Below are 56,061 nucleotides of genomic sequence, written 5' to 3'. Positions count from 1 at the left end.
CGGCGACCTCCTTGACGAAGTAGAGGGTGAGCGTCGAGTCCTTCCCACCGGTCCACATGATGGCGGGGTTCTCGTACTGCTCGAGGCCGATGCGCGTCACATCGATGGCCTTCTCGATCTTGTCTTCGAGCGTCGGGTAGTCCTCGGGGGACTCGCCTTCGCCGTCGCTGTAGTCGACGTCCAGATAGTCGGGGAAGTCGTCTGCCATCTCGTAATTACATATTATTACTTCCGTAAAAGGGCTTGTGGCCTCCGACAGCCCGCGCGACAGTTTCGCAGCCACTGCGAGGCATCTGTGGGGGAGTAGCACCCGTCTCGGTGTGGAGCTCTCCGGTCGGAGGCGGGTGCGCTCGAAGAAGGAACCGTGTTCAGCTGATGAACTTGTTGTCCCGCCAGTTGATGCCGTTGCCAGCACCGTTCTCTCGCGGGTCCTCGACGACTTCGAGGCGGGCAGCGCGTTCCTCGCCGTCGACGATGCGTGTCGCCTGGAGTTCGTCGTCGTGGGCCGTGATGGCCGTCAACGCGCCTTTCTCACATTCGAGCGCGAGCGCACAGAGCACCTCGAACATCGGGTACTGGAGCGCGGTGTTCTGGAGCACCGTCTCGCGGTCACCTTTGAAGCAGGCGTACTCGACGAGTTCGGATGGGCGCTCCATCTCCTCTTCTTGCTGGCCGAACGCCCCCCACTGGGGGCCGCCGGAGGGGCCGGAACTGAACGGCCCGGAGTCCTCCTCCTCTTCCTCCTCGTCGAGGTAGATGCGGTTCTCCGTGACGCTGGCTTTGAGCTGTGCGGTGGGTGTGTACTTGCTGATGTTGTCCTCGGCAGCGACGGCGCTGACGATGAGCGTGTTGTTCCGTCGAGTAATCTCGACGTCGGCGATTTCAGCGGGCAGGTCTGGGTCCTCGAAGAAGTCGTGTACGTCTTCGAGTGGCAGTTCGAGCGTCGAGTGAAGGCTGTATACGTGGCTGGTCATGGATGTGGCACGAGCTAACCGGGGCGAGTCCCTCCCCGCGACCGGAACTGGTCACCCTACTCTAGGGATTTGAGGCTTATATTTTCTGCCCTTTTTGTCACTCCGTGACGAGGGGCGGTTATCCGTGGAGGGTCTCGCCGAGTTCGCCACGTTCGTCGAGTTCTGCGAGGATGTCGCTCCCGCCCACGAACTCCCCGTCGACGTACGTCTGAGGAATCGTCTCCCAGCCACTCCGGTCGTTCAGCGCGGCGCGGTAGTGGTCGAGTGCGTCCAGGACGTCCACCGTGGCGACGTCCTCGCGGTGTTGCTGGATGAGACCGAGCGCGCGCCGCGAGTAGCCACACTGGGGCATCAGCGGCGTCCCCTTCATGAACAGGACGACGTCGTTGTCGGCGATGGTCGACTCGACGTCCTCCCGGACCTCCTCCTCGCTCAGCGACGGTGTGGGGTCGAAGCTCATACCAGAGGATTCGTCCGCTCGTGGAAACGCCTTTCGCCAGCGGCGGCCCGAACCCACACCCGGTCGCCCCCACGGCCACCATCGCGAGGTGGTGCCGGCCGTGCACGCCCGACTAATCGGTTATGAGGCTGGCCCTCGAACCACCGGCAATGACCGACGAGTACCAGGTTGCAGTGGTCGGCGGTGGCCCGGCGGGACTGACGACGGCGCTCTACACGACACGACTCGGCCACGACACGGTGGTCATCAACCGCGGTGGGGGGCGGGCGGCGATGATGCTCGACACCCACAACGTCATCGGCGTCACCGAGGACGTCAGCGGCAACGAGTTCCTCCAGACGGCCGTCGAGCAGATTCAGGGCTACGGCGCGGAGTACGTCCGCGACACCGTCGACACCATCGAGCGGGCCGACGACGGCCGCTTTTCGGTCTCCGGTGGCGACACCGACGTGACCGTCGACCACGTCGTCCTCGCCACGGGGTTCAACGACGTTCGCCCCGACCCACCCCTGCCCCGGACCGGGCGTGGACTCCACTGGTGTCTCCACTGTGACGCCTACATGTTCGTCGACCAGCCGGTGTTCGTGATGGGCACGGGCGACTCCGCCGCGACGGTGGCGATGATCATGCTCAACTTCACCGACGAGGTGGACCTGCTCACCCGCGGCGACGACCCGGAGTGGAGCGAGGACACGCAGAAACAGCTCGACGCCCACCCCGTCGACGTGGTTCACGAGGACGTCGAGTCCGTCGAGAAGGGCGAGGACGGCTGGCTCGAAGCGTTCGTCTTCGCGGACGGGACGCGCCGGGAGTACCGCGGTGGCTTCCCGATGTACGGGTCGGACTACAACTCGGACCTCGCCGACCAGTTGGATCTGGACCTGAACGACGACGGCACCGTCGCCGTCGACGACCACGGCCACACGAGCGTCGAGGGCGTCTCCGCGGTGGGCGATCTGACCCCCGGCCACAACCAGATTCCCGTCGCCATGGGCGAGGGCGCGAAGGCCGGCATCGGCATCCACGACCGCCTGCGGAAGTTCCCGCGCTCGCTCGACGAGATAGAGAGCGAGGGGGAGGTGAGCGAGGCGGACGTCCCCGGCCTCTCCGAGCGCATGCGCGAACACGCACGCGAGCACAACGCCGAGGCTCCCGCGCCGGCCGCCTCCGACGACGACTGAGCGGGACCGGAGCCACGGAGCGACGGGGACGAACCTAACGGGACGACGACGGACGCGCCCCGGTGCGGAGGGCGGGATGTCGACGTCGACCCGTCCGGAGGACTGGCTTCGGTGACCCCGACGGTCGGGCGACCCGACGTCGGGTCGCCGACACCGCCCCTCGACTCACTCGTAGACGCGCCAGCCGTCCTCGGTCTTCTCGATAGTTCCGTTCCGGGTGTGCTCGTCCAGTTCGCCGAGCGTCATGAACCGCACGTCACCGGAGGCCTTGACGTACTGGATGTACGCCCGGAGCTGTGCCCGGCGTTCCTCGGTCGTGAAGTCCTGGTAGTGGAGCATCTGGACGTAGATTTCGCCGTCCTCGACCGCCCAGTCGTAGCGCCGTTCGAGCGTATCGGCGTCGTGGAACGCCCCGGTCGACCAGTTGGCGACGAACCCGCCGTCGTTCGGGACGTGGAGGAGGCCGTCACGCTCGAACGGTTCGGTCTCGTCGTAGTACTGGGCGGTGAACGAGCCACCACCGGAGACGACGGTGTAGTTCGCCGCGCGGAGCGCGTCCACCGTCGCGCCATCGTACGTGTCCATCGGTGGCACGAACGTCGTCGGCCGCTCACCGACACACTCGGTCAGTGTCCGCGTGCCGCTGTCGATGTACGCCCGCTGAGTCGCCGGGTCGAGGCCACCGAACTCGCTTCCGCCGTAGAAGTCGGTGCGCTGTTCGTGGGTGTAGCCGTGCAGTGCCATCTCGAACTGACCGGGGTGGTCGCGTTCGAGCGACCGGAGGTACGGACAGAGGTCGGTGTCGGTGATGGGTGCCCCGTTGCCGACCTGTGGGACGACGCCCAGCGTCACCGGGATGCCTTCCTCGACGAAGATGCGGTCGACGGCGACCATCGTCTCGGTCCGGTAGTACGGCTGGATGTCGTCGTTCCGGAAGACGACGACGGCGTCGTACTCGTGCCACTCGGGTGGCGTCTCTGGAGTCGTCGTGACGGCCCGTTCGGCCGGGCCGTCGACGTCCTCCGTGCCGTGGGTCGGGACCGCTCCCGGTCCGGCGGCCGGCGACGACCCGGCGTCACCCAGGACGCCGTCCGGTATCCCCACCCCGCCCGTCGCAACGCCAGCGAGCAGGAGGACGACGACGGCACCGAGCACCGACCACGCGCTCGCGCGACCGACCGACCAGTTACCCCACTCGGGACGGATGTCGTCGTGCTGGTCCTCTCGTGGGCCTCGCTGGCGGGTCATACACGGAGGAACACTCTTCGATGGTATTGTTAGTCACTCGAATGAGATATTTAACGTGTCGGAAAGGTAGTTTCGCTCACCAGGAGCGTCGTTGCATCGAATATCGGCACTTTCGTCGGGAGGCCGGGGACACGACTCGCTCGAACCGACACGTTCGAGTCGGGAGGCAGCGGTCAGTGTCGTTCGACGGCCGGGTCCTGTGCCATGCGCTGGACGTTCGCCCACGACCGGTCGGTGCTGAGGAGCGCGGAGGCGATGCTGACCGCGATGACGACCGCCTGGAACAGCGGGAACAGCACGATGAGCGGGACCGAGTACGGGACGAGGCGGACGCTCTCGCCTTCCATACGGACCGCGAGCGTCGCCAGGAGCACGCCGACGATGGTGAAGTACGCGAGCATCCCCGCGACCGACGCGACGTCGCCCTGCACGAGGCTCACGGCGACGGCGACGACGACCGCGACCGCGACGACCGGTGCGAGCAGCATCGACCCGAGGCGGAACGGGAAGACGAGACGGTGGAGGAAGCGGGCGTCGTCGTCGAGCAGCACGTCCCGGTGTTTCCACAGCACCTCGACGTTCCCGCGGTTCCAGCGGAGGCGCTGGCGGTAGAGGTCACGGAGCGAGTAGGGAGCCTCGGTCCACACTCTGGCAGCGGTGTGGCGCACGGTCCACCCGGCTTTGAGCACCTTGATGGTGACGTCGAAGTCCTCGGTGAGCGTGTCGCCGTCGTAGCCGCCCGCGTCGCGGAGCGCCTCACGGCGGAACGCCCCGAGACAGCCGGGAACGACGGGCACGGCACCGAAGAAGTCGAACGCGCGTCTGAACGTGTTGATACCGAGGACGTACTCCAGCGTCTGGAGGCGGCTGATGCCGTTCTTCCGGTTGACGACGCGGACGTCGCTGGCGACGGCACCGATGCGCTCGCCGCTGGCGAAACTGGCGGCGACCGCCCGGAACGCCCCCGCGTCGACGAAGCTGTCGGCGTCGACGACGACGACGACGTCCCCGGTCGTCCGGTCGAGACCGTCGTTCAGCGCGGCGTGTTTCCCACCGTTGGGCTTGGAGTAGACCGCGACGCGTGGGCCGACGCGAGCGGTCGCCTCGACGAGCGTGTCGTCGGTACTCCCGTCGTCGACGACGAGCACATCGAGTCGCTCCGCGGGGTAGTCCGCGGCGAGGATTCGGTCGATACAGCGACCGACGTAGCCGGCCTCGTTGTACGCGGGGACGACGACGCTCATCGTCGGGAGCGACTCGGGGGCGACGGTCACGGCCCGGTCGACCGACTGACGGTAGACCGCGAGCGGGACGACGAACCAGAGGTACGTGAAGAACACCACGAACGCGGTGAGGAACAGCGCGGAACTGACGGTGCCGGTCGTCCGGACGACGAGCGCGAAACTCGCGGCCGCGCCGACGCCGACCGCGACCAGCCAGAGCGGTGCCGACACCGACATCCGCATCACCCCGACCAGCGGGGCGAGCGTCGAGAGGGTGACGGCGGCCGCGATGGCGATGAGTCCGACCCAGGCGAGCGTCCGACCCGTCAGGACGCCCCACTCCGCGAGACCGAGCGTGAGAGCGCCACCCGTCACGACGGAGAGCCAGACCCAGCCGGGGACCCGCACCCGGACGCCGAACAGCCGGTCGACCAGTGAGTGCCGGCGTTCGGCGGCGACGAGTGCCGCACCGAACACCACCGTGACGGACGCACACGCGACGACCATCCACCCCGGCAGGAGGACCCACCCGGTGAGCAGCGAACTCGCCAGCAACACGATACAGAGCGTGAGCACACCGCGCTGGCGGTCGCTCGCTCGCGCTTTCGGCTCTCCCCCTCCCCCCCGAAACGACTGCCAGATGTTCATCGACGAGGGAAGGATGACTCTCCGCAGCCTTTGTTAGTCACGTACAGCGTTTTTTTCTGTCTGTCGATACTTTCCCCCGAGACAGCTCGAAACGAAGATTCAGCCGCCAGAGCGAGTTAAACGTCCCATTTCGAGGCTTAACGGACGCCGAAGCGGTCGCTATCGATACTATAACAATAATCTTCACAGCATATCGGAAGCGTATGAACCGGCGGACGTTCCTCGGACTGAGTGGTGGTACACTCGGTGTCGCGCTCGGTGGCACCGAACTGTACCGACTGCTGACGAGCGAGGACGACGCCGTGAGGGAGCGACGGCAGGTTCCGACGACGACGCCGACACCGACCGAGGAGCCGTCGCCGACGGCCGAGACGCCGCCCGAGGCGACCCCGCAGTCCGTCGAGACGCGGACCGGGCGACTCCTGCTCGGTGTGACTCCCGAGACGCGGACCGGAAAACGACTGACCGCGCTCGAACGCTGGCAGGGGAAGGACAACGCCGTCGTCGGCCTCTTCCTCGACGTCGGACGCTCGGACGGCGAACTGCTCGCACTGGGGGAGTCGGTGCTGACGCCCATCTGGGACCACGGGAGCGTCCCGCACGTCATCTGGCAACCGTTCGTGGCGGGGCAGGAGGACACCCCCGCGACGGTCCCTCAGGACATCGCCGCCGGGAGACACGACCGACTGTTCGAGCGCTGGGCGTCCGTGTTCGGCCGCTGGTGTCGGCCCGAATCCGGTCCCGAACGGCGACTCTACCTCAACTTCGCCCCCGAGATGAACGGCGACTGGGTGCCGTGGGACACCTCTGCCGGCGGGACGACGGCCGCCGACTACGTGGCGATGTACCGCCGGGTCCACGACATCGTGATGGCGCGAGGCCTGACCGACGAGCACGTCCAGTGGGTGTGGGCGGTCAACCACGTCGGGCGGAGCGCGGAACCGCTCGCCGCGTTCTACCCCGGCGACGACTACGTCGACTGGTGTGGCGTCCACGGCTACAACTTCCCGAAGTGGGGCGGGTGGGCACCCCCCGAGCAAATCTACGGCCCCACGCTCGACGCGGTTCGGGCCATCACCGACAACCCGGTCGTCGTCTCGGAGTACGGCAGTTCGTCGGTGCTCGACGGCACGGCCGACCCCACGAGGAAGGGGCGGTGGATCCGTGACGTCTTCGCGTACTTCGAGGCGAGCGACGTCCGGATGGCCCTCTGGTTCAACCACGAGAAAGAGACCGACTGGGCCGTGTTCGGTGGCTCACGCGGAACCGAGACGGTGCGAGACGGGACGACCACCTACCACGCCTACCGCGAGTACCGCGAGGCCGTCGCCAGCGAGGACGTGCTCGGGTCGTACTCGGACCATCCCCGCCGGCTCACGACCGAGGAGTTCCACGGTGACCTCGGGGAGTGAGCGACGGTGGGTTCTCAGTCGTCGGCCGCCGCTGGCTCCTCGGTGTCGTTCTCGATGCTCGGCGGGTACTTCCCGCGGTCGAGTTTCAGGTCCGACGCGGGCCGAGCCATGCACGTCAGCGCGTACGTCTCGGCTTCCTCCTCGGTCAGGCCGCGGGCGGCGGCGACCTGCTGTTCGACCTCGCCGTCGACGATCTCGGCCGAGCACGCCAGACACATCCCGACGCGACAGGAGTACTCCTGGGCGATTCCCTCCTCGAGACAGCGACTGAGGATGGTCTGTTTGTCCGAACAGGTGATGGTCTCGCCGGTGCCGACGAACTCCACGGTGTACTCGGTCATGCCCACGGCTTGGTCGAACCGTGGCAAAACTCTTGTTGGACGCTCGTGACCCCGGTCGGACGACGGCCGCATCAGTAACCGTTTTGCCACGGGCCGGTCACTCACGTACATGACCACCCACGAGTACGACGTCGCCGTCGTCGGGGCGGGGACCGCGGGCTGTTACGCCGCCGCGACGGTCGCCAAGGCGGGCTACGACGTCGTCATCGTCGAGCGGAAGACGGCCGAGGAAGCGGGCCACATCGCCTGTGGCGACGCGCTGAAGGGGGCGGCGAACTTCCCGGACGCCATCCCGAAGTCCCACATCGAACCGTCGTTCACCAACACCGAGGTCGACCACGGCCAGTTCGAGATTCCCTCCGAGGACGTCGTCCTCGACATCCCGGTCCCCGGCGAAATCGCGGTCATCGACCGCCTGAAGTACGGCCGCCTGCTCATCGAGGGGGCGGAGGACGCGGGTGTCGAGTTCCACTACGACACCGTCGTCCAGGACGTCACGCAGGCCGACGACGGCCGCGTCACCGGCGTCACGGGTGTCCACAAGGGTGAACGGGTCACCTACGAGTCCGAAGTGCTCGTCGACGGTGCGGGGGCCCTGTCCATCCTGCAGGACAAGACCGACTTCTCGGGGGCGACGTTCGATACGAACGTCCGGTACTCGCAGTTCTCCTCGGCGTATCGAGAGATCGTCGAGGTGGACGAGCCCGTCGAGTGGTCGGACGCGCTCGTGTTCAAACCGACCAAGCGCGCGGCGGGCTACCTCTGGTACTTCCCGCGTACCCCAACCGAGATCAACGTCGGCCTCGGCTTCCAGATGAACGAGGAGCCGATGAAGCTCGTCGGCGACCTGCGCGACGACCTCCGCCAGCGCCCCGAGTTCGAGAACGCCACCGTGAAGGACAAACTCGGCGCGGCCCTCCCGACCCGCCGGACGTACGACTCGGCGGTCGCACCGGGCTACATCGCCGCGGGCGACTCCGCCGCCCACGTCAACCCCACCACGGGCGGGGGCATCGCGGGCGCGGCCTACGCCGGTCAGTACGCCGCCGAGCAGGCCATCGAGGCCATCGAGCACGACGACCACTCCGAAGAGCGCCTCTGGCGCTACAACGAGCGCGTGATGGACCACTTCGGCGGCCGCTACGCCGCCCTCGACGTCTACAACGTCTTCTCGACGGCCTACGACCTCGACGACCTGATGAGTCTCCTCGCCTCCCTCCCCGGCCAACAGCTCTCCGAGGCGCTCTACTCGGGGAGTTCGAGCGTCTCGCCGGCGCTCGCCGCGAAGACGCTCTGGAAGGCGCGTGGCCACTGGGAGACGATGGTCGACTTCTACAGGACGAAGCGACTGGCCGACCGCCTGCTCGCCCACTACGAGCGCTATCCGGACTCGCCCGAACGGTTCCCCGCCTGGAAGATTCGCCGTGACCGCATCATGGACGACATCTACGCGACGACCGGGGCCGAACCCAAGTACTGACGGCCGGTCGGCGGCGACGGAGCGCGCGGGCCGAGTGTCGCCGCGTGCCGCGAGTGCATCGGCAGGGACGCCGACGGAGAGGAGCCGTACGAGTGGAGCTTACAGCCACTCACGGAGGTGGGTGACGTCCTGTGTCGGTGGCGACCCGACGACGACGTGTCGTTCGTCGATGTCCGTAGTGACGACGGCACCGGCCGCGACGACTGCGTTCGGTCCGATTTCGACGCCAGGAGCGATCACAGCGCCCGCGCCGACGAACGCCCCCTCGTGGAGAACGATGCGCTCGAACACGTCGTTTCGGAGTTCCATCCCGTCTTCGCCGAGATCGTGCGTGACCCCGACGACGCTGCAGTTCGGCCCGACCTGCACCTCGTCACCGATTTCGGCGTTCTCGACGTAACAGCCGGCGTTTATCTCCACGCTGTCGCCTACGTGGCACTTCTTGACCGACGTCCGCTCGTAGATGCCACAGTCGTCCCCGACCGTAGAGTCGTGGACGGTCACGTACTCACGGAGCATCGACGCTCCGACCTCCGACTCGACGATCCGTGTCGAGTCGTCGATTTCACGTACCATACAGTGGGCCGACGTTCCCGTCCGTTAGTCGTGTCGATGCCCCGCTGCTGTGAGAGCCGCGCGCTCCGTCCGACGACCCCGGCACTCGGTGTGCGGTTTCGGTTCACGCTGGTTCGGAAGCGACGTCGCTAAGCGACCCGTCACCCTTCTGTCACCGCGAGTCCCGGCAGACGACACAGCCCCCACCGATTCGATAGCCGTCCCCCGTGCGTCCGAAACCGGGGGCACGGTAACTCGACTCTCGGAAGGGTTATCCCCCGCCTGCCTCTACGTTCGTCCGTAATGGCAAACGGCAAAGTTGATTTCTTCAACGACACTGGCGGCTACGGTTTCATTTCGACTGACGACGGCGACCTCGACGACGACGAAGACGTCTTCTTCCACATGGAGGACGTCGGTGGCGAGGACCTCACGGAAGGGACGGAGGTCGAGTTCGACATCGAGTCCTCACCGAAGGGGCCTCGCGCAGCGAACGTCGTCCGACAGTAACACCGGACGAACCCGTCGCTCACGGCGACGAAACAGCGATTTCATCTTTCAGACGGGGTCACGTCCGAACTGGCGCGACCGTGTCCGCTCGGTACCGATTCGAGCGGCGCTACTCGGAGGCCGCTCCGATGCGGGACGTGCGCTCCCGTCGGCGCACTCCGGAGCGCCGACGCGTTGCAGGGTTCCCTCGACCGGAGTCACAGCGCCGCGGGACTCGACGTCCACGTCCGGACGAGCGACCGGGGTCGGGAACGGCGGCGAGGTGGTCAACGGCGGTCGGACCACGACCCGAGTACCGCCCCGGTTCCGAGACAGGTCACGACGAGGGTCAGGACACCACCGACGAGCGGTATCTGTGAGACGGCGAGGACGACGCCCGCACCGACGAGGTAGTCACCGAGGAGGCTCCCGTCGGGGGGGGCGCAGTACGCCGCCGAGACCGGTCGAGACGACGGCGTGGGCGACGACGACGACGACAACGGCGAGCGGAACGAGGAGGCCGAACCCGAGAATACCGACGGCAGCGATGCCCAACACGAACGCGAGGACGACGAACACGGCGAACGAGACCAGACCGTAGACGAAGAACTCGCCGGGACGGTCACCGAGTTCGTCGGTGATACGCTCGACGTAGTCGGGCGCGAGGTGGACGACGACGACACCGAGCGTGAGCGAGACGAGCATCCCGATGAAGTATCCGACCGGCCAGCGGTACGACCCGAACACGCCGGAACCGGACACGGTGGCGGCGAGTCCCAGCGCGAAGACGGCCGCGACGGACAGACCCACGAGGGCCGCGGGCCGTGTGGGGGAGGGCAGTCGCATCGCTCGACAGTCACGCCAGCGAGAAGAAGAATCTTCTGCCCGGCCGGTTCGGGGCGTCGCGCGGTACTCGCCGTGTTCGACGCCGAGGAGCGAGAGCCGTGCGGGCGGCCGGCGTCAGGCGTTCGAGGACTTCGAGTCGGGTTTCGGCCGGACCACGTCCGCGAGCGTCACGAGGAGACCGAGGAGCCAGCCGACCGGGACGGCGATGGCGAACCACATGGCGACGTACGCCCCGCCTTCGAGACTGAACTGCGAGCGGAGGAACGCGTTGACGTCACCGACGACCAGCACGTTGTCGAGCAGCCAGACGGCGAACGACTCGCTCCCGGTCAGCACCGCACCGGCCAGCGTCGGGGAGTACAGCGCCGCGACGACGGGCGGGAGGAACAGCGCGTTCATCGCCGCGGGGTACGCGAGCAGAACCGTCGTCACACGGCCCCCGACGCGGGTGAACAGCGCGGCGAGACCGGCACTGACGACGGCGACGACGCTCGCGGCGGCGACGGCGACGAACGCTTCCGCCGAGAAGGTCTCCTGGACCCAGACGAACGCCGTCAGCAGGCCCCAGGCGACTGCCGTGAGAGCGACGACGCCGATAGCGCCGAGTCGCGTCGCGGTCGAATCGACCCGACGGACGAAAAATCGCGTCCCGAACCCGAACAGCAGGAACGGGTACGTGACGAGGAGTGCGAGCGCACCGAACAGCCCCCAGACGTAGAACAGGCCCTGTTTGAGTGCCCCGTCGGGTCGCCACTGTCCGACCACGCTGTGGGTCTGCTGTACTCGCGGGAAGACGACTGCCATCCAGTGTTCGTGGAGCTGAGCGACGTCCGCTCTGACGCCGCTGACCACCCCGTACTGCTCGCGCTCGACGACCATGCGCTCCCTGAGAAGCCAGCCGTTGTGAATGTTCCGTCTACGAGTATTCGGGTGGCAGAGGGGAACGCGGTCCGTCGTAGCCGTCGACGGTCCGAGAGAGCGGTCGCCGTCAGGCGGTCGACCGTCGCCCGGTCACCAGTTATCCGGTCCGAAACCCGGGTTGACCTGCCGTTCCTCGCGGTCGATGTCGTCGATGGCTGCGATGTCCTCGGCGTCGAGGTCGAGCGCCAGCGACGCGAAGTTGTCACGGATGTGCTCGGGACCGGTCGCTTTCGGGATGGTCGTCACGCCCTTCTCGCGCAGCCACGCGAGACTCACCTGGGCGGGCGAGACGTCGTGTTTCTCGGCGACGTCCTGTAGCTCCTCGACCTCCATCACCTTCCCGCGGGCGAGCGGCGAGTACGCGACGAGTTCGACGTCCTCCTCGTCGGCGTACGCACGGAGGTCCTCCTGCTGGAGCAGTGGGTGCATCTCGACCTGGTTGGCGAAGATGGGCGCGTCGGTGACCTCCTGGGCGGTTTCCAGGTGATGGGGCTCGAAGTTGCTCACGCCGATGCGGTCGATTGTCCCGTCCGCGACCAGTTCGTCGAACGCGCCCAGCGTGTCCTCGGGGTCGTACTCGCCGGCCGGCCAGTGGACGTACAGCAGGTCGAGCGTGTCGACGCCGAGTTCGTGCATCGACTGCTTCGTCGTCTGCACCACGTCGTCGGACGCCAGGTTGCTCTTCCACACCTTCGTGGCGAGGAAGACGTCCTCCCGGTCGACGTGGGCGTTCTCGAGGCCCTCGCCGACCGCCTCCTCGTTGCCGTAGGCCTGTGCGGTGTCGACGTGGCGGTAGCCCTGTCCCAGTGCGGTCTCGACCGACTCCGCACACTGGTCCGGGTCGTCGTTCTCCCACGTTCCGAGGCCGAGCATCGGCATCTGCTTGGCGAGCGGCACGTCCTCCGGAGAGAGCGACGGCTGTTGGCTCATACATCTCGTTCTGAGGGGCGTCTCCCGATTAGCGGTTGCGAAAGGCCACATCCTTACCGCCACCGTCCGCGGGCCGGCCCGTGTGTACCGAGGAGCCGACCGGGTACGCTCGTCGACGAGCACACGCGGCTACCCCACCCGGCTCGTAGGGCAGTAGAGACTCACTCCCGTCGGTATCGACCTGTCGAGGACGGTGTGTCCGTTGGCGGCCGACTGGGGCAATCCGACAGGCCAAGGCGACCATCGCTGCTTCACCTGTGAACGACCTTCCAGACGACGCCAACAGACACAAAGTCAGTAGAAACATCGAATCATGAATGTTTCGGTGGCATGAACCGTTCCCGACCGCCCGGTTTCGGGAAGGGGGCGGCTATCGCCTCCGGGGTCCAGTTCCGTCGGTGGCAGTATCAGGCAGTGACGGTTTGAAGCCCGCTCGTCTATCGACAGGTGCGAGACGCCGGTACACCAGAGACACCGGTAGCGACAGCACACCGCTGGTGGCCGCCCTCGCAGAGGTACTCGACATGACCACGAACACACAGCCTGTCAGCACGCGCGCCGAGTTCGAACAGCGAATCGCACAACTCGTCGAAGACGCCGCCCGGAACGGGGTCGACCCCCGCGGTGGGTGGGCGACGACGGCCACCGAGGACGTCCGCTACGAAGCGCTCATCACGGCGGTGGCTAGCGGCTGAGTACTCGCCCGACCACAGCGGTCTACTCGGCGGCCTGCGTGTCGACTCCCTCGTCGGGACGGTCATCTCGCTCCAGCGACAGCGCGTTCTCCGTCAGAATCGTGACCGCCCGGCGAAGCCGTTCCGAGGCCGCCTGGTGAGAGATACCGAGTTCCGACCCGAGCTGGTCGAGGCCGATCTTCCGTGGCACCTCGTAGTAGCCCTGTTCGACGGCCTGCGTGAGCATCTGATGTTGCTTCTCGGTCAGCCCGAAGGTGTCCGACCTGGTCGTGTCCGAGGCTTCCTCGTACTTCCTGCGGAGTCGGAAGTCGAGGTCGTGACGCGCACAGATGTCGTGGACGTGTGAGAGCGCGTCGTTGTCGGGGAACCGTACCTGTAGCTCCCACCCTTCGCTCGTCGCCGTACACCGCTGGATGACACCACCGACCTCGACGATGGCCGGGTAGATGCTCTGTGCGCGGCCCTCACCGACCTGTTCGACCTGATACAGCCGCCTGTCACTGAACTCGGTCAGACAGCGGGGGGCGGTCACGGTGGGGTCGCCGTGCAGAGCGGTCTCGAACGCCTCGAAGTCGTCGCCGATGGCCCAGAACACCTGGAGCACCTCTCTGTTGGCGGTCGTATCGGTCTGCTCCCACTCCACTCGCATCGACGGCACGCTGCGGAGCGCGTCGAGCAGGGTCGGTTGCTGGATAACGAACTCAACGATCATGGCCTATCGTCTCTCCGGGTACTACCATCGTCCAATACTGTCCGCTCGGAATCTTCGAGCATAAACCTATCTCCGGACGACTCCGGCCCGACCGTCGCTTCGTCCGGTCGTTCGACGGAGTACGTCCGCTTCACGGAGCGGTTACGACAGCGGGTTCCAGCGTCGGTGCGGGTCGGTGATTCGGTTCCGGGCCAGTTTGGCGAGATACCGGAGGTCCTGTGGTTCGAGGAGGCGGGCGAGCGAGAGCCAGCTCCCGCCGTTCGCGCTCGACAGGACGTCGTTGGGTAGCTCGTCGAGTTTGCGGATGAACCCGTCGTAGCGCTCGTTGGGGACGAGGTAGAGCAGTTCCGTCATGAACAGTCGCGTCGCCATGTTCGGCGCGACACGCTCGTGCCAGAGTTCGTCGTAGACACCGATTCGGTCGGCGGAGGTGTCGGGCGTCTCCAGCGTCAGACAGTGGTCGGCGGTGATGGCCGCGGCCCGACCCGACTTCATGCACTGGTGGATACCCTCCCCCCAGAGCGGGTCGATGGTCGGGACGGTGTCACCGACGGCCATGAAGCCGTCCGTGCTCAGTCGACCGGGCATCTGGATGTGCGCGGAGCCACGGAGGATGTGTGCGTCTTCGACGGGTTCGGCGTCCGCGAACCGGGGGTCGGTCTCGCGCCAGTGCTCGAGGTAGTCGTCGATGCGCATCCCGTCGCGGGCGAGTTCGTCGTGGCGCTCGTTCTGGATGTAACAGACGCCGACCTTCGCGGTGTCGCCGCCGGTGTGGAATATCCAGGAGTAGCCACCAGGGGCGATGTCGTGGTCGAGGCGGAGCATCATCGCGCCGTTCAGGTCCGCGTAGTCCTCGTGGTCGAGGTCCAGCCCTTCGAGTTTGTAGTCGATGCCGATAGCCTGGTTCTCGCGGTGGAGGTCGACAACGTCGAGTTTCTTCGCCAGCGGCGCACTCGGCCCCGTAGCGTCGACGACGACGTCGCCGTACACCTCCTCGCTCCCGGCGTACGTCACGCCGACGACGCGGCCGTCCTCGACGATGGGTGCGTTGACGCGGGACTCGAAGCGGACCTCCGCACCGTTCTCGCGGGCCTCCTCGACGAGCCACCGTTTGAACGCGACGAAGTCGAGTACCGCGCCGGGCTGGGTCTGTTTGTAGTGGCTGTTCGGTGCCTCCACGACGACGCTGTCGGTGAACTTCTCGACGAGACGGTCGGGGACGCCGAAGCCCGCCATCATCGACGGGAACGTTCCGGCGGTCGACTTGTTGCTCTGTCGTGGGAACTCCGCTTCGGCCTCGGTTTCGAGGAGGAGGACGTCGTAGCCACGCGCGGCGAGGTCACGGGCACACTGCCCCCCGGCCGGCCCCGCCCCAGCGATGACGACATCGAAGTGGTCGTTCTCGCGTTCGGTCATACTGTGAGACTCCGGTTCCACCCCTGTCATGCGTTTCGGTTGTGCGACCGACCAGTATCAGGATTTCGTTACAGTTCGTTCGGTTGAGGAGACAGTCCCGTCGGTCGGAACGGGAGCTATCCGCCGGCAGAGCCGGCCGAAACGGGAGGGAGCGTCGGCGAGCGGTGGTGGCCGCCCGTCAGCCGTCGTGAGTGTCAGTCGTCGTTCTCGTCGTCGCCACGGCCCCGCCCGCGGCCGTCGTTCTCGGCCTCGTCGCCGTCCGCCCCCTCGTCGTCTTCCTCGTCACCGACGACTTCGAACTGGCGCATCATGGCGTGCTCCTCGTGTTCGAGGACGTGGCAGTGCCACGGGTACTTGCCGGCGTAGTTGTCGAACCTCACGACGATGCGAACCGTCTCGCCGGGATCGACGCGGACGATGTCCTTCGGCCCGCGCTCGTTCGGTGCCGGCGCTTCCATCCCGTGGTGCCCGCGTCCGACGATGTCGAAGGTGACGAGGTGCATGTGGATGGGGTGGGAGTGGTGGCCGGTGTTCTCCAGTTCCCAGACTTCGGTCGTCCCGAGTTTCGGGCGGGCGATGTCGCCGCCCTCGTAGGAGGCCTTGCCGTTGAGGACGTGGAGGTCCGGTTCGTCCATCACCATCCGCATACCGAGCGTCATCTCGCGGGTCTCGACGGCGGCCTGCTCGTCGTGAGCGGGACCACCCGGCAGGTCCAGCGTCGTCGGGTCGGCGCTGGTGTCGGGGTCGCTGACCGAGTCGGCGACGCGGAACTGCATGACCTCGGGAATCTGTGGGTACTCCTCGTCGCCACCCATCTCCATCCCGCCGTGGCCGTCACCGCCCATCTCCATCCCGCCGCTGTCGTTCGTGCCCATCGAGTCGTCACCCATGTCCATGGAGTCGTCACCCATGTCCATGGAGTCGTCACCCATGTCCATGGAGTCGTTACCACCCATGTCCATGGAGTCGTTACCACCCATGTCCATGGAGTCGTTACCACCCATGTCCATGGAGTCGTTACCACCCATGTCCATACCGTCCATGTCGCCGTGACCACCGTGGCCACCGCCCGGCCCCATGTACGGGAAGGCGGCGTCGTTGGTCATGGTGATGGTCTCGCCGGCGTACTCGGAGAAGTCGACGACGACCTCCGCACGCTCGAACGGCGAGAGGACGAGTGACTCCAGGTCGCCGTGGTGGCCGACCTCGACGACCTCTTCGAGGAAGCCGTGGTCGGGAGCGATCTGGTACATCGCCGGCCCGCCGTGACCGTCCTCGCTCTGGAGCGCCATGCCGAACGTGCGGCCGTTGGCCTGGTTGACCAGACGGAAGCGGTACTTGCGCGGTTCGACCTCCATGTAGGGGAACACCGCGCCGTTGACGAACGCGGTGTCACCGGCGAAGTTGGCGACGAACGAGTCGGGGTACCGAAACGAGCCGTCCTCGTCGAACGACTTGTCCTCCAGCATGATGGGGACGTCGTAGTCGCCGCTCGGGAGGTTCAGCTTCGACTCCTTCTTCCCCGCGATCTGGTAGAAGCCGTGGAGCCCCGCGTAGTTGTTGAGACGACTGACACCGAGCGCGTGGTCGTGGTAGGTCGCCGTCATGCGGTCTTGCCTGTTGCGCAGTTCGTGGACCTCCTTCGCCGGCTGTGGCCCCTTCGTCCCGTCGGGGGACTCCCACTGGCGGGCCTGCCCGTCGCTCACGCGTTCGACGTTGAGTCCGTGCTGGTGGACCGACGTTCGGACCTCCGGCACGGGGCCGTCGTGGTCCGTGTAGTCCTCGGGCGTGGTGCCGTGGACGAACTCGTCGACCTCGAACATGTGCTCGTCGGGGAGGCCGCTGTTGTCGTAGCGAACGTGGATGCGCTCGTTCTGCCGTGCACGGATGACCGGCCCCGGCACCTCGCCGTCGAAGCCCCACATCGTCGTCGCTGGCAGGTCCGGGTGGACCTGCTTCTCGACTTCCAGCATCGGAATCTCGTAGTAGTCCTTGCCACGGTACTTCCCGTCGGGGGCACGCACCTCCGGAATCGGCATCGGCTGCACGAACTTCTCCAGTTCGGGCGATGGCTTCGAGGCCGTTGCGATGGCCCAGGGTAGCGCGCCTGCGATTCCGAGCCCCGCCCCCAACTTGACGAACTGCCGACGATTCAGTCCAGAATCAGTCATTGAAAGAGAACAGTATCGTAGCAATATTAATTTATTGGTGAATGTTTGTTGTTGGTCCCACGACCTGATCTTCAATTTACACACGGGCGTGCGGGGGCACGACCCGACTCGGACCGGTGGTACCGTGACTCCTCGTCGCCGAGTGTCGGGAGTGTCGGAGGCCCGTGAGCAGTCGCTCGGGAGGGACGAACGGGGGGGTGGCGTCGGCGCGTGACTGCGGTACGACGCGGCCGTGAGAACGGAGTGACGGCCTCAGTAGAACTCGCGGACCAGGTCCATCGCGTTCTCGGGGGCGCCGTCGGGAATCCGGGACATGTCCTCGGTGAAGCCCATGCGCTCGCCGTACGGGACGGAGTCCTCGTCCTGGTAGATGACGCCCTGGTACTCCTTCTCGGAGTCGAGGATGACCTCTTTGGCCTGGTCGAAGTCGTTGTTGTCGTAGTCCTCGTCCTCGCCGAGGTCCACGAGCGAGTCGCGGAAGTAGTCGTAGGTGTCGACGTCGTTGAACGTGACACACGGCGAGTAGACGTTGACGTAGCCGAACCCGTCGTGTTCGATGGCCTCCTGGACGATCTGGGCGTGACGCTGGGCGTCCGAGGAGAACGACTGGGCGATGAACGTCGCGCCCGAGGCGAGCGCCAGCGCGAGCGGGTTGACCGGCTGCTGGTGGGTGCCGTCGGGACTCGTCGACGTCTCGAAGTCCTCGCGGCTGGTCGGCGAGAACTGCCCCTTGGTCAGCCCGTAGATGCGGTTGTCCATGACGACGTACGTCATGTCGACGTTCCGGCGGACGGCGTGGACGAAGTGGCCCGCACCGATGGAGTAGCCGTCGCCGTCGCCGCCGGCGACCATCACTTCGAGGTTCGGGTTGGCTGTCTTCACGCCGATGCCGACCGGCAGGGCGCGACCGTGGACGCCGTGCAGCGCGTAGCTGTGCATGTACGTCCCGATCTTGCCCGAACAGCCGATACCGGCGACGACGAACGTGTCGTCGGGGTGGTTGCCCGTGTTCGCCAGCGCCTTCATCATGCCGTTCATCGTCCCGAAGTCGCCGCAGCCGGGACACCACGTCGGTTGTTTGTCGCTCTTGAAGTCTGTGAATCGAACGTCCGAACTCATGCTGTCACCTCCGTGCTCTCCGCGAGCGCCGCCTTGATTTCCTCGGCCAACTCGTCGGCCTTGAAGCGAACACCGTTGTACTTGTTGACGCGCGTGACGCGGGTAAGGGTGTCGTGTTCGACGACGTCGGCGAACTGCCCCGTCGCGTTACACTCGACGACGATGACCTCGTCTGCGGCCTCGACCTCCTCGGTGAGGTCCGGACGCGGGAACATGTACGGGACGGAGATGAACCGGACGTTCACGCCGTCTTCTTCGAGGAACTCCATCGCCTCACGCATCGGCCCCTCGTTCGACCCCCACGAGATGACGAGCTTCTCGGAGTCGCTGTCGCCGAACTCACGGTAGTCCCAGTTCTCGTTCTGCTTGGCCGTCTCGACCTTCCGGGTGCGCTTGTCGACCTGTTCGAGGCGGACCTCCTCCTCCTCGGTCCGGCGCCCGAGGGCGTCGTGTTCGAGGCCGGTCGTCATGTGTGCGCCGCCGGCCTGGCCGGGGAACGCACGCGGCGAGATGCCGTCCTCGGTGGCGAGGTGGGGCTGGAACTGCCCCTTCTCGTTCTGCCACTCGTCGATGGCGTCGTCCGAGACGAGGTTACCGCGGTCGACCTCGACGGCGTCCATGTCGAACTCTTCGGGCGGGAACGTCTGTTCGGTCACCGCCATCGCCAGGTCGGCGACGAGGTAGACCGGCGTCTGGTACTTCTCGGCGTAGTTGAACGCCTCGACGGTCTTCCAGAAGCACTCCGAGACGGTCGTCGGCGCGACGACGAACCGCGGAATCTCGCCGTGCCCGCCGTACAGCAGCATGTTCAGGTCGCCCTGTTCCTGCTTCGTCGGCATCCCGGTCGACGGCCCCGAGCGCATCACGTCGACGATGACCAGCGGCGTCTCCGTCGTCGCCACCAGCCCGAACGTCTCGGTCATCAGGTCGATACCCGGCCCCGAGGTGGCGGTCATCGAGCGGGCACCGGCGCGTGCCGCACCCAGCGCCATGTTGATGGCCGACAGTTCGTCTTCGGCCTGGACGACGCCGCCGCCGAACTCCTCGATACGGCCCGTCAGGTACTCCATCACGTTCGTCGCGGGGGTGATGGGGTAGCCGGCGTAGAACCGACAGCCAGCGGCGAGCGCCCCCATGCCGATGGCCTCGTCGCCGTTGAGCAGGACGTAGTCCTCGTCGGTCGTGTCGAGGTCGTAGTCGAAGTCGTGGTCGAAGTGCTCCTCAACGTACTCCTGGCCGAGTCGCGCGGCCTTCTTGTTGTTCTCGACGATGGACTCGCCTTTCGCGCCGAAGCGCTTCTGGAGGGACTCGTCGAGGAAAGCGACGTCGAAGTTCGTCGCCTCACAGGCTGCGCCCAGCGCGACGATGTTGCGCATGATGGCACCGCCGGCTTCCTCGCCGAGCGACTTCAGCGGGACGTCGAGACCGACCATCTCGTCGGGTATCTCGAGGTCCTGCATCGTGGTGCGCTCGCCGTCGTAGATGATAACGGACCCCTCGTGGAGTTCGTCCATGTTCTCCTCGACGGTGCGCTGGGTCAGCGCGATGAGGATGTCCAGTCGGTCGACGACGCTCTCGACGCGGTCGACGCTCGTCCGAATCTTGTAGGCAGTGTACCCGCCACGGATTCGGGACGCGAAGTCCTTCGAGGTGAAGACGTGGCGACCCGCACGGGAGAGCGCCTGGGCGAAGATCTTCCCAGTCGAGTCGATACCATCGCCGGCTTCGCCGCCGATGGCCCAATTGAGGTCCGCAGGCATACGTACCGCGTGGCTACCCCGCGACACCGCAAAAGGCTTCTGAATACCGCAGGCACGTGTCCACGTTCCCGGACCGACACACCTGTTAATCGGACGAACGCACAGAGGAGTATGGACCAGACAGAGGCCGCAGTGGCCGCCGTTCATCCCGCCGGACCGGACGCCATCGCACTCGAACTGGAGACCCCCGAGGGCTTCTCGGCCCAACCGGGACAGTTCATCCGCGTCGGCGTCGAGGTGGACGACGACATCGAGTCGCGGTTCTACACCCTCTCCTCGCCCGACACCGGGCGGACCCTCGAAGTCACGCTCACCTACGACCCCGAGAGCGTCGTCGGCAAGCGACTCGCCTCGCTCTCGGTCGAAGACACCGTCACCGTCGCCGGGCCGTTCGGCGACGCCCACTACGACGGCGAACCCCACGCGCTCGTCCTCGCGGGCGGCCCCGGCGTCGGCGCGGCCGTCGGCATCGGCGAACGGGCGCTCGCGGAGGGCAACGACGCCACCGTCGTCTACCAGGACGACGACCCGCTTCACGAAGAGCGCCTCTCGACGCTCGCCGATGCGGGCGCGACGGTCACCATCGTCTCGACCGGTGAGAACCTGACGCGTGCGCTCGCCGAGACCACGGCCGGCGACGAGTCGGCGTTCGTCTACGGCTTCGCCGACTTCGTGGCCGCGGCGAGCGAGGCGCTGGCCGAGAACGGCTTCGACACCGACGCCGCGAAGGTGGAGTCGTTCGGCCCGGCCCCGGAGTAGCGACACCGCGGCGTTCCGGACGTACCCTTTTGTCGGCCGTTCGTGAACGGAGAGCCATGACTCTCAGCACCCGATTCACCGACGCCTTCGGCGTGGCCCACCCGGTCGCACAGGCCCCCGTCGGGAGCGTCACCTGCCCCGACCTCGCGGCGACCGTCTCGTCGGCGGGAGGCCTCGGGAGTCTCGCCGTGACGTGGCACTCGCCCGAGGCGACCGAACGCGCCATCGAGGAGACGCGTTCCTCGACCGACGCACCGTTCGCGGTCAACCTCGTCCTCGACGACGCGACGACGCGGTATCCGACCGACGAGCAGCTCGCGGCGTGTCTCGACGCCGGTGCGCCGGTCGTCGCGTTCTCCTTCGGCGACCCAGCCCCGTACGTCGAGCGAGTGCACGAGGCCGGAGCGCTGGCGGTCACGATGGTCGGGACGCCCGCGGACGCCCGGTCTGCGGCCGAGGCTGGCGTCGACGCCGTCGTCGCACAGGGTGCGGAGGCGGGCGGCCACCTCGACAGCGAGACGTCGACGCTGGCGCTCGTCCCACGGGTCGTCGACGCGGTGGACGTCCCCGTCCTCGCGGCGGGTGGTATCGTCGACGGTCGGGGCGTCGCCGCCGCACTGGCGCTCGGGGCCGACGGCGCGTACCTCGGGACGCGGTTCGTCGCCACGGCCGAGGCGCTGAGCCACCCGGCCTACCGTGACCGACTGCTCGACGCGGACGGGACCGAGACGGTCCGAACCGACTGTTTCGACGGTGGGTGGCCCGGCCGGGACCACCGCGTGCTGCGGAACTCGACGGTCGAGGAGTGGGAGGCGGCGGGACGCTCACCCCGCGGAGAGCGGCCGAACGAGGGTGAGGTGGTCGCTCGCGTCGGCGAGTACGACGTCGAACGCTACGACGACGACCCACCGCTGTCCGCGACGGAGGGCGACGTCGAAGCGATGGCGCTCTACGCCGGACAGGGCGTCGGCGCTATCGAGGACGTCCCGTCGGCCAGCGCGGTGGTCGGGCGACTCGTGACCGAGGCCGAGACGGCCGTCGAGCGACTTTCGGAAGACTGAGGCCGCGTCACGGACTCGGCTCAGAACCCCGTGACCCACATCAACCGCGAAGAGGTCGAACGGCGACGCGAGCGACTGCTGGAGGAGTACGGCCGTGACGGCGTCGAACTGGTCGAGAAACGGTGGAAGTCGTCGCCGGAGGAGTTCGACGAGTTCGCCGAACAGTCCCGCGCGGGCTACATCGGCGGCGCGTACTGCTGGGTGACACGCACGGCCGAGCAGTTCGCCGCGCTCACCCAGTCGATGCCCGAGGCGGCGTCTCCAGACAGCGACGAAGAACGCGCGCTGCTGATTCTCGGTCGCGCTGACAACGGGTGGGGCGTCCCCGGTGGTGGGCAGGAGGACGACGAAACGTTCGAGGAGGCGGCCGTCCGCGAGGTCCGAGAGGAGACGGATGTCGACTGCGAGGTGACGGACCTCTTTCGCCTCGAACGCGTCGAACGCCACTGCACCGACCCCGACGACGACCGGGTGAACCACATGCTGTACGTCTTCTTCGACGCCGACTACGCCGGGGGCGAGATTCGAATCCAACCGGGCGAACTCCACGGTGCGGCGTGGTTCGGCGAGGCTCCCGAGCGATTGCACCCTGCGACCGAACCGAAAGCGAAGGAGTGGTTCGGCGAACGACGCGTTCGGTGACCGAGAGCGGGCCGGACGGGTCGCTTACCGCTTGCCGTGGCCCTTCTTCTTGCCCTTCCCGTTGGCGTTGCCGTTCCCGTTGCTCGCGCCGTTGCGTCGGCCCTGGCAACCGGGTACGCCGGGGCCGCCGCGTGCGCCCTTGTACTCGGTCTGGGCGTCGTAGGCGTCGAACAGGCGGAACCAGGTGTCGAACGCCGAGGTCGTGACGACCGAGGGGTCCTCGTTGACGTTGTTCGTCGCGTCCGTGACGGCCGCGCCGAGACGGAGGTCCGTACAGAGCGCCTCCGCGACGGCGTTGAGGTTCTCGCGGGCGCTCTGTGGCACGTCACCGCCGAGCAGGAGCACCGCGCCGCCGTCGTCGCGGAACGACTGGAGCGCGGCGAGTTCGGCCTCCGAGAGCGGTTCGGCGGGCGCGGTGAGCACGTAGACGCTGGCCCGCGAGAGCAGTTCCGCGCCGAACCCCTCGTCGATATCGTTGACGCCCTGCAGACCGAGGCCGACGCCTTCGAGGTACCGCTTGTAGTAGGCGGCGTCCTCCGCCGAGAGCGCGTAGCCCGCACCGAACTGACCGTGACCGCCGTCGATGACGGGCACGCCCTCGCGGGCCGAAAGCCGGTCGGCGAGATTGGTGAGGAACGCGAAGTTACCGTACTCGCTGGTGTCGACCGGGTAGTCCTCTTCGGCCTCGTAGGACTCGTCGACGAACGGCGACCCGACCATCGCCACGCGGGCGTGCTGGTCGATACCGACGAGCGGTGCGTTCGGCGTCGAGGCGGACTCGCTCGACCGGACGGGGACGCGCTTGTCGAGACGCCCCGTCGAACTCTCGACGCTCGCCGCACGCGGGAAGAACAGCGACTCGACGTCGTCGTTGCGAATCTCGGGCGCGGGCAGTTCGCTGCCGGCCCAGAGACCCTTCCGGGCGGCACGGGCCTCGAACTCCGCGGCGAGGAGTGCGTCGTGGCGGCCCAGTCCGGAGTCGTAGACGCGGGCGAAGCCGTCGGCGACGACCTGGCGGTTGTAGAGCGTGTCACGCGACCCCGAATCGTCGGCGTCGTAGGTGAGGTAGCCCAGTACGCGGCCGAACTCGTCGCGGACGGGTTCGTTCTCGTCGAAGGTGAGGTCGACCGTGTCACCGGGGGTGAGTTCACCCTGCGCGTACTCGGTCGCGGCGAGGCCCTGCTCCTGGAGGTAGTCGAGCGACTCGATGCCCTCCCACTCCTGGGTGCGCTCGGCGAACGCGGCGCTGGGCTTCTCGGGCGTGTCGATGCCGAGGACGCGGATGGCCTCCTCCTGCCCGCCCTCGAACTCGACGTCGACGGTGTCGCCGTCGGTGACCTCGACGACGTCGACGGCGTAGGTCGCCTCGCGGTCGAGTTCGAAGCCGAGTCCGTCGCGGTCGGTGAAGTAGTCGAACGCGGTGGTGTTGAAGTTCGAAGTGACCGGGATGAAGTCGGGGCCGACGTTGTTCTCGGCGTCGAGCACCTGGTCGTCGTTGAACCGGAACGGTGCGTCGACGGCGGCCGCTATCTCGTTGCTGTTGTCCGTCGCGTCGAAGTTCCGGAAGTCGGACTGGTCGAACAGCAGGAGCGTGCCGCCGTCGTCGACGAACGACGCGACGGCGTCGAGTTCGGCGGCGGTGAACGCCTCGCTCGGCGAGGTGACGACGGCGACGTCGGCGTCGGGCAGGTCCGCCGCGAGCGTCTCCGTCCAGTTCACGTCGTAGCCGTTGTCTTCGGCGTAGCCGAGGAACGCCTCGAACCTCCACGGGCCGTAGAACTGGTCGTGGCCGAAGTCGAACGCGATGGTGCCCGACCCGCCGGTCTCGGCGTCGAGGACGTTGAGGAGGAACTCCTCGTTGCCGTAGTTGAAGTTCGTATCGTTCTGTCCGATGGGTGCGCCGAAGCCGACGACACCGCCCGCACTCGTGACGAGCGGAATCGGCGTCCCGTCGGGGTACTCGACGAAGCCGTCGTTCGCGTTCCCGTCCTCGTTGACGTTGAACGCCGTCGGTTCGGCCCACATCGCTACGACCGAGTCGTCGGTCAGCGGTTCGCCGTCCGCGTCCAGGATGCTCGCCGTCGAATCGAACATCAGCGGCTGGATGACGTCCGCGGACTGTGCGAACGCGGTCGGAACGGTGGTCGCGCCGAGCGTTGCCGCGCCCGTCGCGCCGAGCGCCGTCAGGAAGGTACGTCGTCGCATTGACAGTCGACCGTCCGAGGATTACCCACTACTATCTTTCGTTTATGTTTCGTGGTTGATATAGAGCGCTATAGATGTCGTCGGATGTCAGTGCTCGGCGACGAACTCGACGAGGACGCCGCCCGTCGATGCGGGGTGACAGAACGCCACCTCGTGGCCCCACGCGCCGGGGCGAGGCTCCTCGTCGATGAGTTCGACACCGGCGTCGCGCGCACGCTGGAGCGTCCGGGGCATGTTCTGCGTTTCGAGGGCGAGGTGGTGGATGCCAGACCCGTTATCGTCGAGGTAGCGCTGGATGGTTCCCTCCCCGGTCGGTTCGAGGAGTTCGAAGTAGCCGTTCCCGACGTCGAGAAACCGAACGTACAACTCCCCGAACATCTCCTCGTGGACGACGCGCGTCTCGAACAGCGTCGAGAACAGCGACGCCAGCGCGTCCGCGTCGGTCGTGGCGATACCCGCGTGGTGGAACTGCATACCCGGACTGCGGCGGGCGTCGTAGAAAGGTTCCCGGTTCCCCGGACCGGTCGACCGATGATAAGCAAGCATCCGATACTTGTCTCGAACCCTGCCAGTTCGGATAGCGCAAATGAGACGCACGACGGGACGTTTCGACGCGGCTTCGTATCGCACTGCAGAGCTTCGGGGCGGTCGATGGCGACGCTGACCGACCCGCTAATCCTGACGATGGCAGGGTACGCCGTCGCCACTCTCCTCGTCGCGTGGTGGGGCGGCCGCGGTGCGGGGTCCGGGTACGTCGAGTTCACGCTCGCGGGCCGGGACCTCGGCCTCCCCGTCTACATGATGACCTACTTCGCCACGTTCGCGGGAGGCGGCCTCACGATGGGGGTGGCCCAGCGCGCGTTCACGGCGGGCATCAGTGCGCAGTGGTACGCGATGGCACAGGGACTCGCGTGGATGAGCATCACCGTCCTCATCGGCTTTCTCTACGCGTTCGACGTCGTCAGTGTCCCGGAACTGCTGGGCCGGGTGTTCGGCGACTACACGAAGTACTTCGCGGCGCTGTTCACCGTCGTCGGGCAGGTGGCGCTGACGACCGGCCAGACCATCGGGATGGCCTCGATCATCGCCACCGTCACCGACATCCCGTTGGGAATCGCGTTCTGGGCGAGCGTGGTCGTCTTCATCGCCATCACGTTGTACGGCGGGATGGGGTCGGTCGCGTACGCGGACACCCTCCACGGCGTCCTCATCATCGTCGGGATGTTCGTCGCCATCCCGATCGCGGTGTCGAACGCGGGCGGTGTCGGGACCATCGCCGCGAACGTCCCATCGGGTCACACCAACTGGTTCGGCGTCGGGTTGATACAGATCGGCTCGTGGTACCTGATGTACCTCACCGTCGCCGGTGCCCAACAGCAGATGCTCCAGCGCACGTGGTCGGCACGCAGCAAGCGCGTCGCCATCCTCGGGACGTTCATGGCGGGCGCGGTCATCACGGGGTACGGCATCCTCACCGCCACCGCCGGGATGATCGCCAGCGCACAGGGTGCGCAGATCGAATCTTCGATGGCGTTCGCGTGGACGCTGGCGAACACGCTCCCGCCCGTCGTCGCCGGCCTCCTGCTGGCGGCGGCCGTCGGGTCGGTCATGAGCGGGGCCGACTCCTTCCTGCTCGCCGGTGCGACGACGTTCGTCAACGACCTCTACGTCCCACTGCGAGGGGGGCAGGAGGACCTCTCGGACGCTCACCTCGTGGGGGTGACACGCGCGACCATCCTCGGGTTCGGTCTCCTCGCCGCGACGATAGCGTACAGCGGCATCGACATCATCGCCATCAACACCCTCGGGATGGGCATCATGTCGGTGCTGTTCGCGGGCATCGTCAGCATGCTGTGGAGCGGGACGACACGGGAGGCCGGCCTCCCGGGGTTCGTCGTCGGCGGTGTCGTGTTCGTCGTCTGGGCGTTCGTCCTCGGCGAACCGGCACTGTTCGGTGAGGGAACCCTCGAATCCGCCGTCCCCGCGACGGCCGCCGCGCTGGTGACCATCCTGGGACTGAGCTACGCCGGCTACGGCGAGACGTTCGATCTCGACACCGTCCGCGAACGGGCCCGCGCGGACAAAGAGGCCGCGCGCCGCTCGCGCGTGACTCCAGAGGACGACTGACGGGCGAGGACGAAGAACGCGGCGGCGAGGGGAGAGACGACCACGAGTTCTCGGAGCGAGCGGGCGCGACCCGTTCAGGCGCTCCGATGTTCGCCGAAGACGTCGCGCATCGCGTCGCAGATCTCGCCCGTCGTCGCGTACGCCTTCACCGCGTCGACGATGTACGGCATCACGTTCTCGCCGTCCTCACAGGCCCCGCGCAGGGCGTCGAGACGCTCCTCGGCGGCCGCGTCGTCGCGCCCGTCGCGCATCGTGTCGAGGCGTTCGAGTTGCCGCTGTTCGTCCTCCTCGTCGACCTCCGCGAGGTCGTCCTCGTCGACCTCCTCCTCGCTCTCGAAGCGGTTGACGCCGACGATGACGCGCTCTTCTTCCTCGATTTCGCGCTGGCGCTCGAAGGCGACGTCCTGAATCTGGCGCTGGACCCACTGGTCCTCGATGGCCTGGCGCATCCCGCCGCGGTCGTCGATGTCGTCGATGAGCGCCTCGGCCTCGGCCTCCAGTTCGTCGGTCAGCGACTCGACGTAGTAGCTGCCCGCGAGCGGGTCGATGGTGTCCGCCGCGCCCGACTCGTGGGCCAGAATCTGCTGGGTGCGGAGCGCCGTGCGGACGGACTCCTCGGTCGGGAGGCTCAGCGCCTCGTCTTTCCCGTTGGTGTGGAGGCTCTGGGTGCCGCCGAGGACGGCCGCGAGCGCCTGATAGGCCACGCGGACGACGTTGTTCTCTATCTGCTGGGCGGTGAGCGTCGACCCCGCGGTCTGGGTGTGGAACTTCAACTGGAGGGATTTGGGGTCCTCCGCGCCGAACCGTTCTTTCATGATACGGGCCCAGAGACGGCGGGCGGCCCGGAACTTCGCCACCTCCTCCAGGATGTTGTTGTACGACGCGAAGAAGAACGAGAGCTGTGGCGCGAAGTCGTCGACGTCCTGACCGGCCTCGATGGCCGACTCGACGTACTCGATGCCGTCGGCGAGCGTGAACGCGACCTCCTGTGCCGCGGTCGACCCGGCCTCCCGGATGTGGTACCCCGAGATGGAGATGGTGTTGAAGTTCGGCACCTCCTCCGCGCAGAACTCGAAGATGTCCGTGATGACGCGCATCGACGGTCCGGGCGGGAAGATGAACGTGTTGCGCGCGGCGTACTCTTTCAGGATGTCGTTCTGGATGGTCCCGCGCAGTTCCTCGCGGTCGACACCCTGCTCGTCGCCCACCGCGACGTACATCGCTAGCAGCACGCTCGCGGGGGCGTTGATGGTCATGCTCGTCGACACCTCGTCGAGCGGGATGCCGTCGAAGACGGTCTCCATGTCGTCGAGCGAGTCGATGGCGACGCCCGACTTCCCCACCTCGCCGGCGGCCATCGCGTCGTCCGAATCGTACCCCATCTGGGTCGGCAGGTCGAACGCCATCGACAGCCCCGACGAGCCGTTGTCGATGAGATACCGGAACCGCTCGTTGGTCTCCTCGGCGGTACCGAAGCCGGCGTACTGGCGCATCGTCCAGAGTCGCCCGCGGTACATCGTCGGGTACGGCCCGCGCGTGAACGGTTCCTCGCCGGGGAAGCCGAGGTCCTCGTCGTACTCCTTCTCGGCGACGTCGTTCGGGGTGTACAGGCGGTCGACCTCGTGGCCCTCCGTGTCCGTCGTGAACGTCTCCTTGCGCTCGCCGAACCGGTCGAGAGTCGGGCCGAGGGTCTCCGCTTCCCACTCCTCACGTCCTTCACGGATGGCGCGAAGGTCGTCCTCGTCGAACATACCTACCGACTCACGCCGGGCCACTATACCGTTGTCTCCTCGGTGGCGGCGGCGCTGGAGCGACGACCGCTCGTCGCTCACCCACGCCGTTCGCTCTCCGTGGTTCTCACTGTCGTTCGAATCTCCCTACTCACGGCTCACTCCGTTCACCGTTCGCTGCTCCGCGGTTCTCACTGTCGTTCGAACCGCGCTACTCGTCGACCAGCGCGTCCAGCAGCGTCTCCAACTCGTAGGACCCCAGCGCGCGGGCGTCCTCGTGGATGGCGTCGATGACGAACGTCGAGTTGGTTCGCTCGACCCGTGGGACGTGCTCGAAGTCGTCGATGAGTCGCCCCACCTGGTCGGCGTCGGGGAGACGAGCGATGGCGATGAAGTCCGTCTCGCCCATCGTCGAGAACAGCTGTGTGACACCCTCGATAGCGAGGATGTCGCTCTCGACCACGTCCCGCTCGTCGAGGTCCGCGAGGATTTCGACGAACACCGTCACCCCCAGACCGACCGCTTCGAGGTCGAGGTCGTAGAGGTCGTTCGTGATGACGCCCTCGTCGCGCAGGTTGTTCAGCCGGTAGTGAATCGTCGACACCGGGATGTCAGTCTCCTCGTGAAGTGCCTCGGGGCTCCCGGTCCCGAGGTCGGCGATGGCCCGCAGCAGGCGCACGTCGCGCTCGTCCATGCCCCTCGCTCGTCACGAGGGACCAACTAACCACCGGGAGTACGCCAGCCGACGACGTCTGAATCAACCCCGGTTCAGTTTCACATCGTTTTCGACGCATCGACTACAACTATCAGATCGTATACTACATAATCCTTCTACCTATACTAAATCTGTTGTAGAAGGGTTTAACTACGGGCGTCAGTGAGATTGGAGTAGAAACCAATGGTCCGCGATACTCTTTGGAAGATTCTTCCAAGTACACCGTTCCTGTTCGTACTGCTCGCCACTTTCTGGGGGACGTCGTTCGTCGCCATCGAGGTGGGTCTCCACCACGTCCCGCCGATGCTGTTCGCGGCGCTGCGCTACGACCTCGCCGGGCTCGTCGTGCTCGGCTACGCGGCGTACACCACCGACCGCTGGCGGCCCCGTGGCCGCGACGAGTGGGCGGTCACGCTCGTCGCGGGCGCGTTCATCATCGCGGGCTACCACGGTCTGCTCTATCTGGGCGAACTCTACGTCTCCGGAGCCATCGCTGCCGTCATCGTCTCGCTCTCTCCGGTCCTGACCGTCGCGTTCGCGGCGCTCGTCCTCCGGGAGGGTCGTATCGAGGGCCTCGGCGTGCTGGGACTAGCGTTCGGCTTCGTCGGCGTCGTCCTCGTGGCGAACCCCGACCCCGGCGCGCTGGGGTCAAGCGCGACGGGCATCGCGCTGGTGTTCTTCGGCGGTGCCAGCTTCGCGCTCGGGGCCGTCCTGACCCGGCCGTTCGACACCGACCTCCCCATCGCCACGATGGAGGGCTGGGCGATGGTACTGGGTGCGGCGATGCTCCACGTCGCGGGCGCGGCCCGCGGCGAGACGCTCGCACAGGTCCACCTCACGCCGACCGCCGTGGCGTCGTTCCTCTACCTGACACTCGTCTCGGGGGTCGTCGCGTTCCTGCTCTACTTCGAGTTGCTGGACCGCGTCGGTCCGACCGAACTCAACCTCATCGGCTACCTCGAACCCGTCGTCGCCGCGCTGATGAGTTGGCTGGTGCTCGGGGAGTTCGTCGACGTGGCGACGGCGACGGGATTCGCCGCCATCTTCCTCGGGTTCGCCCTCCTGAAGCGTGACACGCTGGCGGACCTCACCGCGCGCGTCGTCGGTGAGCGGTCCCGGTCGTACACGTAGAGACGCTCGTCCGGGCCCTCAGCGCCCCGTGTCGTACTTGTAGGTCGCCTCGTCCGGGTCGATGCCGAACTCCTCGGCGTCGGGGTCCGGTTCCGGGTCGTGCTGTTCGGCGGCGACCTTGAACCGCTCGCGCAGGCGTTCGGGCATCCGGAACCGCTCCGTGTCGAGGTGCATCCCGATGGCCTCGGGCGTCGTCGTCTCGCGTTTCTCGTCGAGACGCTCACGGAGGACCTCCGGGAGGTGCTCGCGTTCGACCGCCCGGAAGCCGAACTGCGAGAGGTAGTTGGGCCGGTCGGTCAGCGCGTAGACGTCCTCGAACCCCTGGTTCGTGGCCGTCGTCACGAGTCGTTCGACGACGTGGGCACCGACGCCCTGGCCGCGCCACCCGTCGAGGACGCCGATGCTCGTCAGTTCACAGGTCTCGGTCGCGTCCTCGTCGTCCGGCGTGTGGATGCGGAACCGACCGAACCCCGCCTTGACGTTCGACTCCTCGTCGACGGCGACCACGTAGTCACGGGACCGAAACGACTGCCCGTCGAGCCCCATCGCCTCGATGTGGTCGAGCAGCCACACCTCCTCTCGGTTTTTCGCGTCCCTGAGGTACATGCGGGACGGTTGTCTCGGCAACGGCAAAAACGTTCTCCGCCGTCGGAATCGACCGGCCGAGCGACGACGGCGGGCCTCGGGCCGAGACAAGTTACTTGTCGTCGGGCGGAGCACTGCGGGACATGAGCAGCCTACCGGACCTCGACGAAGTGGTGTACGACCCCGACCGGGAGACGGTCGAGTCGACGAACGTCTACGAGTTCATGCAGGACCACGGTATCGAGGACTACGACGAACTCGTCGAGCGCTCGCAGGACGTCGAGTGGTTCTGGGACCGCCTCCCCGACTACCTCGGTGTCGAGTTCTACGAGGAGTACGACGAACTCCGGGACACGACGGACGGGCCGCAGTTCACCGACTGGTACGTCGGCGGCGAACTCAACGTCGCGCACAACACCGTCGACCGCCACGCCGCCGTCGACAGCGAGCGACGCAACACCGTCGCCACCATCTGGGAGGGCGAGGACGGGGAGGTCCGGGAGGTCACCTACCACGAACTCCGCCGCCAGACCGACAGAGTCGCCAACTACCTCGAATCGGTCGGCGTCGGCACCGGCGACACCGTCGGCCTCTACATGCCGATGGTGCCCGAAGTCGTCTCCATCCTCTACGGCTGTTTCAAGGTCGGTGCCGTCGCCGTTCCCATCTTCTCCGGGTTCGGCGTCGACGCCACCGCGACCCGCATCGCCGACTCGGAGTGCTCGGTGCTGTTCACGGGCGACGGCTTCCTCCGACGCGGGTCGAACGTCGTGCTGAAAGACACCGCCGACGAGGCCATCGCGGAGGCGGGCCACGTCGAACACACGGTCGTCTTCGACCGATTAGGTTCCCGGTCGGACAGCGGCGACGTGACGATTCCGTTCGACGACTCGCGTGACCAGTGGTGGGCCGACGCCGTCGAGACACAGGACGACGAGTACGACACGAAGTCCCTCGACTCGGGCCAGGAGTCGATGCTGCTCTACTCGTCGGGGACGACGGGGAAACCGAAGGGCATCGTCCACACCCACGCGGGCGTCCAGATGCAGTGTGCGAAGGAGCTGTACTTCGGCTTCGACCACCAGGACTCGGACCGCTTCTTCTGGGTCTCGGACATCGGCTGGATGATGGGACCGTGGACGCTCATCGGCAACCACACGTTCGGCGGCACGGTGTTCATGTACGAGGGCGCACCGGACTACCCCGAACCCGACCGTTTCTGGGAGATGATCGACCGCCACGACCTCTCGGTGTTCGGCATCTCCCCCACCGCGATTCGGGCGCTCCGCAAACAGGGTGACGAGTGGCTGGAGGGCTACGACCTCTCCTCGCTCCGGATGCTCGGAAGCACGGGCGAACCGTGGGACCCCGAGTCCTGGATGTGGTTCTACGAGCACGTCGGCAACGGCGAGACACCCATCATCAACATCTCCGGTGGCACCGAGATCTGTGGCTGTTTCCTCATGCCGTTGCCGGGGATGCCGCTCAAGCCGTGTACGCTCGGGAAACCCGGCCTCGGGATGAACGTCGACATCGTGAACGCCGAGGGCGAGTCGGTCGCGGACGACCACGAACGCGGGTTCCTCGTCGCGCGTGACTCCAGTCCGTCGATGACGAAGTCGCTGTGGGAGGGCGACGAGCGCTACCTGAACACCTACTGGAGCAGCTTCGAGGACCCGCCGATGTGGGACCACGGCGACTGGGCACAGCAAGACGAGGACGGGTTCTGGTTCCTCCACGGCCGCGCGGACGACGCGCTCAACGTGGCCGGACGGAAGGTCGGTCCCGCGGAGGTCGAGGGCGCACTCATCGACCACGAGTCGGTCAACCAGGCCGCCGCCATCGGTGCGCCCGACGACACCACCGGAACCGCCGTCGTCGCCTACGTCATCCTGGACGCGGGCTACGAGGAGAGCGAGCGCCTGCGCGACGAACTGCGCGAGCAGGTCGGCGCGGAACTGGGCAAGCCGTTTCGCCCACGCGAGGTGCTGTTCGTCGACGAGTTCCCGAAGACGCAGTCGGGGAAGATCATCCGGCGGGCCATCCAGGCCGCCTACACTGGCGAGGACCTCGGCGACATGAGTTCCATCGAGAATCCCGAGGCCCTGGAGAACGTCGAGGACGCACGGTAACCGTCTGACGGACCGGATGATCGGAAACCGGTGAGGTTCGCCCGTCGTGGGCGCTCACGGTCACTCCGGTCGGCTGTCTTTCCCGGTGTTGACGTACCGGAGACACTGGCCCTGGTTGCGGAACCCGAACGTCTCCCAGCCACCGTTCTTGCAGTCCGCTTTCGTCTCGGCGTCGCAGTCGACCGCGAACGGCGTCCAGTCGAAGTCCCAGTCACGTTCGCCGCCGAGGGCGAGTCGGACTTCGACCAGTTCGGCCGCCGCGAGCGTCTCGGTGGCGACGACGGGAGCGGGGTCGCCGCGGCCATCGACACTGACACCGGGGTAGATGACGCTCCCAGTGACGACAGGGTGGGGAGACGTCGCGGCGGCCGGCGTCACGCCGTCGATTCGGTACTCGAAGTACGCAAGGGAGTTCGTCCCGTTGACGAACCGGAGCGTCACCTCGCAGTTTCCGTCCTCGACCAGTTCGACGTACGGGAACCCGTTCGCTCGATTGTTCGCGTTCGTACTCGGGAACGAGTAGCTCGTCTGACTGGCAGCGGTGCCGACGCCCAGCATCGTCGCCGTGCCCAGCAGGGCCGTGTTGCGGAGCAGTCGGCGTCGAGAGATACCGTCCATCGGGTCGGGTAGTCGTGTCATGTGTTCGGTCACCCCGAAGGGAAACGACAGTGATACTTCAGCCGACATAACACTTTTTCACAGCGTACAGCAGGACGAGCGAGGGAATCATCCGACGGCGTCGGACCGTCGACCGACCGAGCGATTACGGCAGCACCGACCCCGGAGCGACGACGCTCGACTCGGGCGCATCGCCGTCGCTCACCGCGCGGTCACCGACCGTCTCGTCGTCGGGGAGGAGTATCGACCCGCCGGCGAGTAGCGGCGCGACGAGACCCGCCGCGACGGTGCCGGGACGAGAGAACGGCGCACGGACCGCGACGGTGTCCGACGCGGTCAGGCCCCACTCGTCCACGACCCGGCCAGCGGCGTCGAGCACGGTGGCGTGGCTGTACGCTCCGTCGTCGGTACGCAGGAGCACGTCCCGCGGCGCGACACGGTCCGGGGGTTCGGTCGGGTTCTCGCTCCACACGTCGCGTTCGAAGTACGCGACGGTCGGGTCGTCGGGGGCGTCCCCGAACGCGACACGCTGTGTGCCGGGTGGGGCCTCGTACTCCTCGACCCGGTCGAACGGGACGACCAGCGCACGGGCGTCGACGGGTTCGTCGGTCGGTGGGTCGAAGGTGACCGGCGCGCCCAGCAGTGCGGCCCCGTAGAACGACAGCACCGGTTCGGGGGCGTCGACGCCGACCAGCGCGACCCCGCGTCCCGAGCGGACTCCCAGGTGACGCAGGAAGTTTCCGACCTTCCAGGCGGTCGTGCAGAACCGGCGGTAGTCGTAGGTCCGGCCGAGCGAGGGAACGACGAGTGCCCTGTCGTCGCTCCGGCGCGGGCGCGCGACGAGGTCACCGAGCACGTCCATGAGACGGGTTCGAGCGAGGAGGCTAAATCAGCGACGAACGCGGGATTAGCAACCGCTTACCGCCGACGATGGGTGCAACAGTGTGGGTCAGACCGTCACTGAACCCTCACGCCGTCGGGCGTTTCTTCCACCGTAGCGAGGAGAGATCCCGGACCGGTCGAGGCTCGGTACCGAGTCGCTCGGTAGTCGACAAAAACGGTTCTGAAACGTGGTATTAATTTAAGTCGGATAGTCTTCTAACAGAGAACGATGGCCTCACAGGAACAGTTCGAGAAGAGCGACGAGCGGGGGGCGTCGGTGGAGACGACACAGACGACAGAACGGACGCACATCGAGACGGTGACCGAACCGGTCGTCGAACTCGACGACGCGTCTCTCGGCGAGAGCGACCTGACCGTCACGCAGGGTGACGGCTGGTTGGCCGCTCTCGAACTCAGACCACGCGTCGACTGCGCGTGGGACGGCTTCGAGGACGCACCGTCGGAGGTCGGAGCGACGTTGATGGTCACTCTGGACGACGAGGTGTCGATGGACCCCGTCGCCACGGAACTTCTCCCGTTCGACGGACTCCGTCGCGGGGAGACGACGCTGGAGTTCGACCGGTCTCACGACGTGGTCCGGAACACGTCGCTCGACGCCGTCGACTTCGAGCCAGCGCCACGAGCGACGCAGTCCCGCGTCCGGACGCTCACCGTCCACCTCGTCGTCGACCTCCTCGACGAGACGGGCGTCCCGGTCTGTGGCGACGAGGCGACCACCGAGGTCGACGTCGTCGTCGCACCGGCCGACGAACCGAGCACGAACTGACGAGCGAGACGACATCGATAGCTTCAGGCGACGCCGGTCTGGCGAGTGACATGTGACCGACCAGCACCGTGTCGCGTCGTTCCTCGACGCCAACGACCTGCACACCACGCCCGCGTACCGACTGCTCGACCTCGTCTCGGAGGTCGGCGAACTCGCCAAGAACGTCAACACGTCGACGGGGTACGGCGACGACCCGACGGCTGCCGACGTCGAAGAAGACGAGGTGGGTGACGCGCTGTTCTGCCTGCTCGCGCTCTGTGAGGAGACGGGCATCGACGCCGACGACGCACTGGCGACGGCGCTGGCGAAGTACGAGGACAGACTGGAGACGACGGGACAGGCGGGGCGCGGGACGTAGCGAGGCGGCGCGGCGAGGCGCTACAGCGAGCGTTTGATCTTCTCGAAGAAGCCCTCCTTGACGTCGATATCCTCGCCGCCAGCCTCGGCGAACGCTTCGAGGGCGTCGCGCTGTTCTTCGTTCACGTTCTCGGGAGTCACGACCTGCACGCGGACGAACAGGTCGCCCTGACCGCGACGCTGGAGGCGGGGCATCCCCTTCCCGCGCAGGCGGAACGTCTCGCCGCTCTGGGTGCCCCGTGGCAGGTCGAGCGAGACGGTCCCGTCGAGCGTCTCGACGCGCAGGTCGTCGCCGAAGACGGCCTGTGGGAACGAGATGGGGTGGGTGATGTGGAGGTCGTCACCGTCGCGCTCGAAGCGCTCGTCGGCCTCGACCGCGATTTCGACCAGCAGGTCGCCGTCACGAGCGCCCGGTTCGCCCGGTGCGCCCTCCCCGTCCATCCGCAGGGTCTGGCCGTCGCGGATGCCTTCGGGCACTTCGACGGTCAGCGTCGACTCCTCCATCACGACGCCCTCGCCGTCACAGGAGTCACACGTCTCGCTGTAGAGTTCTCCCTCGCCCTCACACTGCGGGCAGGTGGTCGTCTGCTGGACCCGACCGAGCGGCGTCTGCTGGACGCGGACCTGCTGGCCGCGGCCCTCACACCCCGGGCAGGTCCGGGCCTCGGCGTCCTCGGGATGGCCGTGGCCGCCACAGTCATCACAGCGCTCGGGGCGGGTGACGGTCATCTGCCGGGCGGTGCCGAAGTAGGCGTCTTCGAGGTCGATGGTCAGGCCCGTCTGGAGGTCACGTCCCGGCCGGGGGCCCTGCTGGCCACGGCCACGCCCGCCGCCGAAGAACTGCTCGAAGATGTCGTCGAACGGGCTTCCCTGACCGCCACCCATCCCGCCCATCCCGCCGAACGGGTCCTGTCCGTTCTCGCTGGCGTCGAAGCCACGCTTCTCGGCCTGTTCGAACTGCTCGTGGCCCATCCGGTCGTAGGCCGCACGGGCGTCCTCGTCCGTGAGCACCTCCTTGGCCTTCTTGACCTGCTTGAACTTCTCCTCGGCGTTCGGGTCGTCGCTCACGTCCGGATGGTACTCGGCGGCCTTCTTCCGGTACGACTGCTTGATCTCGTCGGCGTCCGCGTCGCGGGAGACGCCGAGCACCTCGTAGAAGTCCTCGCTCATTCGTTGCCCATGCGTTGTCCGTTGAGCCACTTGAACGGCCCGCCTCGGCCACGTGTCGGATCGCGTACCAAAACGGGTTTCAGCGAACCTACTTGCCGTTCGCTATCACACGTCGATCCATGGCAACAGACCCCGACGCCACCACCTCCGACGACCGATTCGTCCGCGTCGCCGACCGCGAGACGCTCGAAGCCGACGGACAGGCCGTCGTCAGCGAGGACGGCCAGGCCATCGCCCTGTTCCACCACGAGGGCGAGGTGTTCGCCGTCGACAACCGCTGTCCCCACATGGGTTTCCCCCTGAGCCGTGGCTCCATCGAGGACGGTATCCTCACCTGTCACTGGCACCACGCCCGCTTCGAACTGGAGCAGGGCGACACGTTCGACATCTGGGCCGACGACGTCCAGACGTTTCCCGTCGAACTGCGCGAGGACGGCGTCTACCTCGACCCGGACCCGTCCTCGGACGTCGACCCGGCGACCCACTGGCGGAATCGACTGGCCGACGGTCTCCACGAGAACCTCTCGCTCGTCATGGCGAAGGCCATCATCGGACTGGACAGCGAAGGAGGGGGCTTCGACACGCCCGTCGAGACGGCCGTCAACTTCGGGACGCGCTACCGCGAGATGGGGTGGGGCCGCGGCCTCACCACGCTCGGCTGCATGGCGAACCTCTACGACGAAGTGGGCGACCGCGACAAGCGCCGTGCGATGTTCATGGGCGTCCGCGAAGTGGCCGACGAGACGGCGGGCGAACCCCCGCGATTCCAGCAGTACGCCTTCGACAACCGCGACCTCTCGAAGTCGCGGCTGAAAGCGTGGTTCCGCAACTGCGTCGAGGTGCGTGACCGCGACGGTGCCGAGCGCGTCCTCCTGACCGCCATCGGCACCCTCCCGCGCGAGGACGTCGCGGACCTCCTGTTCACCGCCGCGACCGACAGCCTCTATCTCAACAACGGCCACACGCTGGACTTCCTCAACAAGGCGTTCGAGACGCTCGAACACGTGGGCTGGGAGGACCACGCCGACGCCGCGCTCGCCTCGACGCTCGAACAACTCACGGGGGCGACGCGCTCGGAGGAACGCTCCTCGTGGCGACAACCCGTCGACATCGCCGACCTCGTCTTCGACGCCCACGACCTGCTCCCGGACCTCGTCGCGGCGGGCGCAGGCAAGGAGTGGACCCACCCCGAGGGATTCGTCGAGACGCTCCTCGAAGACGACCCTGAGCTAATCGTCGACACGCTCACCGACGCGATTCGGGCGGGAGCGACGACCGAGCAGCTCTCTGATGCGGTCGCGCGCGCCGCCTCCCGACGGGTGGCGTACTTCGCCACGAACAACGAGTTCTCGGACTGGAACACCGTCCACCACACGCTCACCTACGCGAACGCCGTCCACCGCGCGACGGCCAAGACTGACGCCACCGAACTCTACCGGGGCTGTCTCGACGCCGCGATGTCGGTCTATCTCGACCGGTTCCTCAACCAGCCACGCGCCCCCGTCCCGTCGCCGGGCGAGAGCGAGCGTGACCCGGTCGACGTCCGCGAGGACGTTCTGACGTGTTTCGACGAGCAGGGACAGGTCAACCGCGCCGCGAACCTCGTCAGCGAGCACTTCGACGCGGGCGGCGACCCGGCGGACCTGAAGCGGACGCTCGGGCGTGGCCTCCTCCGGGAGGACGCGGGGTTCCACACGCTCCAGAACGTCGAGGCGGGGTTCCAGCGGTTCGACGCGCTGGTTGCCGACCCGACGACCGACGAGATGGAGAAGCGACTCGCCCTGATAGCACCCGCTCGCTACATGGCCGCGCACTTCCCGACCCGGCGCTCGGCCGAACAGACGTTCTCTATCGCCACCCGTCTCCACCGAGGAGAACGACTCCACGAGGTGGAGTGAACGACCCGAGGCGCGGTCCGTCCCCTCCGAAAGCATTTGTTCGCTCGCGGATAGTCCGAATCGATGACTAGTTCCCTCCCGACGCTCGCCCTCTGGTACCTCGGGTCGACGGCCGCCTTCGCCGGTCTCTCGTGGCTCCTGAGTCGGTGGGCGATACGTGCCGAGAACGCCGAAGAGCGCGTCTCACGACTCGGCAGTCGGACGCTCGTCGTCGTCGCCGGCGTCGAAGGCGCTGGACTGTACCTGTTCGGTGCGTACGACCTCGTCACGGCAGGGCTGAACGCCCTCCTCACCGACCCACTCTGGCCGGTGGCGGTGTTCGGCGGGACGCTCGTACTCGGGGCGGCGACGGCGACGACGGCTCTCGGCTGCTATCTCGTGATGCTCCCGGCCGTTCGGGAAGGACGTGACCTCGACCTCTCGCTGGCCGGTAACGCGGTTCGGGTCGCGCGCCAGTTCTTCGCCGGTGTGCTCGTGTTCGCGGTGATCGGGGCGTTCGGTATCGTGGCGACGACGGGCATCGGCGGGTGGGCACCGGTGGTCGTCTTCGTCGCCTTCGCCCTGCTACACGCCGTCACGCCGTACACGACGCGCCTGTCGCTCTCACCACGCGACCCGACCGACGACGAGGCGACTCGACTTCGACGGGCCTGTGAGAGGGTGGCCTTCGACCCCCGAGGCGTCCACGTCGTCGACACCGAGGGGACGGAGAACCTGCTCGTGAACGTCACCGGCGTTCGTGGACGACGTCACCTGTTCGTCTCGCGGCACCTGCTCGACGTCACCGACGACGAGCGACTGGCCGTGCTGGTCGGCATCGAGACCAACCGAGCGCGACGCGGCCAGCAGGCGGTCAAGTTCGCGCTCCTCGCTGGCCTGGCTGCACTCGGCGTCTCGATGGTGAACGGTGCGCTCGCCCGGACCGCGGCGACCCTCGAAACGAGCGTCTGGGGCCCCTTTCTCGGTGGCGTCGCCGTCGTCGTCCTCCTCGCGTGGGTCGCCGGTCGACTGACGTACCGCGCGGACGCCGCGACGGACGCACAGGTCGGGACCGGGACCGTCCACGAGACGATGCAGTGGCTGCTCGACGAACAGGGGGCGTCGCGCGACCGGAGCACGGTCACGAACCTGCTCCAGCAGACCCGCTCGCTGGGCGCGCGGATGGAGCGCCTCCGCGATGGTGGGGAGACGGGTGGCTCGGTCGGAAGCGAGTCGTAGGCGAGAGGAGGGATACGGGAGGAGCAGCGGGCAGGTTCGTAGACGAGCGTCCCGACGACGCTCACCGCCTGCAGGAGGACCTGCGGGTAGGTGAACTCGTAGGGGACGGCGAAGCCACAGACGACGGGGCGGAGAGACACGCCACCGATACGCTCGGTGAGGAGACGAAGCGACCGTGAGACGTGTCAACGGTAGTTCTTGAACAGGACCGCGCGCACGTCGTCGCGCGTCTGGACCGTCTCCACCGACCCGTTCGGGAGGTCCACCTCGTAGCGCGCCTCGCCGTCGCCCTCCCGCCACTTGTTACCGTGTGTGTCGAGGAGGTTCATCATCGCCTGCAGTCGGTCGTTCCCGCCCGACGGCGTCGGCGGAGAACTGCCGCCCTCGTCCCCGCCGTCGGTCGTGTCCTCGCTCTCGTCGCCGCGCTCTGCTGTCCGTCCCGTCCCCTCGGTGGTCTCCGAGTCGTCGCTCGCGTCGTGGCTCGCCGGGGCCGTCGCCTCCCCGTCGTCCGATCCGACGTCGGCCTCGGGAGCGGTCGTGTCCGCCGTCTCGTCGGTGTCGGCCGGTGGTGTGCCGTTCGACGACGCCGAGTCGGCCGTGACGGCCGCCTCGGCCGGAACGTCGGCGACCTGCGACGGTCGGTTCTCCCCGGCGACGACCGGCGTGGCCGCGTCGACCACCGCCGCGTCCGTCGAGGGCATGTCGGGGTCGGCCGCCTCGTGGACGTCGATGAGGTACTGGAGGGCGTCGAGGATGCCGACCTGTCCGTACGGGCCGAGATACTCGGTTTCGAGGGTCGCACGAACGCGTTCGAGGTACTGTAGTTGCTCGTCGGTCACGTCGAGTTGTCGCATATGCGTGACCGTTCGGGAGTCCACCTATAAAGTTCCGTGCGTGTCACCCCCGAACGGACGAACCATCCCAGTTGTTTTATCGCAACTGCGTTGTAACCCATGGACATGGCCGACGACGACTACGAGAACCTCGAACTGACCGTCGCCGAGGGTGTCGCCCACCTCACGCTCGCCTCGACGAGCAACTTCAACTCGCTCAACCCGACGATGGCCGACGAACTCGTCGACGCGACGACCCGCCTCGCGGACGACGAGTCCGTGCGATGTATCACGCTCCGGGGCACCGACGGCGTCTTCTGTGCGGGTGCGGACCTCGCGCTGTTCGACGGCGACGAGCGCGACGCGTCGAACCTCCGCTCGCTGGCGTCGACGCTCCACGATTCCGTCCTCGCACTGCATCAGGCCCCGAAACCCGTGGTCGTGGGCGTCAACGGCGTCGCCGCCGGTGCCGGCTTCTCGATGGCGCTCGCGGGCGACGCCGTCGTGATGGCCGACGACGCGCGACTGGAGTTCGCCTACGGCCGCATCGGCCTGACCGGTGACGGCGGGTCGACGTTCTGGCTCCCGCGACTCGTCGGCCTCCGCCGCGCGAAAGAGCTAATCCTGATGGACGAACCCATCGACGCCGACTACGCCGTCTCGCTGGGCCTCGTCACCGAGTCCGTCCCGAGCGAGGAGTTCGACGACCGACTCGCGGCGATGGCCGACCGACTCGCCAGTGGCCCGACGAAGGCGTTCGGCGCGACCAAGCGCCTCCTCGTCGAGAGCTACGGCCGTGACCTACCGGGCCAGATGGCCGCCGAGACGGATACCATCGCCAGCGCCACACAGACCGAGGACTACGAGCGTGGCTACGCCGCGTTCTTCGGGAAGGAAGACGCCGAGTTCGTCGGGCGGTAAGTAGGACGGCCACCTGCGACCCTCACGCGAAGAGTTTTCGCTCGGTTCCCACCAGCGAGCGTGTGCAGCGCCGTGCCCTCCTTTCGGTGGTCGCCACCCTCCCGCTCGCTGGGTGTGGCAGCTTACTCGACGACACCGAAGAGACACCGACTCGGGCAGTCCCTGCGACGTTCGAGACGACGGTGGACCTCTCGAAGGCTACCAATACGCACGACTCACCGACCGAATCGAAACCCGCAGAAGAGCCGTAGAGAGTCGCTCGGTTACTCGTCGTCGTTGTCGTCGCCGTCCTCGTCGTCGACGTCCTCGAAGTCGGCGTCGACGTACTCCGACTCCTGTCCGGCACCGGGACCGGCACCCGCTTCGCCGGGACCCGCGCCTGCCGCACCAGCGCCCGCACCGGGACCAGCGCCGCCCGGACCGGCACCGCCCGCGGCGGCCTGCTGCTGGTCGTACATCTGCTTGCCGATCTCCTGGAGTTCGGAGGCCAGCGCCTCGGTGGCGTCTTCGAGTTCCTCGGTCGAGGCGTCCTCGTCCTCCAGCGTCGCCTCCACGTCCTCGATGGCGGCCTCGATGTCCGCCTGGAGGTCGTCGGAGACGTTCTCCTCGTTCTCCTCCAGCAGGGTCTCGGCACGCTGGACGGAGCTCTCGGCGTCGTTGCGCGCCTCGATGCGCTCACGGCGTTCCTTGTCCTCCTCGGCGTGCTCTTCGGCTTCCTGCTGCATCCGGTCGATTTCGTCGTCGGAGAGGCCCGCGCCGCCCTCGATGGTGATGGACTCGGCGTTGCCAGAGCCCTTGTCCTCGGCCTCGACGTTGACGATGCCGTTCTCGTCGATGTTGAACGTCACCTCGATCTGCGGCGTGCCTGCAGGGGCCGGGGGAATCCCGGCCAACTGGAACTCGCCGAGCAGTTCGTTCTGCTCGGCCATCTCGCGTTCACCCTGGAACACGCGGACCTGGACGTTGGTCTGGTTGTCCGCCGCGGTGGTGAATATCTTGCCCTCCTCGGTCGGGATGGTCGTGTTCTTCTCGATGAGTCGCTCGAAGAGGCCGCCTTTGACCTCGATACCGAGCGAGAGGGGCGTCACGTCCAGCAGGACGATGTCGTCGACCTCGCCGCCGAGGACGCCGCCCTGAATCGCCGCACCGAGCGCGACGACTTCGTCGGGGTTGACGTTCTTCTTCGGCGACTGGCCGGTGAGCTCCTCGACCTGTTCTTGGACCTGCGGCATCCGCGTCGACCCACCGACGAGGATGACCTCGTCGATGTCGGACTTCGAGTAGCCAGCGTCCGAGAGCGCCTGTTCGGTCGGTTCGACGGTGCGCTCGACGAGGTCGCTGGTGAGCGACTCGAACTTCGCGCGGGTGAGCTTCGTCTCCAGGTTCAGCGGACCGGCGTCGGTCGCCGCGATGAACGGGAGGTTGATGGTCGTCTCCTTCCGACTCGACAGCTCTATCTTCGCCTCCTCGGCGGCGTCTTTGAGTCGCTGGAGCGCCTGTCGGTCCTCGCGGAGGTCGACGCCGTGTTCGGCCTCGAACTCCTCGGCGAGGTGGTCGATGATGGCGTGGTCCCAGTCGTCGCCCCCGAGGTCGTTGTCCCCGTTCGTGGCGACGACCTCGTAGACGCCCCCACCCAGGTCGAGGAGGGAGACGTCGAACGTCCCGCCCCCGAGGTCGTAGACGAGGACGGTCTGGTCGGAGTCGTCGTCGAGCCCGTAGGCCATCGACGCGGCGGTCGGTTCGTTGACGATGCGCTCGACCTCGAAGCCGGCGATTTCGCCGGCGTCCTTGGTCGCCTGCCGCTGCTTGTCGTTGAAGTACGCGGGGACGGTGATGACGGCCTTCTCCACCTCGTCGCCGAGATACTCCTCGGCGTCGCGCTTGATCTTCTGGAGGATCATCGCCGAGATCTCCTCGGGCGTGTAGTCCTCACCGTCGACCTCGACGGTGTAGCCCTGTTCGCCCATGTGGCGCTTGATCGAGGAGATGGTGCGCTCCGGGTTCTGGATGGCCTGGTTCTTCGCGGGTTTGCCGACGAGGCGCTCCTCGTCGGTGAACGCGACGACGGAGGGTGTCGTCCGGTCGCCTTCACCGTTGACGATGATTTCGGGGTCGCCACCTTCCATCACCGCGAACGCGGAGTTGGTGGTACCGAGGTCGATACCGAGAATCTTGTTGCTCGCCATTACCCTCCCATACCGGCGTCGGACTGGTAAAGCTTGCTGAATAGGGCGTCACACACTCTCGTACGAATCGGCCGCAGTCGTGCGGTTTTCGTCACCCACCGCTCGACCCGCCTGCGAAGTTTTATACAGAAGTTCCGGACCAGTCGGTGGAGAACGGCGACGACACAGCGTCACTCCTCGCGGGTCGCTCCGTTCACCGCTCGGAGGTCGGAGACTGCCGCAGGCCCGACCCCGCCTACTGCTCGCCGTCGCCCTGGCTGACCGTCACCTGCGCGGCCCGGATGACCTTCTCGGCCATCTCGTAGCCCGGTCGGTGGACCTGCGCGACGGTTCCCTCGGGACGCTCGCTGTCGACGCGCATCAGCACCTCGTGGCGCTGTGGGTCCACGTCGTCGCCCGGTTCGGGCGATATCTCCTCGACGTTCTCGGCGTCGAGCACGTCGTCGAACTGCCGGAGCGTCGACTCGACGCCCTCGCGGATGTCGCCCTCCTGGTCGAGGCCGCGTTTCAGGTTGTCCCGAACGTCGACGATGCGCGTGACGAGGTCCTCGGTCGCGCGTTTCTGTTCTTCGGCCTGACGTTTCTCCATGCGCTTCTTGAAGTTCTGGAAGTCCGCCTGCTTGCGCTTGAGCTGGTCGCGGAGGTCCGCGTGCTCCTCGTCGGCCTCGTCGAGTCGCGCCTCGGCCTCCTCCGCGCGGGCACGGAGTCCGGAAATCTCCCGAGCGATGGTCTCGGCGTCGGACTCGCGGACGCGTTCGACGAGTTCCTCGGGGACCGTGTCGGCCTCGCTCGTCGCGTGGCCGGCGCCCGTGGTCTCCTCGGAGGGCGCGTCGTCCGCGTCCGCACTCGACTCCGCGGACTCCGGGTCGGCCTCGTCCGTCGCACGCTCGGCGTCCGTCTCCGGCGTCTCGTCGGTCATGGTCGAACCGACGACCGGCGGGCGTTTAACCCGACCGGAATCCACATGGCGGCGCACTCGCTATGCGGGGTGTGACACGGCTCTCGTTCGAGGAGGGGACGGTCCGCGTGACCGACCCACCGGCCGACCTCGACCGCCCGTGGGTCGAGTCCGACCCGCGGACGAAGACGGCCCGCGCACCGGGCTACCGCTACGCCGACCTGCGGGACGCGCTCGACGAGCGTGGCGTCGACTACGAGGACGGCGTCCTCGACACGCCCGCGCTCGACCTGACGACGAGCTACGAACTCCGCGACTACCAGCGGGCGGCGCTCGACGCGTGGCAGGAAAACGGGAACCGGGGCGTCCTCGAACTGCCGACCGGGAGCGGCAAGACGGTCGTCGCCGTCGCGGCAATCGCCGCGCTCGGAGTGCCGACGCTCGTCGTCGTCCCGACCATCGACTTACTGGAGCAGTGGCGACGGGAACTGGAGACGGAGTTCGACTGCGAGGTGGGCCAGTTCGGCGGTGGCGTCCAGGAGTTCGGCCCGCTGACCGTCTCGACGTACGACTCGGCGTACCTGCGAGCGGACGAAGTGGGTGACCGGTTCGGCTTCGTCGTCTTCGACGAGGTCCACCACCTCGGCGGCGAGGGCTACCGTGACATCGCCCGCCTGCTCGCCGCTCCCGCCCGGATGGGCCTGACCGCGACGTTCGAGCGCCCGGACGGCGCACACGAGGTCGTCGCGGACCTCGTCGGGCCGAAGGTCTACGACGTGGCCGTCGACGACCTGGCGGGCGAACATCTCGCGGCCTACGACATCAAGCGCATCTCGGTCGAGTTGAACGAGGCCGAACGTGAGCGCTACGAGACCGCTCAGGGGACGTTCACCGACTACCTGAAACGGTCGAACATCCAGTTGCGCTCGGGCAGTGACTACCAGAAACTCGTCGTGCGCTCGGGGACCGACCCGCGTGCACGCGAGGCGCTGCTGGCGAAGCAACGCGCCCGCGACGTGATGATGCACGCCGACGCGAAGGTCGACGAACTCGAAGCCATCCTCGACCGCCACCGCGAGGACCGCGTCATCGTCTTCACGGCCTCGACGGACCTCGTCTACCGCCTCTCCGAGCGCTTCCTGATTCCGGCCATCACCCACGAGACGGGCGCGGCCGAGCGACGCGACGTGCTCCGACGGTTCCGCGAGGGGACGTACTCGCGGGTCGTCGCCGCGAACGTCCTCGACGAAGGGGTCGACGTCCCAGACGCGAACGTCGCCGTCGTCCTCTCGGGGTCCGGGAGCGAACGCGAGTTCACCCAGCGACTCGGGCGCGTGCTCAGACCGAAACGGGCGGCGGCCGAGGACGCCGACGGCGAGGCGTCGACCACGGCGGCCGTCCCGGCCACCCGAGCGGGGCGAGCGGTGCTGTACGAGATCGTCACCCGCGAGACCGCCGAGGAGCGTGTCGCCGCTCGGCGGCGCTGAGTAGCTCCGAGCGGGCCGGACACGCCGAGCGCCGGCGGCCGACATCTACTTGAGCCACCGAGTCAGAACAGCCAGAAAGGGCGAGTGCCCGCTCGCCGTTCGACGCATGCCCGACGACAGCCTCATCGCCGAGATACGGAAAGCGAGCCCGGAACAGATGTTCTACACGGCGAGCAGTGCAGTTCCCGGTGCGGTCATCGAGACGCGATACCACGCGGCGACCGACCGGGACATCCCGTACCTGTTCTACGCCGTCCAGTGTGAGGACTTCGAGGCGTTCGACGCCGCGCTGGCCGACGACCCCTCGGTGACCGACCCCGTCGTCGTCGCGGAGGGCGACGGTGACCGACTGTACCGGGTCGTCCCGACGCCGGACCTCCTCGTCGTCCCCGAACTCACCAGACGCGGCGGCGCGATGCTCAGTGCCTACTGTCAGGACGGCGCGTGGCACGGCCGCTATCAGTTCCCCGACCGCGACACGCTGGTGGCGATGCGGGAGTTCTGCAAGGAGAACGGCGTGACGTTCGACGTCAAGCAGTTGTATCGCGCCGACGGACCGAGCGACTGGGGCGGGGCGGGACTCACCGACCCACAGCGCGAGGCGCTGCTCGCCGCCTACGAGGCCGGCTACTTCGACGACCCCCGGACGGCGAACCTGGAGGACATCGCGGGCACGCTCGACATCTCCTCGACGGCTGTCGGTCGCCGACTCCGACGCGGCACGGCCTCCCTCGTCGAGGCGGTTCTCGGTGGCCAGCGGTGAAGTGGTTATAAAGAAGCATGTGAGACACCCGACAGTACATTGCACTGTATCGCCATCGTACTACTGCGCTACTAGCGCACGAAGCGTCACACCTGCATCGGGTATTATCCGGGTACGTCAGAGGCACACACCCGTCCACCCCTGTCGGCGGTTTTCGCGCACGACTCCTCGCCCCGGAGCGCCGCGACCGAAGTCACTTTCCGCTCACTCGACCGACCGACGGACGTGCTGACCAAAGACCTCCTCCGTGTCAGTCGCCGCGGTGGAGGGTACCGGCCGCAGTTCACCGACGCGGACGACGAGCGACTCGCGGCGCGCGTCCTCGGTGTCTACCAGGGCCACGTCGGCGAGTCACGGGCCGACCTCGACACGGCGCTGACCGACCTCGAAGGCGAGGCGTCGGACTTCAAACTGGTCCGTGGGTTCGCCAGCCTCCTCGACCGGGAAGCGACGTTCGAGACGCGGGCGGCGGTCGACCCCGAACGTGCTCGGGCGACGACGTTCGACCTCGCGGCGGACCGCGTGGTGGTCACCGAGACCGACCGGGAGGCGACGCTCGCCGCCGCCGCCGAGCGACTGGGGACGACCGCCGAACGCGTGGCGTCGTCGCTGTACGCGGACCGCGAGCGACGGCAGGTCCTCGTCGCGTTCGACCCGCGCTGGACGCCCGACGAACTGCGCCGTCAGTACGACCTCTCGCTGGCCCAGACAGCGCTGTTCGACGCCACCGAGGTTCGCGTGCGGACGGCCGACCCCAAGGCGTTCGTCTCGGCGGTCAAACGCCTGCGACTCATGTACGAGATTCGGCGGACCGACGACGGACGGGAGGTCGTCGTCACCGGTCCGGACGCTCTGTTCCACGCCTCGCGGCGCTACGGGACCCGGTTCGCCCGCCTGCTCCGGACGCTCGTGAAGGTCGAGGACTGGCAGTTGGAGGCGACCGTCGACGACCGGGGGACCGAACGCACCCTCTCGCTCGACGCGGCCGACCTCTCGGTGCCGGACACCGACCCGGTCGCCGAACCCGGTTTCGACAGCGGTGTCGAGGCCGACTTCGCCACCCGGTTTCGTTCGCTGGACCTCGACTGGACGCTCGTCCGGGAGCCCGAACCGCTCGAATCGGGTGCACACGTCGTCATCCCTGACTTCGCGTTCGACTACGACCACGCGCCGTTCCGCGTCTTCTTCGAGATAATGGGCTTCTGGACGCCCGAGTACGTCGAGAAGAAGCTGTCGCGGCTGGCCGACCTGGAGGACGTCGAACTGCTCGTCGCCGTCGACGAGTCGCTCGGCGTCGCCGACGACCTCGCACTGCTCGACCACCGCGCGATTCCCTACCGCGGGACCGTCCGGGTCAAGGACGTCCGCGACGCGCTCCGTGACTACGAGACCGACCTCGTCGCCGAGAGCGCGGCCGCCCTCCCCGACGAACTACGACCCGAGTCGGACGTGACGACCATCGCGGCGCTGGCCGCCGCCCACGGCGTCAGCGAGGACGCCGTCGAGGACAAGCGGTTCCCCGAACACGAGCGCGTCGGGCGGACGCTCGTTCGCCCCGCCGTGCTCGACGACCTCGCGGCGCGTCTCGAGGCGGGGATGGCCCTCGCCGAGGCCGAGTCGGTGCTCGACGAGGTGGGCATCGACGACGCGAGCGCGACGCTCTCGCGGCTCGGTTACCGCGTCGAGTGGGCCGGCCTCTCGGGGGGCACGCTCCGCGAGAAGTGACCGGTCGCTCGCGACAGCTTCTTTTCCTCCCTCGACATATCCGGAACCGATGGCGTTCCGTGGGTTCGACGTGTCGTGGCTTGCCGTCCTCGGCTTCCTGATGGTCCTCCCGATGATCGGGGTCGGCCCCGAGTGGCTCCGACTGTTCGGGGTGTGCTTCCTGCTCGCGTTCCTGCCGTTCTTGCGCTCGGACGACGGCGACCACGGGATGGAGTCGTACGACGCGGGGACGAACGCCCGGTTTCTCGTCTCACAGCTACTGTTCGGCCTGACGCCGTGGGGGTTCGTCGCCAGTCTCGCCCAACTGTTCGGGCAGTTCGTGCCACTGGCGCGCTATCGCGGCCGTCTCCCGACGCCGGAGTCGACAGACCAGACCGTCGCGCTCCGCCCGCCGTTCGACGGCGAGTGGACCGTCGTCAACGGCGGCGTCACGAAGGCCACCGCCCACTCCTGGGAACTGCTCGCCCAGCGCTACGCCTACGACTTCCTCCTCACGGACGACCTGGGGCGAACCCACTCGGCGGACGGCATCTGGCTGGAGGACTACTACGCCTACGGCGAACCCGTCCTCGCGCCCGCCGGGGGCACCGTCGTCGCCGTCAAGGACGGTCTGCGCGACCACCCCAGTCCCGGCACCGGGTGGACCGAGTGGCGGACCTGGGACGTCCGGGGCAACCACGTCGTCGTCGACCACGACGGCGAGTACAGCCTGCTCGCACACCTCCAGGAGGGGAGCGTCTGCGTCGAACCGGGCGAGCGGGTCGAGGTGGGCCAGCAGGTCGGTCGCTGTGGCAACTCGGGGAACTCGACGGAGCCACACCTCCACTACCAGTTGCAGGACACGCCGGACTTTTTCACGGCGATGGGTCTCCCGCCGGCGTTCTCGGGCGTCGAACTCGCCGGCGCGAACGCCGAGGACCCGAGGACCAACGGTCGGGGCGAACGGCGACGCTGGGCGTACCTGCGCCGTGGCCAGCACGTTCGCTACGTCACCGACGAGACTGCAGAAGAACGAGGCGCGGACAGGCCGGCCGCTCGTTGACCGCGTCGGTCAGTCGATGTCGCGGCGCCGACCCTTCGGGACCTGCGAGCGGAGTTCGCCGTGGAGATAGAGGCCGACACCGATGGGTTCGGCCGCGCCGGCGACGTCGTGGCTGACGACGAGATAGCCCCAGTCGCCGTCCCACTCCAGTTCCTGGTCCTCGCCGGCGACGAACCGCCTCGCCTGCTCGTCGTCGAGGTGGACGACGTTCTCCGTCGCCCTGCCGGCGAACCGCTGGACGGCGTCCGTCGTGGGTTTCCAGTGGTCCTGTCTGACCCGGAGGAACACCATCCCGAGCGCCTCCACGTCGATGCCGTCCGGGGCGTCGCCCGCGTACGCCCAGAGCTTCCCCGACCCCTTCTCCCAGAAGGTGTAGCCGTCGAACGTCTCGCGGGGGACGCCGAAGCGGTCGGCCCAGAAGTCGACCACCGCCTCGCGGGAGGGGCGGCCCCCGACGGTCCGGTCGGCGCTGGTCTCGGGCAGTCGCTCGAAGACGTGACTCCGGTTCTCCCTCAGGTCCTCGCCGTCGCTCGGGTCGTCGTACGCCGCGAAGTCCTCGCCGCTCATGCGGTCACCTCCAGTTTCGCACAGAAGAACCCGCCCGTGTCGTTGAGGTGTGGCCAGACACGCTTTGCGCGTTCGACGCTCGGGGCGTACGCCTCGCCGTTCCACTCGGTGACGCCGGGTCGCGTCTCCAGTGGCACGTCGAACTCCACGAGTTCGACCGGTTCCTCGCGCAGGACGTGGTCGAGGACGGCCTCGTTCTCCTCGGGTGCGAACGTACACGTCGAGTAGACGACGGTGCCGCCTTCGCGCGTCGTCTGGACGGCCCGCCGGAGGATGTCGCGCTGGACGCCCGCTATCTGCTCGAGGTGACCCACCGACCAGTCGTCGAGGGCGTCGGGGTTCTTCCGAACCGTGCCCTCACACGAGCAGGGGACGTCGACGAGCGCCCGGTCGAAGGGAGGTTGTTCGTCGCTCTCGTCGGCCGTGAACGGCTTGAGCGAGAGGTTGCGGGCGTCCTGGTTGGTGACGACGAGGTTGGTGACGCCACAGCGTTCGGCGTTCGAGCGCAGCGCCGAGAGTCGCCCGAGGTTGTTGTCGTTGGCGACGAGCGTACCCGTGTCGTCCATCATCGCCGCGAGTTGCGTCGTCTTGCTTCCGGGGGCCGCACACGGGTCGAGGACGCGCTCGCCCGGTTGCGGGTCACAGACCAGCGCGGGGAGGGCGCTGACCTCCTCCTGTCCGTAGAGCCAGCCGTGGAAGTACGGCCAGGACGTGCCCGGCGAGTCCGAGTCGAGACGCAGGAGTTCGGGCAGCCAGTCGAGTCGGTCGTAGCCGTGCCCGTCGGCGTCGAGGGCGGCCATCGCGCGGTCGACGGTGGTCTTGACGGTGTTGACGCGGACCACCGAGGGGAGCGGCCGCTCGCAGGCCGCCCGGAAGGCGTCGACGTCGTCGACGAGCGGGTCGTAACGCTCCAGAACCATACGCCGCGTACCCGGTGGCCGCGTTTGTGCGTTTCCATCCGGCCCCCCGACCGGAACGTGACGACGCGATAGACCACCGAACACGGGAGAGGCATAGCGTTAACCCGCTACCGAGCGATGAGGAGACATGGCACGTATCACCGTCCACAGCGACATCGAGCTGGACTCGCCGGCGCTGGTCGAGGGCCTGCCCGGCCTCGGCCTGGTCGGGAAGATCGCCGCCGACCACCTCGTCTCCTCGCTCGACATGGAGTACTACGGGGCGGTCCGCTGTAACGGCCTCCCGCAGGTGACCGTCTATCGCGCGGACTCCTCCGAACTCATGCCGCCGGTTCGACTGTACGCCACCGAGGACGGGTCGCTGGTCGTCCTCCAGAGCGACATCCCGGTCTCCCCACAGACGACCGAGGGGTTCGCCGAGTGCGTCACCGACTGGGTGGTGTCGAACGACGTCACGCCGCTGTACGTCACGGGCCTCCCGAGCGAGAAGGACGCCGACGTCCCGGACCTCTACGGCGTGGCGACCGGCGACGGCCTCTCCCTGCTCGACGAGGCCGGCATCGTCCCGCCACCGGAGGGCGGCCTCGTCAGCGGCCCGACGGGGGCACTGCTCGCCGAGGCGAGCGACCAGGGCGTCACGAGCGTCGGCCTCATCGCCGAGGCGAGCAAGCAGTTCCCCGACCCCGAGGCCGCGCGGTCGGTCCTGGAGTACGGCGTCGAACCGCTGGCCGACGTGGAGGTCGACACCGACGACCTGGTCGACCAGGCCGAGGACATCCGCGAGGCCCGCGAACGACTGGCAGAACGGATGCAACAGGCCGAGGGCGACGAGAGTTCACAGGCTCAGCCGCTCCGGATGTTCCAGTAGCGCCGCCGTCCCGGCGACTCAGCGCTCGGCCGCACACCACGGACAGAAGTCGTAGTCGTCCTCGACGCGGCGACGACAGTTCGGACAGCGCTCCGTGGCGCCCTCGCTCGCCTCCCCGTCCGCCCCGCGAGCGGCGGTGCGGGCGGTCGGCGCGTCGGCACCGCGGGTCGCCAGCCAGTACGCGTCTACCGTGCTGAACAGCGTCACCGAGTACAGCAACGCGACGGTCCACAGCGGTAGCCCCTCCTGGGCCATGAGGACGGCGTCTATCGCCGCTTCGAGGCTCTCGGCGTCGAGGCCGGTGTCGCCGAAGACGAGGAAGTACGTCGATACCGAGAGGAGAAACCAGAGCAACGCCCGTAGCCACTCCCGGAGGTAGACGTGCCCGAGTCCGGGGTAGACGAACGCGAGCATGGCCGCGAGCCACGGTCGACGCGTGCTCATCGTCCGGAATTCGACACCGGACGCACAAGAGTATTTTGTAGTGGCGTATCCCGCGACGAGAGGGGGTTCGAGGGGCAGTACCCGCCCGTACGGCCCCTCCCGGTTCGCCGGTCGCCGGTCACCGGAGGCGGTCGACGAGGCCACGGAGCGTCCCGAGGTCGTACTGGCCGGGGGCGGTCGCACGCTCGGCGGCGACGGGTGCGTACCCGAGACACGACCCGTAGACGGGTGCGACCGCCCGCGAGTGACGACCCACCGCACCCATCGCCATCGTCGCAACCCGCTCTCCGGCCGCGGTCTGCGCGTTCGTCAGCGCGAGCAGGCGAAGCACGTCCTCGCGCGACTCGGCGGTGACCGCGAGTTTCGCCACGTCTCCGAACTCGTGGGCCTGGTCGAGGAGTCGAGCGCACTCCGCCCGCGACGGCGTCTCCTCGAAGTCGTGTATCGAGACGACGACCGACGCACCGTGTTCGCGGGCGTGAGCGACCGCCCAGAGCGCGTCGTCGTTCCGTGCCCCGACGACGGCCGCGAGTTCCACGTCGACGGCCTCGACCGAGGGGTGTTCGGCCGCCACGGCCAGTTCGACGAGTCGGTCCTCGTCGTCCGGGGCCTCACCACCCTCCCACTCGACCCGGTTGGTCGCGAGAATCGGGAGCGTCCCGTCGTAGTCGTCGAGCGCACCCAGCGGGTCGCTCGCGGCGTCCATGCGGAACTCGACGGCGTCGGCGTGGTCGCGGGCGGCGGGTTCCTCGCCGAGGTCGGCCGTGCTCGCCGCGAGGACGAAGTCGTCGAAGTTCATACCCGTCGTTCCGGGCCGACCTTCAAAACTCGACCGGGCTGTGTTCACAGGTCCAGCGTCGCGTCGCGGCCGTCCCCTCGGCCGCTCCGGCGTCGGTCACGCCCCCTTCGGTCGCCCCCACGACCGGGTCGGTGGTGACCCCGCCGTCGGCCTCGGTGACGCCGTCGACGGCGTACAGTCGGACGCGCCGCTCCTGTTTCGTCACGACGCCGAAGTCGTAGTGTTCGGCCTCGTAGTTGGTCTCGTGGTCGGCGGCGAACGCGGCGTGACGTTCCAGTCGGTCGGTCGCCCGCTCGCGGGTCCGTTCGGGGAGGTCGGCCAAACGGTCGACGAACGCGTCGACGAGTCCCGCGTCGAGTTCCACGCCGACGGAGTCCCGACCGGCGACCATCGCCGCCAGCGCCGTCGTTCCGGTCCCCCAGAACGGGTCGAACACCCGGTCGCCGTACGTCGAGAACATCCGAATCAGTCGCAGGGGGAGTTCGAGCGGGTAGGCCGCCGAGCGCTCGCGGGCCTGCTCGGAGAGCCGCTGGTCGGTGCCGGTGAACGTCCAGAGGTCCGAGAACCACTGGTTGCGCTCCTCCCAGAAGTACGCCGCCTCGTAACGGTCGTCGGCCTTCGGTTCGAGCGTTCGGGGGCCACCGTTGCGAAAGAGGAGAATCTGCTCGTGTTCGAGCGTCGGGTAGGCGTTCGGTGGGAGCATCCCCGATCCCATGAACTTCGTCCCGCTGTTGGTCGGTTTTCGCCAGCGGATGCCCGGTAACTGCGTGAGACCCTGGTCCCGGAGTCGGCCGGCGAGTTCCGCGCCGTTGGGGTAGAGCGCGAACTCCTCCAGCGTGCGGGTGGCGTCGCCGACGTTGACGCAGGCGACACCGCCGGGCGCGAGGACACGAGCGAGTTCGCCCCACACCGCGTCGAGCGCCTCGTGCATCAGGTCGAACGCACGCTCGCCGTCGGCGTCGGCGAGCGCTTCCTCGACCGTCGGGTTGAGGGCACAGAAGAGGTCGTCCCACATCTCGATCATCGGGTAGGGCGGCGAGGTGACCACGAGGTCCACGGAGTCGTCGGCGAGCGGCAGCGTCCGTGCGTCGGCGACGTGGACCTCGTGGTCGGTCTGCATGGTCGGGAGTCGACGTCGACGACCTAGTGCCTTGCGGTCACGAAGGACGCGGAGAGAGGGGCCCGCCCCGACCGGGTCGGGACGCGAGACGGTCGAGACGGCGGGAGAATCGAGGGGTGTCGTCGTAGTGCGCGAACCGGCTTACAGCGGGATGTCCTGCTCGGCTTCGAGCAGTTCGTGGTAGCGGTTGCGGATGGTGACCTCGGAGATGTCGGCGACCTCGCTGACGGCGGCCTGCGTCGTCTTCTCGTTGGTCAGGAGCGCGGCGGCGTAGACGGCGGCCGCGGCGAGGCCGACCGGCGACTTCCCGGAGTGGACGCCCTTCTCCTTGGCGTTGCGCAGGAGCTGACGCGCACGGTTCTCCGCCTCGTCGGAGAGGCCCAGCGCGCTGGCGAACCGCGGCACGTAGCTCTCGGGGTCGGCGGGTTTCACTTCGAGACCGAGCTCGCGGACGACGTAGCGGTAGGTGCGGGCGATTTCGGACTTCTCGACGCGGCTCACGTCCGCGATTTCGTCGAGGCTGCGCGGGACGCCGGCCTGTCGCGCGGCGGCGTACACCGCCGAGGTGGCGACGCCTTCGATGGACCGGCCCGGCAGGAGGTTCTCGTCGAGCGCCCGGCGGTAGATGACGCTGGCGGTCTCCCGAACGTTCTCGGGGAGGCCGAGCGCCGAGGCCATGCGGTCGATCTCCCCGAGCGCCTGCTTGAGGTTGCGCTCCTTGGAGTCGCGCGTGCGGAAGCGCTCGTTCCACTTCCGGAGGCGCTGCATCTTCGCGCGCTGACGGCTCCCGAGGGAGTTGCCGTAGGCGTCCTTGTCGCGCCAGTCGATGTTCGTCGAGAGCCCCTTGTCGTGCATCATGTTCGTCGTCGGCGCACCGACACGGGACTTTT

At 67.5% G+C, this 56,061-nt stretch carries 54 protein-coding genes (1 of these 54 only partly in view); 22 read left to right on the top strand and 32 right to left on the bottom strand.

Translation table 11 applies throughout. The features are described 5' to 3' along the window. The 3 genes from GQS65_RS14430 to GQS65_RS14420 form a co-directional block, all read right to left on the bottom strand. Positions 1 to 208, bottom strand: partial view of a phosphoadenosine phosphosulfate reductase family protein gene (locus GQS65_RS14430; RefSeq protein ID WP_158205339.1) — the beginning only. 761 nt of this gene lie to the left of the window's left edge; 208 of the gene's 969 nt are visible here — the first part of the coding sequence; it begins with the start codon at positions 206 to 208; its stop codon lies beyond the left edge, outside the window. A 160-nt stretch (positions 209 to 368) separates the two neighbouring features. Then, entirely contained in the window at positions 369 to 974 is a 606-nt protein-coding gene (locus tag GQS65_RS14425; protein ID WP_158205338.1) for a DUF7110 family protein, read from the bottom strand. 118 nt (positions 975 to 1,092) lie between these two features. Then, positions 1,093 to 1,434 (bottom strand): glutaredoxin family protein, encoded by a 342-nt coding sequence (locus GQS65_RS14420; protein WP_158205337.1) that lies wholly within the window; start codon positions 1,432 to 1,434, stop codon positions 1,093 to 1,095. Between the two features lie 149 nt (positions 1,435 to 1,583). Between GQS65_RS14420 and GQS65_RS14415 the strand changes: the two genes are divergently transcribed. After that, positions 1,584 to 2,615 carry an NAD(P)/FAD-dependent oxidoreductase gene (locus GQS65_RS14415; RefSeq protein WP_158205336.1) on the top strand — a complete coding sequence of 344 codons (1,032 nt, stop codon included), beginning with the start codon at positions 1,584 to 1,586 and terminating at the stop codon, positions 2,613 to 2,615. Positions 2,616 to 2,780: 165 nt separating this feature from the next. On the opposite strand, the gene GQS65_RS14410 is transcribed toward GQS65_RS14415, so the two are convergent. Then, complete coding sequence (locus GQS65_RS14410; protein WP_158205335.1) at positions 2,781 to 3,863, bottom strand: DUF2334 domain-containing protein; 1,083 nt, start codon at positions 3,861 to 3,863, stop codon at positions 2,781 to 2,783. Between the two features lie 173 nt (positions 3,864 to 4,036). After that, entirely contained in the window at positions 4,037 to 5,734 is a 1,698-nt protein-coding gene (locus tag GQS65_RS14405) for a glycosyltransferase (RefSeq protein WP_158205334.1), read from the bottom strand. A gap of 203 nt (positions 5,735 to 5,937) precedes the next feature. On the opposite strand from GQS65_RS14405, the gene GQS65_RS14400 reads away from it, so the two are divergent. Further along, a complete protein-coding gene (locus tag GQS65_RS14400; RefSeq protein ID WP_158205333.1) occupies positions 5,938 to 7,146 on the top strand; it encodes a glycoside hydrolase family 26 protein in 1,209 nt (402 codons plus the stop codon). A 14-nt stretch (positions 7,147 to 7,160) separates the two neighbouring features. Here GQS65_RS14400 and GQS65_RS14395 read toward each other — a convergent pair whose 3' ends face one another. Next, complete coding sequence (locus GQS65_RS14395; protein ID WP_158205332.1) at positions 7,161 to 7,487, bottom strand: 2Fe-2S iron-sulfur cluster-binding protein; 327 nt, start codon at positions 7,485 to 7,487, stop codon at positions 7,161 to 7,163. A 109-nt stretch (positions 7,488 to 7,596) separates the two neighbouring features. Between GQS65_RS14395 and GQS65_RS14390 the strand changes: the two genes are divergently transcribed. Further along, entirely contained in the window at positions 7,597 to 8,967 is a 1,371-nt protein-coding gene (locus GQS65_RS14390; RefSeq protein WP_158205331.1) for a geranylgeranyl reductase family protein, read from the top strand. Positions 8,968 to 9,066: 99 nt separating this feature from the next. Here the strand turns inward: GQS65_RS14390 and GQS65_RS14385 are convergent, their stop codons facing one another. After that, a complete protein-coding gene (locus tag GQS65_RS14385; protein ID WP_158205330.1) occupies positions 9,067 to 9,543 on the bottom strand; it encodes an acyltransferase in 477 nt (158 codons plus the stop codon). A 282-nt stretch (positions 9,544 to 9,825) separates the two neighbouring features. Here GQS65_RS14385 and GQS65_RS14380 point away from each other — a divergent pair, with 282 nt between their 5' ends. Next, positions 9,826 to 10,032, top strand: coding sequence for a cold-shock protein (locus GQS65_RS14380; protein WP_008418277.1), 207 nt, complete (start codon positions 9,826 to 9,828; stop codon positions 10,030 to 10,032). A gap of 393 nt (positions 10,033 to 10,425) precedes the next feature. Here GQS65_RS14380 and GQS65_RS14375 read toward each other — a convergent pair whose 3' ends face one another. The 3 genes from GQS65_RS14375 to GQS65_RS14365 form a co-directional block, all read right to left on the bottom strand. Then, entirely contained in the window at positions 10,426 to 10,857 is a 432-nt protein-coding gene (locus GQS65_RS14375) for a hypothetical protein (protein WP_158205329.1), read from the bottom strand. A 114-nt stretch (positions 10,858 to 10,971) separates the two neighbouring features. After that, complete coding sequence (locus GQS65_RS14370; RefSeq protein WP_158205328.1) at positions 10,972 to 11,736, bottom strand: hypothetical protein; 765 nt, start codon at positions 11,734 to 11,736, stop codon at positions 10,972 to 10,974. Positions 11,737 to 11,868: 132 nt separating this feature from the next. After that, positions 11,869 to 12,708 (bottom strand): aldo/keto reductase, encoded by an 840-nt coding sequence (locus GQS65_RS14365; protein WP_158205327.1) that lies wholly within the window; start codon positions 12,706 to 12,708, stop codon positions 11,869 to 11,871. Between the two features lie 524 nt (positions 12,709 to 13,232). On the opposite strand from GQS65_RS14365, the gene GQS65_RS14360 reads away from it, so the two are divergent. Next, a complete protein-coding gene (locus GQS65_RS14360; protein WP_158205326.1) occupies positions 13,233 to 13,403 on the top strand; it encodes a hypothetical protein in 171 nt (56 codons plus the stop codon). 22 nt (positions 13,404 to 13,425) lie between these two features. Here GQS65_RS14360 and GQS65_RS14355 read toward each other — a convergent pair whose 3' ends face one another. The 5 genes from GQS65_RS14355 to GQS65_RS14335 form a co-directional block, all read right to left on the bottom strand. Continuing rightward, positions 13,426 to 14,115 (bottom strand): helix-turn-helix domain-containing protein, encoded by a 690-nt coding sequence (locus tag GQS65_RS14355; protein ID WP_158205325.1) that lies wholly within the window; start codon positions 14,113 to 14,115, stop codon positions 13,426 to 13,428. A 141-nt stretch (positions 14,116 to 14,256) separates the two neighbouring features. Next, positions 14,257 to 15,531 (bottom strand): digeranylgeranylglycerophospholipid reductase, encoded by a 1,275-nt coding sequence (locus GQS65_RS14350; protein WP_158205324.1) that lies wholly within the window; start codon positions 15,529 to 15,531, stop codon positions 14,257 to 14,259. 194 nt (positions 15,532 to 15,725) lie between these two features. Further along, positions 15,726 to 17,702 carry a multicopper oxidase family protein gene (locus GQS65_RS14345; protein ID WP_158205323.1) on the bottom strand — a complete coding sequence of 659 codons (1,977 nt, stop codon included), beginning with the start codon at positions 17,700 to 17,702 and terminating at the stop codon, positions 15,726 to 15,728. Positions 17,703 to 17,954: 252 nt separating this feature from the next. Continuing rightward, on the bottom strand, positions 17,955 to 18,821 hold the full coding sequence (locus tag GQS65_RS14340; RefSeq protein ID WP_158205322.1) for a 2-oxoacid:ferredoxin oxidoreductase subunit beta: 867 nt from the start codon (positions 18,819 to 18,821) through the stop codon (positions 17,955 to 17,957). Next, positions 18,818 to 20,581, bottom strand: a complete 1,764-nt coding sequence (locus GQS65_RS14335; protein WP_158205321.1) for a 2-oxoacid:acceptor oxidoreductase subunit alpha — start codon at positions 20,579 to 20,581, stop codon at positions 18,818 to 18,820. The genes GQS65_RS14340 and GQS65_RS14335 overlap by 4 nt, the downstream gene beginning before the upstream one ends. Before the next feature lie 111 nt (positions 20,582 to 20,692). Between GQS65_RS14335 and GQS65_RS14330 the strand changes: the two genes are divergently transcribed. From GQS65_RS14330 to GQS65_RS14320, 3 genes are read left to right on the top strand one after another with little or no spacing between them, the layout of a single operon-like run. After that, positions 20,693 to 21,340, top strand: coding sequence for a ferredoxin--NADP reductase (locus GQS65_RS14330; RefSeq protein WP_158205320.1), 648 nt, complete (start codon positions 20,693 to 20,695; stop codon positions 21,338 to 21,340). A gap of 56 nt (positions 21,341 to 21,396) precedes the next feature. Then, positions 21,397 to 22,401, top strand: coding sequence for an NAD(P)H-dependent flavin oxidoreductase (locus GQS65_RS14325; RefSeq protein WP_158205319.1), 1,005 nt, complete (start codon positions 21,397 to 21,399; stop codon positions 22,399 to 22,401). Between the two features lie 30 nt (positions 22,402 to 22,431). Next, entirely contained in the window at positions 22,432 to 23,043 is a 612-nt protein-coding gene (locus GQS65_RS14320) for an NUDIX hydrolase (protein ID WP_158205318.1), read from the top strand. Positions 23,044 to 23,067: 24 nt separating this feature from the next. On the opposite strand, the gene GQS65_RS14315 is transcribed toward GQS65_RS14320, so the two are convergent. Continuing rightward, positions 23,068 to 25,248: a DUF4350 domain-containing protein gene (locus GQS65_RS14315; RefSeq protein WP_158205317.1), complete on the bottom strand. Its 2,181-nt coding sequence runs from the start codon at positions 25,246 to 25,248 to the stop codon at positions 23,068 to 23,070. A gap of 87 nt (positions 25,249 to 25,335) precedes the next feature. After that, the gene (mce, locus tag GQS65_RS14310; protein WP_158205316.1) at positions 25,336 to 25,722 is read right to left on the bottom strand and encodes a methylmalonyl-CoA epimerase; all 387 of its coding nucleotides are present in this window, start codon (positions 25,720 to 25,722) and stop codon (positions 25,336 to 25,338) included. Positions 25,723 to 25,899: 177 nt separating this feature from the next. Between mce and GQS65_RS14305 the strand changes: the two genes are divergently transcribed. After that, on the top strand, positions 25,900 to 27,375 hold the full coding sequence (locus GQS65_RS14305; RefSeq protein ID WP_158205315.1) for a sodium:solute symporter family protein: 1,476 nt from the start codon (positions 25,900 to 25,902) through the stop codon (positions 27,373 to 27,375). A gap of 74 nt (positions 27,376 to 27,449) precedes the next feature. Here the strand turns inward: GQS65_RS14305 and GQS65_RS14300 are convergent, their stop codons facing one another. Continuing rightward, positions 27,450 to 29,126 (bottom strand): acyl-CoA mutase large subunit family protein, encoded by a 1,677-nt coding sequence (locus tag GQS65_RS14300; RefSeq protein WP_158205314.1) that lies wholly within the window; start codon positions 29,124 to 29,126, stop codon positions 27,450 to 27,452. Positions 29,127 to 29,316: 190 nt separating this feature from the next. Continuing rightward, entirely contained in the window at positions 29,317 to 29,799 is a 483-nt protein-coding gene (locus GQS65_RS14295) for an Lrp/AsnC family transcriptional regulator (protein ID WP_158205313.1), read from the bottom strand. Positions 29,800 to 30,003: 204 nt separating this feature from the next. Between GQS65_RS14295 and GQS65_RS14290 the strand changes: the two genes are divergently transcribed. After that, complete coding sequence (locus GQS65_RS14290) at positions 30,004 to 30,951, top strand: DMT family transporter (protein WP_158205312.1); 948 nt, start codon at positions 30,004 to 30,006, stop codon at positions 30,949 to 30,951. A gap of 18 nt (positions 30,952 to 30,969) precedes the next feature. Here GQS65_RS14290 and GQS65_RS14285 read toward each other — a convergent pair whose 3' ends face one another. Then, positions 30,970 to 31,557 carry a GNAT family N-acetyltransferase gene (locus tag GQS65_RS14285; protein ID WP_158205311.1) on the bottom strand — a complete coding sequence of 196 codons (588 nt, stop codon included), beginning with the start codon at positions 31,555 to 31,557 and terminating at the stop codon, positions 30,970 to 30,972. Between the two features lie 122 nt (positions 31,558 to 31,679). Here GQS65_RS14285 and GQS65_RS14280 point away from each other — a divergent pair, with 122 nt between their 5' ends. Beyond that, positions 31,680 to 33,668: an AMP-binding protein gene (locus GQS65_RS14280; protein WP_158205310.1), complete on the top strand. Its 1,989-nt coding sequence runs from the start codon at positions 31,680 to 31,682 to the stop codon at positions 33,666 to 33,668. 60 nt (positions 33,669 to 33,728) lie between these two features. Here GQS65_RS14280 and GQS65_RS14275 read toward each other — a convergent pair whose 3' ends face one another. Together GQS65_RS14275 and GQS65_RS14270 are read right to left on the bottom strand one after the other, a co-directional pair. Then, the gene (locus GQS65_RS14275) at positions 33,729 to 34,307 is read right to left on the bottom strand and encodes a hypothetical protein (RefSeq protein ID WP_158205309.1); all 579 of its coding nucleotides are present in this window, start codon (positions 34,305 to 34,307) and stop codon (positions 33,729 to 33,731) included. Between the two features lie 124 nt (positions 34,308 to 34,431). Beyond that, positions 34,432 to 35,148 carry a hypothetical protein gene (locus tag GQS65_RS14270; RefSeq protein WP_158205308.1) on the bottom strand — a complete coding sequence of 239 codons (717 nt, stop codon included), beginning with the start codon at positions 35,146 to 35,148 and terminating at the stop codon, positions 34,432 to 34,434. Positions 35,149 to 35,397: 249 nt separating this feature from the next. Here GQS65_RS14270 and GQS65_RS14265 point away from each other — a divergent pair, with 249 nt between their 5' ends. Next, the gene (locus GQS65_RS14265; protein ID WP_158205307.1) at positions 35,398 to 35,955 is read left to right on the top strand and encodes a hypothetical protein; all 558 of its coding nucleotides are present in this window, start codon (positions 35,398 to 35,400) and stop codon (positions 35,953 to 35,955) included. 52 nt (positions 35,956 to 36,007) lie between these two features. Beyond that, on the top strand, positions 36,008 to 36,313 hold the full coding sequence (locus tag GQS65_RS14260) for a MazG-like family protein (protein WP_368280205.1): 306 nt from the start codon (positions 36,008 to 36,010) through the stop codon (positions 36,311 to 36,313). Positions 36,314 to 36,333: 20 nt separating this feature from the next. On the opposite strand, the gene dnaJ is transcribed toward GQS65_RS14260, so the two are convergent. Further along, positions 36,334 to 37,482, bottom strand: coding sequence for a molecular chaperone DnaJ (gene dnaJ, locus GQS65_RS14255; RefSeq protein ID WP_158205306.1), 1,149 nt, complete (start codon positions 37,480 to 37,482; stop codon positions 36,334 to 36,336). Between the two features lie 119 nt (positions 37,483 to 37,601). On the opposite strand from dnaJ, the gene GQS65_RS14250 reads away from it, so the two are divergent. Both GQS65_RS14250 and GQS65_RS14245 read left to right on the top strand, forming a co-directional pair. Then, entirely contained in the window at positions 37,602 to 39,380 is a 1,779-nt protein-coding gene (locus tag GQS65_RS14250) for a Rieske (2Fe-2S) protein (protein WP_158205305.1), read from the top strand. A 63-nt stretch (positions 39,381 to 39,443) separates the two neighbouring features. Further along, positions 39,444 to 40,598, top strand: a complete 1,155-nt coding sequence (locus GQS65_RS14245) for a hypothetical protein (protein WP_158205304.1) — start codon at positions 39,444 to 39,446, stop codon at positions 40,596 to 40,598. Positions 40,599 to 40,783: 185 nt separating this feature from the next. On the opposite strand, the gene GQS65_RS14240 is transcribed toward GQS65_RS14245, so the two are convergent. Next, on the bottom strand, positions 40,784 to 41,452 hold the full coding sequence (locus tag GQS65_RS14240) for a hypothetical protein (protein ID WP_158205303.1): 669 nt from the start codon (positions 41,450 to 41,452) through the stop codon (positions 40,784 to 40,786). A 105-nt stretch (positions 41,453 to 41,557) separates the two neighbouring features. On the opposite strand from GQS65_RS14240, the gene GQS65_RS14235 reads away from it, so the two are divergent. Continuing rightward, positions 41,558 to 42,352, top strand: coding sequence for an enoyl-CoA hydratase/isomerase family protein (locus tag GQS65_RS14235; RefSeq protein WP_158205302.1), 795 nt, complete (start codon positions 41,558 to 41,560; stop codon positions 42,350 to 42,352). 62 nt (positions 42,353 to 42,414) lie between these two features. Beyond that, the gene (locus GQS65_RS14230; protein ID WP_158205301.1) at positions 42,415 to 42,603 is read left to right on the top strand and encodes a hypothetical protein; all 189 of its coding nucleotides are present in this window, start codon (positions 42,415 to 42,417) and stop codon (positions 42,601 to 42,603) included. 12 nt (positions 42,604 to 42,615) lie between these two features. Here the strand turns inward: GQS65_RS14230 and dnaK are convergent, their stop codons facing one another. Beyond that, positions 42,616 to 44,538: a molecular chaperone DnaK gene (dnaK, locus tag GQS65_RS14225; protein ID WP_158205300.1), complete on the bottom strand. Its 1,923-nt coding sequence runs from the start codon at positions 44,536 to 44,538 to the stop codon at positions 42,616 to 42,618. 235 nt (positions 44,539 to 44,773) lie between these two features. Next, complete coding sequence (locus tag GQS65_RS14220; RefSeq protein WP_158205299.1) at positions 44,774 to 45,457, bottom strand: nucleotide exchange factor GrpE; 684 nt, start codon at positions 45,455 to 45,457, stop codon at positions 44,774 to 44,776. Between the two features lie 71 nt (positions 45,458 to 45,528). Here GQS65_RS14220 and GQS65_RS14215 point away from each other — a divergent pair, with 71 nt between their 5' ends. The 4 genes from GQS65_RS14215 (at position 45,529) to GQS65_RS14200 (ending at position 50,453) form a co-directional block, all read left to right on the top strand. Beyond that, entirely contained in the window at positions 45,529 to 46,923 is a 1,395-nt protein-coding gene (locus GQS65_RS14215) for a DEAD/DEAH box helicase family protein (protein ID WP_368280201.1), read from the top strand. Between the two features lie 106 nt (positions 46,924 to 47,029). Next, positions 47,030 to 47,686: a helix-turn-helix domain-containing protein gene (locus GQS65_RS14210; protein ID WP_158205297.1), complete on the top strand. Its 657-nt coding sequence runs from the start codon at positions 47,030 to 47,032 to the stop codon at positions 47,684 to 47,686. A gap of 225 nt (positions 47,687 to 47,911) precedes the next feature. Further along, positions 47,912 to 49,411, top strand: coding sequence for a DUF790 family protein (locus GQS65_RS14205; protein ID WP_368280199.1), 1,500 nt, complete (start codon positions 47,912 to 47,914; stop codon positions 49,409 to 49,411). Positions 49,412 to 49,460: 49 nt separating this feature from the next. Further along, positions 49,461 to 50,453: a M23 family metallopeptidase gene (locus tag GQS65_RS14200; protein ID WP_158205296.1), complete on the top strand. Its 993-nt coding sequence runs from the start codon at positions 49,461 to 49,463 to the stop codon at positions 50,451 to 50,453. Between the two features lie 9 nt (positions 50,454 to 50,462). Here GQS65_RS14200 and GQS65_RS14195 read toward each other — a convergent pair whose 3' ends face one another. Together GQS65_RS14195 and GQS65_RS14190 are read right to left on the bottom strand one after the other, a co-directional pair. Then, a complete protein-coding gene (locus GQS65_RS14195) occupies positions 50,463 to 51,020 on the bottom strand; it encodes a DUF7122 family protein (RefSeq protein WP_158205295.1) in 558 nt (185 codons plus the stop codon). After that, complete coding sequence (locus tag GQS65_RS14190) at positions 51,017 to 51,940, bottom strand: RsmB/NOP family class I SAM-dependent RNA methyltransferase (RefSeq protein ID WP_158205294.1); 924 nt, start codon at positions 51,938 to 51,940, stop codon at positions 51,017 to 51,019. Before GQS65_RS14190 ends, GQS65_RS14195 begins: the two co-directional genes overlap by 4 nt. 127 nt (positions 51,941 to 52,067) lie before the next feature. Here GQS65_RS14190 and GQS65_RS14185 point away from each other — a divergent pair, with 127 nt between their 5' ends. Then, entirely contained in the window at positions 52,068 to 52,808 is a 741-nt protein-coding gene (locus GQS65_RS14185) for a proteasome assembly chaperone family protein (RefSeq protein WP_158205293.1), read from the top strand. An 18-nt stretch (positions 52,809 to 52,826) separates the two neighbouring features. On the opposite strand, the gene GQS65_RS14180 is transcribed toward GQS65_RS14185, so the two are convergent. From GQS65_RS14180 to GQS65_RS14165, 4 genes are all read right to left on the bottom strand, one after another. Continuing rightward, positions 52,827 to 53,252, bottom strand: coding sequence for a DUF6677 family protein (locus GQS65_RS14180; RefSeq protein ID WP_158205292.1), 426 nt, complete (start codon positions 53,250 to 53,252; stop codon positions 52,827 to 52,829). A 118-nt stretch (positions 53,253 to 53,370) separates the two neighbouring features. Beyond that, positions 53,371 to 54,051, bottom strand: coding sequence for a type I 3-dehydroquinate dehydratase (locus GQS65_RS14175; protein ID WP_158205291.1), 681 nt, complete (start codon positions 54,049 to 54,051; stop codon positions 53,371 to 53,373). A gap of 22 nt (positions 54,052 to 54,073) precedes the next feature. Next, positions 54,074 to 55,171: a DNA-methyltransferase gene (locus GQS65_RS14170; protein WP_158205290.1), complete on the bottom strand. Its 1,098-nt coding sequence runs from the start codon at positions 55,169 to 55,171 to the stop codon at positions 54,074 to 54,076. A gap of 141 nt (positions 55,172 to 55,312) precedes the next feature. Next, the coding region (locus GQS65_RS14165; protein WP_158205289.1) for a transcription initiation factor IIB at positions 55,313 to 56,061 on the bottom strand (749 nt) is incomplete at its 5' end.

Source organism: Halomarina oriensis (assembly GCF_009791395.1).
Taxonomy (GTDB): domain Archaea; phylum Halobacteriota; class Halobacteria; order Halobacteriales; family Haloarculaceae; genus Halomarina; species Halomarina oriensis.
This window is presented reverse-complemented; position numbering and strand designations above follow the sequence as displayed.

Bases quoted from the DNA above. Each gene is read 5' to 3' on its own strand.
- dnaJ (WP_158205306.1), bottom strand. From the start codon at position 37,482: ATGAGCGAGGACTTCTACGAGGTGCTCGGCGTCTCCCGCGACGCGGAC.
- GQS65_RS14385 (WP_158205330.1), bottom strand. From the start codon at position 9,543: ATGGTACGTGAAATCGACGACTCGACACGGATCGTCGAGTCGGAGGTC.
- GQS65_RS14415 (WP_158205336.1), top strand. From the start codon at position 1,584: ATGACCGACGAGTACCAGGTTGCAGTGGTCGGCGGTGGCCCGGCGGGA.
- GQS65_RS14305 (WP_158205315.1), top strand. From the start codon at position 25,900: ATGGCGACGCTGACCGACCCGCTAATCCTGACGATGGCAGGGTACGCC.
- GQS65_RS14345 (WP_158205323.1), bottom strand. From the start codon at position 17,702: ATGACTGATTCTGGACTGAATCGTCGGCAGTTCGTCAAGTTGGGGGCG.
- GQS65_RS14330 (WP_158205320.1), top strand. From the start codon at position 20,693: ATGGACCAGACAGAGGCCGCAGTGGCCGCCGTTCATCCCGCCGGACCG.
- GQS65_RS14405 (WP_158205334.1), bottom strand. From the start codon at position 5,734: ATGAACATCTGGCAGTCGTTTCGGGGGGGAGGGGGAGAGCCGAAAGCG.
- GQS65_RS14350 (WP_158205324.1), bottom strand. From the start codon at position 15,531: ATGACCGAACGCGAGAACGACCACTTCGATGTCGTCATCGCTGGGGCG.
- GQS65_RS14245 (WP_158205304.1), top strand. From the start codon at position 39,444: ATGACTAGTTCCCTCCCGACGCTCGCCCTCTGGTACCTCGGGTCGACG.
- GQS65_RS14200 (WP_158205296.1), top strand. From the start codon at position 49,461: ATGGCGTTCCGTGGGTTCGACGTGTCGTGGCTTGCCGTCCTCGGCTTC.
- dnaK (WP_158205300.1), bottom strand. From the start codon at position 44,538: ATGGCGAGCAACAAGATTCTCGGTATCGACCTCGGTACCACCAACTCC.
- GQS65_RS14190 (WP_158205294.1), bottom strand. From the start codon at position 51,940: ATGGTTCTGGAGCGTTACGACCCGCTCGTCGACGACGTCGACGCCTTC.
- GQS65_RS14295 (WP_158205313.1), bottom strand. From the start codon at position 29,799: ATGGACGAGCGCGACGTGCGCCTGCTGCGGGCCATCGCCGACCTCGGG.
- GQS65_RS14335 (WP_158205321.1), bottom strand. From the start codon at position 20,581: ATGCCTGCGGACCTCAATTGGGCCATCGGCGGCGAAGCCGGCGATGGT.
- GQS65_RS14300 (WP_158205314.1), bottom strand. From the start codon at position 29,126: ATGTTCGACGAGGACGACCTTCGCGCCATCCGTGAAGGACGTGAGGAG.
- GQS65_RS14240 (WP_158205303.1), bottom strand. From the start codon at position 41,452: ATGCGACAACTCGACGTGACCGACGAGCAACTACAGTACCTCGAACGC.
- GQS65_RS14375 (WP_158205329.1), bottom strand. From the start codon at position 10,857: ATGCGACTGCCCTCCCCCACACGGCCCGCGGCCCTCGTGGGTCTGTCC.
- GQS65_RS14380 (WP_008418277.1), top strand. From the start codon at position 9,826: ATGGCAAACGGCAAAGTTGATTTCTTCAACGACACTGGCGGCTACGGT.
- GQS65_RS14270 (WP_158205308.1), bottom strand. From the start codon at position 35,148: ATGGACGTGCTCGGTGACCTCGTCGCGCGCCCGCGCCGGAGCGACGAC.
- GQS65_RS14275 (WP_158205309.1), bottom strand. From the start codon at position 34,307: ATGACACGACTACCCGACCCGATGGACGGTATCTCTCGACGCCGACTG.
- GQS65_RS14285 (WP_158205311.1), bottom strand. From the start codon at position 31,557: ATGTACCTCAGGGACGCGAAAAACCGAGAGGAGGTGTGGCTGCTCGAC.
- GQS65_RS14315 (WP_158205317.1), bottom strand. From the start codon at position 25,248: ATGCGACGACGTACCTTCCTGACGGCGCTCGGCGCGACGGGCGCGGCA.
- GQS65_RS14265 (WP_158205307.1), top strand. From the start codon at position 35,398: ATGGCCTCACAGGAACAGTTCGAGAAGAGCGACGAGCGGGGGGCGTCG.
- GQS65_RS14280 (WP_158205310.1), top strand. From the start codon at position 31,680: ATGAGCAGCCTACCGGACCTCGACGAAGTGGTGTACGACCCCGACCGG.
- GQS65_RS14370 (WP_158205328.1), bottom strand. From the start codon at position 11,736: ATGGTCGTCGAGCGCGAGCAGTACGGGGTGGTCAGCGGCGTCAGAGCG.
- GQS65_RS14210 (WP_158205297.1), top strand. From the start codon at position 47,030: ATGCCCGACGACAGCCTCATCGCCGAGATACGGAAAGCGAGCCCGGAA.
- GQS65_RS14250 (WP_158205305.1), top strand. From the start codon at position 37,602: ATGGCAACAGACCCCGACGCCACCACCTCCGACGACCGATTCGTCCGC.
- GQS65_RS14220 (WP_158205299.1), bottom strand. From the start codon at position 45,457: ATGACCGACGAGACGCCGGAGACGGACGCCGAGCGTGCGACGGACGAG.
- mce (WP_158205316.1), bottom strand. From the start codon at position 25,722: ATGCAGTTCCACCACGCGGGTATCGCCACGACCGACGCGGACGCGCTG.
- GQS65_RS14170 (WP_158205290.1), bottom strand. From the start codon at position 55,171: ATGCAGACCGACCACGAGGTCCACGTCGCCGACGCACGGACGCTGCCG.
- GQS65_RS14180 (WP_158205292.1), bottom strand. From the start codon at position 53,252: ATGAGCACGCGTCGACCGTGGCTCGCGGCCATGCTCGCGTTCGTCTAC.
- GQS65_RS14420 (WP_158205337.1), bottom strand. From the start codon at position 1,434: ATGAGCTTCGACCCCACACCGTCGCTGAGCGAGGAGGAGGTCCGGGAG.
- GQS65_RS14340 (WP_158205322.1), bottom strand. From the start codon at position 18,821: ATGAGTTCGGACGTTCGATTCACAGACTTCAAGAGCGACAAACAACCG.
- GQS65_RS14365 (WP_158205327.1), bottom strand. From the start codon at position 12,708: ATGAGCCAACAGCCGTCGCTCTCTCCGGAGGACGTGCCGCTCGCCAAG.
- GQS65_RS14355 (WP_158205325.1), bottom strand. From the start codon at position 14,115: ATGATCGTTGAGTTCGTTATCCAGCAACCGACCCTGCTCGACGCGCTC.
- GQS65_RS14410 (WP_158205335.1), bottom strand. From the start codon at position 3,863: ATGACCCGCCAGCGAGGCCCACGAGAGGACCAGCACGACGACATCCGT.
- GQS65_RS14195 (WP_158205295.1), bottom strand. From the start codon at position 51,020: ATGAGCGGCGAGGACTTCGCGGCGTACGACGACCCGAGCGACGGCGAG.
- GQS65_RS14175 (WP_158205291.1), bottom strand. From the start codon at position 54,051: ATGAACTTCGACGACTTCGTCCTCGCGGCGAGCACGGCCGACCTCGGC.
- GQS65_RS14290 (WP_158205312.1), top strand. From the start codon at position 30,004: ATGGTCCGCGATACTCTTTGGAAGATTCTTCCAAGTACACCGTTCCTG.
- GQS65_RS14185 (WP_158205293.1), top strand. From the start codon at position 52,068: ATGGCACGTATCACCGTCCACAGCGACATCGAGCTGGACTCGCCGGCG.
- GQS65_RS14395 (WP_158205332.1), bottom strand. From the start codon at position 7,487: ATGACCGAGTACACCGTGGAGTTCGTCGGCACCGGCGAGACCATCACC.
- GQS65_RS14425 (WP_158205338.1), bottom strand. From the start codon at position 974: ATGACCAGCCACGTATACAGCCTTCACTCGACGCTCGAACTGCCACTC.
- GQS65_RS14360 (WP_158205326.1), top strand. From the start codon at position 13,233: ATGACCACGAACACACAGCCTGTCAGCACGCGCGCCGAGTTCGAACAG.
- GQS65_RS14390 (WP_158205331.1), top strand. From the start codon at position 7,597: ATGACCACCCACGAGTACGACGTCGCCGTCGTCGGGGCGGGGACCGCG.
- GQS65_RS14235 (WP_158205302.1), top strand. From the start codon at position 41,558: ATGGCCGACGACGACTACGAGAACCTCGAACTGACCGTCGCCGAGGGT.
- GQS65_RS14325 (WP_158205319.1), top strand. From the start codon at position 21,397: ATGACTCTCAGCACCCGATTCACCGACGCCTTCGGCGTGGCCCACCCG.
- GQS65_RS14400 (WP_158205333.1), top strand. From the start codon at position 5,938: ATGAACCGGCGGACGTTCCTCGGACTGAGTGGTGGTACACTCGGTGTC.